Genomic DNA, 57,204 nt, shown 5'->3' on the forward strand with positions numbered 1-57,204 from the left:
TTTGGCACGCTGTTGAGTTCTCAAGGAACGGACGCTTCCTTCGGACCGCCTTCCAGCGGACCCTCCGGGCTTCGTTCTTTCGTGTTTCCAGCTTACCAGATGCTTTCCGCTCCGTTTACCGGCGCTTTCTGCTTCCGACTCACTGTTGTCTTCCAGCGCTTGGCGCCCTGTCCAACGTTTCAAACACTAGCCGACCTCCACTTCGAAAAGCGAATCCGGCCGCAATCCGATAAAACGAACACGCCATATACAGACTGGGCCGCACCTGCGCATGACAGATTCGCCCCAGCCCGAGCCGGGAAGTGTTGGTTCAGAGGATTGGCCGCCCCGGGACCGTCCGCGTTGACACGTGTCCGGTGCTCCCAGTCGAGCGACTGGGAGACCCTACCCCTCCCCGGTGCCCGAGACAAAATGCCCTGTCCGGACGGCCCCGGCCCCCTCCTTCTCCGCTCTCTCCCGCGGGCTCCGGGTCGGCGCCCGCGGGAGAGAGGCCGGGCCCCCTACCCGCGACGAACGGTCGCCTACCTGAACAGGCGGTCGCCGCTGGTGGCCATGCGGTGGGTCCCGCTGTGGCGGTTCACCCAGTCCCGGACGAGGTTGACGGCGTTGGCGCACTGCCAGCCGTTGTCGTACTCGCGCACCCCGGTGAAGGCGCCGTAGCCGGCGATGATGCCGTCCACCTGGGCGTCACCGAGGAGCTTGTCGACGTACCACGGGTCGTTGTAGGTGGTCGTCCAGGACAGGGTGGCCGCGAGTCGTCCGGCGGACCGGTCGGCGGCTCCCTTCTTCAGTTCCGCGCAGGTGTTGTAGGTGGCCTCCGTGCAGTTGCCGAAGCCCTTGGTGATGTCGCTGTCGCCGTAGTCCATCGCCCGGCGGCCGGCCGGGAAGCCGGAGCCGGACCGGTTGAAGGCGCTGTTCACCTGGTCGCGGGTGCCGGTCGTGGTGATGCCCTCCAGCGGGCCGAGCCTGCCCTCCAGGCTCTTCCAGCCCCGGCCACCGACGTCCGGGGTGCTGCCGCCGTGGTACTCGTAGAAGCCGTAGAGCACCTGGATGCCGGCGGCCGTCAGCCGCTGGGCCTTGTCGCGCAGTCCGGCGACGCTGCAGGTGCGGTTCGGCTCCTCGCCGCAGTAGTTGGGGTCCTTGATGTCCAGCCAGACCAGCGACAGCCGGCGGCCCGCGTCGGCGTTGGAGAGGATGCGGTCGAGCATGCTGTCGAAGCTGGGGCCGAGCCGGTTCTCGCCGGCCGAGGAACAGTCGTGGTAGGCGCGCCACTCGTTCGGGTTCCACCAGGCGCAGACGTCGATCTCGATGGCGTTGGCGCCGTGGTTGATCGCGGCGTCCACGCCGTCCAGGGTGTCGACCCGGTGCGCGATGGCGTAGATCGGGTGACGCTGGTCGGCGGCGGCCGCCGGGGTGGTGCCGAGCGCGGTGACGCCGGCGATCCCGGACAGCGCCGCCGTCAGGGCCGACAGCGTCCGCAGGTGTGCACCGCGCCTGTCGTGAGTGGTCAAGAGGTGCTCCTTCTCGCTGGTGCTCGAAGTCGTCCGTACTCAGGCGTACTCGGATCTACTCGGACGCACTCGGACAACCGATATCACCGACTCCGCGTCGCCGTACGGTGAATGAGCGACACCTGCGGTCTCGCGGGCGCCACCGCTCAGCCGAGCGGCGCCAGTACCCCGTAGGCGTCGGAGGAGTACGCGGCGAGGTCGGGGTGGCGCTTGAGCAGGCCCGCCAGGTCGTCGAGCGCTCCGGGCTGCTCCGTCATCCGCCGCGGCAGCACCAGCCGGCCGCCCTGCTCGGGCGGGACCAGGCCGCCCACCAGGGCGCGGCGCACGGTCCGCTCGTGCCGGGTACCGCGGCCGGTGCCGCCGTACGGGTCGCGGGCCAGGGCGCTGACGCCACCGCGGGCGGAGAGCTGGTCGAGCTCCGGGACGAGCCGCCAGACCTGCTGGGCGTGGTGGCTCTGCACCGACCCGGCCAGGTTCGCCTCCAGGCCGTGGGCGTGGCACAGCTCTACGAGGAACCGGATCTCCTCCAGCGAGAGGATGCCGGCCCTGGCCAGACCGTGCCGGTCGGTGTCGTGGCGGTCGAGGTCGGCGAGCTCCGGGCTGCCGGCGGTGGAGACCAGTCCGATCCGGGCGACCTTCAGCAGGATGCTGGTGTCCACCATGATCGCGTCGGCGCCGGCCGCCGCGCTGGCCTCGACCATCGCGCGGATCGCCTCTCGATCGGTACGACGGCCCGTCGTGAGACCGTAACCCGCGTGGGAGAACGGCTCGTTGACGGCCACGAAACCGCCGGTCGTGCCCGTCGGCAGGGCGCCGGAGGCCCTCAGCTCGGCCGGCTCCGGCCGCCGGCCGCCGAACAGCGGCTCGCCGTGCGGGTCGAGCAGTGCGTCCGCGTACTCGGCGAGGTCGAACGCCCCGGGCGTGGACGGCTCGCACGGGTAGTACTCCCGCAGGCCCACCAGGGCGCGCCGCACCTGCGGGAGCGTCTTGCGGGCGTCCCACAGGTCGAGGTCCTGGGCGAACAGGACGGACATCACCCGGGTCTGCGACAGCCGGTCGGTCCGGCGCAGCGTCGCCGTGATCTCGCCGAGCACGTCGGCCAGTTCACCGGTCCGCATGCCGTCCAGACCGACCTTGACGATCCCGCAGGGATGCACCCGGGTGCCCATCGCCAGGGCGACGCCGAGGGCGGCCTGGGCCGCCTTGCCGACCTGCTCGTACGCCGACTTGGGCAGGGCCAGACCGTTCTCCGCGCGCCGGTACAGCAGCTGGTCCTCGCCGATGTTGGTGCTCAGCTGGACCGGGAGGTCCCGCCGGGCGGCCAGCACCGCGTCCGCGATGTCCATGATCCGGCGCGGTTTGATCGTGCCGAGCGCGCTGCGCGGGTCCTCGCTGTCGATGATCCGCGCGCCGCCGAGGACCGCCTCCCGCGCCTCCTGCGGGTCGAAGACGCTGACCAGCAGCCGTCGATCCGCCCCGACCTCGCCGGGTATGCCGGACATTCCGATGGTCGACACCGTTCCCCCTCCGAGAACTGACTGTTCGTTCGGGGGTCAGTCTTGACCGCAAGAGGTGCTCAACCGACCGATCGGCGACCGATCCTCACTCGAAGGAGTGAGATCACTTGACAGCAGGGCGACCAGGCGGCGATGCCGCCCCGGCACGCGGCCGGTCCGCGGGCGCCGCCGGGTGCTCCGTCGGCGCCCACGGGCCCGTCACCGTCACGGGCCCGTCACCGTCGCGGGCCGGCCACCGCGTACAGCGCGCCGCCGGTCACCAGCAGGGCCACCGCGGTCCAGGTGGACACCCCCGTCCCGGCCGGACAGGTCATCCAGCCGATCGCCTTCCCCACGGTGGTGGGCGGCAGCGGGGGGACGAGGATGGTGAAGCCGAGCCAGCCGATCGGCAGGATCCAGGCGAGGTGCGCTCCGCAGAGCACCGCCCCGAGCGCGGCCAGGCCGGCCAGGCCCGCGGTGTCCCGGAGGACGACCTCGGTGGGGGCGAACCTCGGCCCCGCGGCCTGCACCGCCAGCACCGCGGCGCCCACGACCACGCCGATCAGCAGCGCGTGCGCCGCCCGGCGGGGCGCCCACCGGATCGCGGCCGTCCGGTCCAGTGCGGAGTCCTGCCCGCCGAGCCCGACGGAGCCGGCCGCCACGCCCGCGGCGAGCACGAAGTACACGATCGGGTTGATCGCGTCCGCCTCCACCGCGCCCGTGCCGCCGCCCCGGTTGAAGGCCCACACCACCAGGGCGGTGAGCGCCACCGCGGCCGCCGACGTGGGCACCTGCCGTGAACGCGCGTACAGCGTCAGCCACCTCACCGCGACACCTCCCCGGCCAGCACCGGAATCTGGTCCTGCCGCGCGCAGGACAGGGAGGCGGCGTGCAGCGCGACGATCCGCGAGCGCTGCTCCGCCGGCGGCAGTGCCGTCAGCTTCTGCCACGCGGTGTCGGCCGCCGCCCAGGTCTCGACCTCGTACGCGGTGGTGCCCTTCGGCGCCAGCGGTTGGAGCTGGGGGTCGTGGAGCGCCCAGCTCACGGCGATGCTCTGGGCGGGGATGGCGACGTGCCCGCCGCCCTCCTTGTCGTTGTCCGGGTAGCAGCTCGGTGCCAGGCCCTTGGCGATCAGCGCGCGGGTCAGCTGCTCGCCCGTCGCGTCGGCGAGCAGCCGCTCGCTGAAGTCGACCAGCAGCACGTCCGCGGAGAGTTCGCGCGCCTCGGCGAGCTCGTGCAGCGCGGTGTCCTCCCGCACCGAGGTCGGCGCCCGGTCGCCCAGGACCTCGTGCAGCACGCGCAGCGCGTCCTTGCTGCGCTGGGTGAGCTCGGCCAGGTGGGAACGGCTCGCCTGGGTCACGCACACCGGCCCGTCGCACACCAGCGCCGCGGCGGCCTTGTCGACGACGTAGACGTCGCGCGCGGCGGACGGGAGGACCAGCAGGGCCAGGGCCAGGCCGGCCAGGGCGGGAGTCACCGCGAGCAGCCGGGCCCGCCGGGTCGCGGCCGCCAGCAGCGCGACGCCGGTGGCGAGCAGGCCGAGCAGCCAGAGCGCCTGACCGAGGTGGACGGAGCCGGCCAGGGTCAGCAGCATCTGCCGCGGCTCCGGGGTCGCCGGCGACAGCAGGGCGAACCGGTTCGCCACCCGGCCCGTCGGTACCGCCCCTTCGTTGTTCATCCGCAGGAACAGGCCCGTCCCCACGAAGACGATCACCACCAGGGCCGGCGGGGTGAGGACGGAGGGCAGCGCCCGCGCGACGCCCATGCCGAACACGGCGCCCGCGACCAGGGCCAGTGCCGCCACCAGCGAGATCGGCAGCCAGCCGAGGGGGGTGTAGGTGGTCGGACCGGACGCCACCTGGACTCCGCCCACCAGGACCAGCAGGCCGAAGCCCGCCGCCAGCGCGAGCCCGATCGCACCGGCCGGCAGCGCCGCACGGCGCCAGGCCGGCAGTGGCGTGGTCGTCAGCAGCTCGGTCATCCGCGAGCGGGGTTCGCGCAGCCCGTACACCGCCCCGACGCCGATCACGAAGGGCCACCAGAAGGTCAGCAGGGACCGGGTCCAGAACGCCATGGTGGTCCACTGGGCCGTCCACCCCGCGGTGCCGTGCCACCAGAACGCGTCGAACGGGAGGAAGACCGCCAGGCTGCCGCCCAGGACGACGGCTCCGGCCCAGGGGGCGGCCGAGCGCTTCAGCTCGGTTCGCAGCACGCGTGCGTTCACCAGGCGCTCCCCTGCTGGCCGGAGGTGCGGAGCAGCGCCGAGTAGCCGCGCTCCAGGGGGCTGTCGCCGGGGTGCTCGGCGCTGCCCGCCGCGCCCAGTTCGTCCGGCGTGCCCTGGAAGACGAGGCGGCCGTCGGCGAAGAGCACCACGTCGGAGCAGGCGGCCGCGACGTCCTCGACCAGGTGGGTGGAGACGACCACGCAGGTGTCGCGGCCCAGGTCGGTCAGCAGTTCGCGGAAGCGCAGCCGCTGGGCCGGGTCGAGGCCGGCCGTCGGCTCGTCCAGCAGCAGCACCGCCGGGGAGTTGACGATGGCCTGGGCGATGCCGGCCCGCCGCACCATGCCGCCGGACAGGGTCTTCATCCGGTGGTCGGCGCGGTCCGCCAGGCCCACCCGTTCGACGGCGCGCTGGACGGCGTCGGGGATGTCCCGCTTCGGGACCTCCTTCAGCCAGGCCATGTACTCGACGAACTCGCGTACGGTGAACCGCTTGTAGTAGCCGAAGTCCTGCGGCAGGTAGCCGATGCGGCGGCGCAGGGCCCGGTGGTCGCCCACCCTGCCGAGGGAGGTGCCGAGCATCTCCAGCTCGCCCTCGGTGGGGCGCAGCACGGTGGCCAGCGTCCGGATCAGGGTGGTCTTGCCCGCTCCGTTGGGCCCGAGGAGGCCGTGGGCACCGATGCCCAGCGAGAGGTCGAGGCCGTCGACGGCCATCTTGCTCCGTCCGACGCGGACCCTCAGGCCGCTGGCCCGGATCTCCCAGGGGTAGGTCTTCGGCGCGGTGTCGGCCGCGCTCGCCGTATACGTCATGCGATGGTCCCTTTCGAGGACGGACAGGGTGGACATGGGTTTCACAGCGTCGAGTACGTGTCCCGGCGGGCGATCACGGCGCAGACGCCGAGCGCGAGGAGCAGCCCCCAGACGGGCAACTGGTCGCGTTGCAGGGCCAGTTGAAGGAAGGCGGGGACCCGGCCGGTGATCGAGGTGGGGGCCACGACGACGAGGCCCCACCCGGCCGCCAGCCCGACGGCGGCGCGGGTCACCCCGACCACGCTGCCCAGTGCCAGGGCGGTGGAGGTGAAGGCCAGGGAGGGCACCAGCCACTGCGCGGCCGTCGTGCTCCCGGTCAGCCATCCCCCCAGCAGGAGGACGGGCAGGACCACCACGAGGACCGAGGTGGTGCGCCTGAGCAGTAGGGGCAGGCCGGCCCGGGCGGTGGAGGCGGTCAGTTCGTGGGCCGGGTCCAGGCCGCTGGACCAGGAGGCGGCGACGCCGCACAGCGGCAGCACCGGCGCGATCAGCGAGACCGGTGAGGAGCTGCCGAAGACCTCCGCCGGGGCGGCCGCGTCGAGCAGCAGCGCCACCAGGGTGACGACGGCGGTCATGGCCAGCCACGGGGTCATGGCCGGCGTCAGCCAGGACGACACCCACCTCGGCCGGCGCCACCGCGGGGGCACCGCGCCCACCGCGTCCAACCGCGGTTCCAGGCCGGCCCGGACGGTGTCGACGAGCGCGGCGATGTCGGGTGCCCCGGTGGCGACGGAGGCCGCCAGCAGGCTCCGGCAGGGCGCGCACGTCTCCAGGTGGGCCTCCAGCGCCCAGACCGTGTCCGCCGCCATCGTCGTGACGCCACGTGCGTAGTCGTCGATCAACTGCCTGGTCGCGTGTTCCCCACTCATGCCAGCGCCTCCCGCATCGCGATCCGGGCCCGACGGGCACGGGTCTTGACCGTGCCTTCGGGCAGTCTGAGCAGGACGGCGGTCTCCCGGACGGAGAGCCCGTCGAGCACCGTGGCCTGCAGTACCTCTCGGAGTTCCGGCGCCAGCCGGCGCAGGGCGTCGCCGACGTCACCGCCGACGGTGCCGGCGAGCGCCTCCTCCTCCGCCGCGGGCACCACCGCGCGCTCGGCGGCGGCGACCGGCGGTTCGGCGTGGTGGGCCCGGCGCCGGAACGCGTCGACGAGGCGGCGTGCCGCGATCGTCCACAGCCAGCCGACGGCCGTCCCGCCGACCGCGCTGCCGGCGAACGCGCCGGCGGCGCGCCAGACCGCGAGGTAGGTCTCCTGCATGACTTCGGCGACGATCTGCTCGTCCGCGCAGCGGCGGCGCAGCCGTACGGCGAGCCAGGGCGACGTCCGCCGGTACAGCTCGTCGAAGGCCCCGCGGTCGCCCTTGGCCACCAGCCGGAGGAGGCGTTCCTCGTCCAGGTCGTCCAGTGTTCTCCTGCGTGATCTCACACCAGCCAGACGCCCGATGCGGCGTGCGGGTTCTGCATCGGAGGTGACCTGCGTCACATCCGGGGGGAATCGGCCGGCCTCCGCTGACCGGCCTTTCAGCAACCGCACGGGGCCGGCGCCCGCGCCCCGGTAAGGTGGTGGATCGTGGCCAGTCGTAAAACGTCGATCTTGGAAGCAGCGGCGCGGGTGATCGCGCGACGCGGGGTGCGCGGGCTGCGGGTGGAGGAGCTCGCCGCCGAGGCGGGTGTGTCCACCGCGCTGATCTACTACCACTTCAAGGACCGGACGGGGATCCTCCGGCAGACGATGGAGTTCATCAACGACCGGGCGGAGCGGTACACGACCGAGCGCGCCGAGGGCGCCCCGCCGCTGACGCCCCGCGAGGAGCTGGAGCAGACCCTGCTGCTGGAGCTCCAGGACACCGCCGAGGTGCGGGAGAACAGCACCGCCTGGGGCGAGCTGCGGGCGAGCGCGGTGTTCGACGAGACGCTGCGCGAGGACCTGGCGCGGGCCACCCGGATCTGGGTGCAGGAGGTCGCCGAACTGCTCGGCACCGTACGGCCGATGTCCTCGGCGGTCGCGCTGGCCGGGGCGGCGGAGCGGCTGACCGCGCTGCTGGAGGGGCTGAGCACGCGCTGGCTGAGCGGCAGCCTGCCGCTGGCGCACGCCCGCACGCTCATGGCCGACGCGGTCGACGCCGAGGTGGCCCGGCTCGGGTCCTGATCCGTACGGACCGCACGGGGGGCCTCACTCTGCACACGGAGCCCGTCAAGGATGCGTTAGGGCACGACCGCGAGTTTGACTGACTTTTCAGTCAGTGCGAGCCTGAACCCGCGGCAGGGTGCTGCCGCCCGTCCGTCCCCACGTGCGCCGCCCCGGCGCGGCGCGAAGAGTGGAGTCGGCGGCCCCCGGCACCCCTCCCGGCACCGTCGCACGATCTGGAGGCCCTCATGACCCACTACCGCGATGACCGCTCCACCGAGCCCTACCCCTGGGTGCCGGCGGACGACGTCCCGCACGCGCGGACCTGGATGTCCTGGCCCTCCCGCCGGGGCGTGTGGGGACTGCGGCTGGGCGGCGTCCAGGAGGACATCGCCCTGATCGCCCGCACGATCGCCGAGTTCGAGCCGGTGGTGATGTGCGCCCCCGACGACTGGACGGCGGGCAAGGCCCAGTCCTGGTGCGGCTCCGGAGTCGAGGTGATCACCGCGATCCCCACCGACGACCTGTGGATGCGCGACACCGCGCCGGTGTTCCGCCGGGACGGGTACGGCGGCCTGGACGCCGTGGTCCTCAACTTCAACGGCTGGGGCAACAAGCAGGTGCACCACGACGACGCCCGGGTCGCCGAGCTCGTCGCCACCCGCCGCGGCCTGCGCCACACCTTCGCGGACTTCGTCGGCGAGGGCGGCGCGATCGAGACCGACGGCGACGGCACCGTGATGGCCACCGAGAGCAGCCTGGTGAACAAGAACCGCAACCGCGGCATGAGCCGGGACGAGATCGAGGAGGCCGTCCTGGAGGCCTACGGCGCCGACACGATGATCTGGCTGCCCGGGATCAAGGGCCAGGACATCACCGACGACCACGTGGACGTCACCTCCCGGTTCGTCCGCCCCGGCACGGTGATGGTGCAGCTGCCGCCGGCCGACCGCAACGACGCCTGGGCCCGGGACGCCCGCGAGCAGTTCGCGATCCTCTCCGCCGCCACCGACGCCCGGGGGCGCCGCCTGCAGGTCGTCCCGGTGCACGGCCCGGACACCGTCCGCTCCCGCAGCTCCAAGTTCGTCGACTCCTACCTCAACTTCCATGTCGTCAACGGGGGCGTCATCACCGCCCAGTTCGGCGACGCGTACAAGGACGCCGCCGCCCGGGACGCGCTCGCCGCGGCCTTCCCCGGCCGTGAGGTGGTGCAGATCGACGTCGACCGCCTGATGGCCGGGGGCGGCGGCATCCACTGCTCGACCATGCACGAACCGCTGCCGTAACCCGGCCGCCCCGCGCACTCTCCTCCACCACCGCCCAGACCCTCAGCTGGAGTTCCCGCATGACCAACGCCCTGTCCCGCCGTACCCTGATCCGCAGGCTCGCCGGCGTCGGCGCCGGAGTCGGCGCCCTCACCCTCGGCCTCACCGCCTGCGACCCCAACGACCTGAAGGACCTCGACGGCGCCGTACCGCCCACGCGGCCCGGCGGCACCCCCGGCGTGCGCCGCTTCGGCGCCGAGTGGGACAAGCACCTGCGCACGGTGATGTCCTGGCCCGCCTCCGAGAACGTCTGGGGCGACCAGCTCGCGGACGTCCGCCGGGACGTCGCCGGCCTGGCCCAGGCCATCGCCGCCCGCGAACCCGTCGTCCTGATGGCCCGGCCCGAGCAGGCGGACGCCGCCCGGAAGGCCTGCGGCTCGGCGGTCGAGGTGGTCCCGATCGCGGTCGACGACCTGTGGGCCCGGGACACCCTGCCGGTGTTCGTCGAGGAGGGCGGCACGGTCAAGGGCGTCGACTTCAACTTCAACGGCTGGGGCGGCAAGCAGCAGCGCGGCAACGACTCCAAGGTCGCCCGGACGGTGCTGGCCAAGTACGGCGTCGAGCGGATCGAGACCCGGCTGGTCGCCGAGGGCGGCTCCTTCGAGACCGACGGCCAGGGCACCCTGATGGTCACCGAGAGCTCCGTCGTCAACGACAACCGCAACCCGGGCATGAGCCGGGACGCGGTCGAGGCCGAGCTGAAGAAGGTCCTCGGCGTGACCAAGGTGATCTGGCTGGCGGGCGTCAAGGGCAAGGACATCACCGACGCCCACGTCGACTGCCTGACCCGCTTCGTCGCCCCCGGCGTGGTCCTGCTCGACCAGGCCTTCCCCGGCACCCCGGCGGACGTCTGGTCCCGCTCGGCCGACCAGGCCCGGTCCGTCCTGAAGGACGCCACCGACGCGACGGGCCGGAAGCTCCAGGTGGTGGAGCTCCAGCAGCCCGACCCCGACAAGATCACCGGGCGCGGCGACGCCTTCGTCTCCTCGTACATGAACTTCTACATCGGCACCAAGGGCGTCTACCTGCCGAAGTTCGGCGACGCCAGGGCCGACGACCGGGCCCAGCAGCTCATGAAGCAGTACTTCCCGGGCCGCGAGATCGTGCCGGTCAAGATCGACGCGATCGCGGCCGGCGGTGGCGGCATCCACTGCGCCACCCACGACATCCCCGCCCTGGGCTGACCGGACCGGCCGGGCCGGGGGCGACCCCGGGCCGGCCTCCGTTCGGGGCCGGGTCCGGTCGGCGGGCCGGACCCGGCCCCGGCGGGTTCACACCGCGGGCTGCTGCTGGGTGACGCAGTGGATCCCGCCGCCGCCCGCCCCGAGGGAGTCGATGTTGAGCTGCTCGACGGTGCGGCCGGGGAACAGCCGGGCGAGGGCCGCCCTGGCGGCGCTGTCGGCCTTGGTGTCGCCGAACTGCGCCGCGATCACCGCGTTGTTGCACAGGTAGTAGTTGGCGTAGGAGCCGACGAAGTTGGGGTCGGTCGAGCGGATCAGGTTGTAGTCGGGCCCCTGGATCCGGCTGACCGCGAACGGGGTGCCCTGGGCACCGGTGGTGGTGGTCAGGATCCGGTACTGCTGCCGTGCGTCGTTCGACCAGGCGTCGGTGTCGCTCGCCAGCGGCATCTGGACCACGGCCGTCCCCGCGTCGAGGAAGCGGGAGGTGGCGTCCACGTGGTCGTCGGTGATGTCCTGGCCGGCCACACCGTTGAACCAGATCACCGTGCTGGCGCCGTAGGCCGCGCACATCGCGCTCTCGACCGCGGCCTGCGACATTCCGGAGTTGCGGTTGGCGTTGAGGATGCTGCTCCGGGTGGCCATCAGCGTGCCGGCCGCGTCGGTCTCGATGGCGCCGCCCTCGGCGACCAGCCCGGCGGCGGTGAACGGCAGGCCGAGGTAGGCGGCGACGCGCCCGGCGACCAGGGCGTCGTTGCCGTGCGGGTTCTGGTGGTTGCCCCAGCCGTTGAAGTTGAGGCCGATCGTGTCGAGGCCGCCGGCGCCGTCGGTGCGGAAGACCGGACCGGTGTCGCGCATCCAGCAGTCGTCGACCGGGATGTCCCCGATGACGGTGACGGCCGAACCGCACATCGAGCGCGCCTTGGCGACGCTCGCCGGGTTGGCGCACATGGTCACCGGCTCGTACTTCGCGATGGTCTTCGCGATCAGGGCGATGTTCGACTGGACACCGCCGAGCTTGTTCCGCCAGATGGTGCTGCTGTCCGGCCAGGCCATCCAGGTGCGGGTGTGCCGGACGGTGTCCAGCGGCACCCGGAGGCCGGCGGCGACGGCCGGGCCCGCGGCGGCGGTGCGGGGTTGCGCCGCCCGGGCCTGCCCACCGCTCGCCGCGGTCAGCGCGGTGCCCGCGACGGCGAGCCCGGCGGCCGTCAGGAACCGGCGTCGGCCGAGCCCTCCGTCGATCGCCGGATGGGATCTGAAGCTGCCCTCCATCACTACCTCCCTGTCAAAGTGCGCTGCCTGTCCGGCAGTTGACCGAAAAGGTAAAACTGACCAAGCGCTCGGTCAATACTTTGCGCAGAGATCGGTGCCGATGCGCCCCTGCCGCTCCCCCGCAGTCGTTACAGTGGCGGCCATGGCGACACAGGCGACGGGCGCAGCCCCGCGTACGGCCCCCGGCCCCGGCGGCACCGGCCGGACGCGCGCTTCCGCCAAGGGCGAGCAGACCCGGGCCCGGCTGATCGCCGCGGCCCGCACCCTGCTCGCCGGCGACGGCGCGGGGCGGTTCACCACCCGCAACGTGGCCGCGCTGTGCGGGGTCTCGCACGGGATGTGCCACTACCACTTCGCGGACCGCACCGACCTGATCGTCGCGGTGGTCGAGGACATCCGGCCCGAGTGGATCACGCCGCTGGAGGAGGCGGTCGCCGGCCCCGGCGGCTACGCCGAGCGCTCCGAGCGGGTCCTGGCACTGCTCACCCGGCCCGAGAGCCCCGACCTCGCCCGGCTGCACGCGGCCCTGCACTGGCTCGCCCTCAACGACGAACGCGTCCGCGCGAGCCTGGAGGCCGAGTACGCGCGCTGGCGGGCCTCCTTCGTCGGCCTGTTCCGCTGCCTGCTGGACGAGCGCGGCGACGGCGCCGACCCGGTACCGCTCGGCGAGGCCTTCGCCGCCGCCGTGGACGGGCTCGCCGCCATCGGGTCGCTGGACGGGACGGTGGACGCCGAGCGGGTGCTGCGGACGCTGCTGGACTCGCTCTCCTCCGCCGCCGCCCGGCCGTCCGGCGCCTGACGGTCCCACCATCTGACCCCGCGTCACCCGGTGGACCCGGGTGCGACGGGCTGCTGCTGGGTGGCGCAGTGGATGCCCCCGCCGCCCGCGGCGATGTGGTTGATGCCGACCTGGGTGACCTTGCGCCCCGGGTGGAGGTCGCCGATGATGCCGGCCGCCCGGTCGTCGGTGGCCTGGTCGCCGAAGCGCGGGACGATGACGCCGCCGTTGCAGACGTAGTAGTTGATGTAGGTGGCGAGGAAGTCCTTGCCCGCGCCCTGGATCAGGGTGACGTCGGGCTCGGGCAGGTCGACCACGGTGAACGCGCGGCCCTTGGCGTCGGTCTCGGACTGGAGCACCTGGACGGCCTGCGCGGAGGCGGTGGTCCAGACGTCCGGCGGGGTGTCGCCGGCGGGCCGGTGCAGCACCACGGTGCCCGGCTCGGCGAAGCGGGCGAGGGCGTCGACGTGGCAGTCGGTGATGTCCTGCCCGGCGACGCCCTTGAACCAGATCACCTTCTCGACGCCGAGCAGGCCCTTGAGGCTCGCCTCGATCTCGTCGCGGGACTTGCCGGGGTTGCGGTTGTCGTTGACCCAGGAGCTCTCGGTGGCCATCAGGGTGCCCTCGCCGTCCACCTCGATGCCGCCGCCCTCCCCGGTGACCGGCGCCTGGACGCGGGTGATGCCGTAGTGGTCCAGGAGGTAGCGGGCGACCAGGGCGTCGTTGGCGTGGGTCTGCTTGCCGCCCCAGCCGTTGAAGTTGAAGTCGACCCCGGCGAGCCCCTTCGGGCCCGTGACGAAGGTCGGCCCGGTGTCCCGGGCCCACAGGTCGTCGACCTTCAGTTCCAGCACCTCGACCGAGGAGCCGCAGGCCTGCCGGGCCTGGTCTGCCTGGTCGGGGCGGGCCAGCAGGACGACCGGCTCGAAGCCGGCGATGGCCTGGGCCAGCCCGGCGATGTCCTGTCGGACGTCGGGCAGTTGGTCGCCCCACACCTCCTCCAGTGCCGGCCAGGCCATGAAGGTGCGGGTGTGCGGGCCGGACTCGGCCGGCATGGTCCACCCGCCGGCCGCCGGGCTCCCCGACCCGGCCGCCCCCGAGGCCGGACCGCTCTGACCGGACCGCTCCCCCGATCCGCTGTCGGAGGAGCAGCCACCGGTCAGGGCCAGCGCGGCGAGCGCGGCCCCGGACTGCAGGAGTGAACGGCGGGACGGCCGGGGGTGAGCCATGGGGCCTCGTTCCGGTTGGGGTCGGGTTCGGCTCCGCAGGCTACTGATCGGAAGGTCAGATTCCGGCGCGGCACGCACCCGCCGTTCGGGGGAATCCGCTCACACCCCCGCTCACCGCCCCTCGGCTCACGCCGCCTCGGTCACCGCCTCCCGCTCGCGGCGCAGCCGGTGCTCGGTGCGGATGCCGGACCAGGCGGTGCAGGCCAGGCTGGCGGCGATGAGGCCCTCGGCCCAGAAGAACGCCACGTAGTCGATCAGGGATCCGATCGGCGGCGCCCCGGGGGCCGCGTTGCGCATGCCGATCAGGGCGAACAGGCTCGCCGCCATCCAGCCCAGGGAGGGCCAGACCAGCCCCTCCCGCTTGCGGTACAGCACCTCGGCGGCGCCGAGGACGGCCAGGGCGATGGCCCACATGGCCGCGATCATGAACCAGGAGAGGATGAAGGTGCTGCGGGACCGGGTGATCCGCGTGTCCAGGGTCACGGCACCGGAGCTCGCGGTGGTGGCCTGCGGGCGCAGTACGAAGAACGGGTCGGTGTCGGTGAGGACCAGGCCGACGGGCGCAGCCGCACCCCCGCTGGTGGCGGAGAAGCCGGCCTCGGCGCGGTAGCGGTCGAACGGGTAGTCCGTCTTGGTGCCGTCGTACGTCCCCACCTGGACGAGCTGGGACGCCGCGGCCTCCCCCTCGGCCGCCCGGATGGTCACCCTGGGGGTGCCGGTGACGGTGATCTCGACGGGGCGGGCGAAGGTCTGGGAGTCCGGCCCGGCGGCGAACCTGCCGTGCGGGACGGGCGTGACGTAGAGGGTCAGCTGCTGGGCGGTCGGGTCCACGTCCTGGGCGGTGACGTCCAGTTCGATCCAGTCGGGCGTCGCGGGGACCGCCAGCTCCCTGGTCTGTTCGCGGGTGTCGCGCTCGTTGAGGTACAGCCCGATGCCCGACCCGCAGAGGGTGACGACCACCGCCAGGACGGCGGCGAACCGCCAACGGCGGCGGGGGGATCGGTGCGCGGCCCGGTCGGTCGCGCTGGTGTCGTCGGTGGTGACCTGCACGGTCGTCCTTCCTGCGGCGGTGGCGCCGGGCCGGCAGGGTCGCTGCCGCCCGGCGTCGCCCGCCGGTGTTGCTCGGTCGCTCCGGCCCGGCAGGTCCCACCACCTGCCGGGCCGGAGCCGTCTTACAAGGCGCGGCGCGCGGCGGCGATCCGGTCGGGATCCCAGCCGGGCCGGGGGACGGACTCCAGCAGCAGCCGGGTGTAGGCGTGCTGCGGGGAGTCCAGGACGTGGGCGGTGGGGCCGGATTCGACGATCCGTCCGTGGCGCATCACGACGACCTCGTCGGTGACGCAGCGGACGACGCCGAGGTCGTGGGTGATGAACAGGTAGCCGATGCCGGTCCGTTCGCGGATGTCGGCGAGCAGGTTGAGGACCTGCGCCTGCACGGAGACGTCCAGCGCGGCGACCGCCTCGTCCAATACCAGGACGGCCGGCTGGACGGCCAACGCCCGTGCGATGGCGACGCGTTGGCGCTGGCCGCCGGAGAGCTGCCGGGGCAGCGCGTCGGCCGCCCGGCTGCCGAGGCCGACCTGGTCGAGGAGTTCGCGGATCCGGGCCGCGTGGTCGGTGCCGGGGAAGTGCAGCCGCAGGGTCTCGCGGAGCACGGCCTCGACGCTGGTGCGCGGGTCCAGGGAGAGGTACGGGTCCTGGAAGACCATCTGGACCTCACGGGCGCGGGCCAGCCGCCCGGCCCTCCCCCGCACCCGGCCGGCGCGGGCCCGGCCCCGGACGGCGACCCGCCCCTCGTCGGCCTGTTCGAGGCCGACGACGATCCGGGCGGTGGTCGTCTTGCCGGAGCCGGACTCGCCCACGATGCCGAGCGATCCGCCGGCCGGGAGGGTGAAGGAGACGTCGTCCACCGCCCGTACGGTGCCGAAGGTCCGGCACAGTCCGGTGACCTCCAGTACGGCCTCAGGCATCGGCGCGGCTCCCTTCGAGCGGGTGGTGGCAGGCGACCGGGCCCGGCGCCGGGGTCTCCTCGCGGCACAGGGCGGTCGCCCGGGGGCACCGGGGGGCGAACGCGCAGCCCGTCAACTCCTCGCGCAGGTCCGGTGGTTGGCCGTCGATGGCGGCGAGTCGGCCGCTCCCGGAGTCCAGCCCCGGGGTGGCGGCCAGCAGCGCGGCGGTGTAGGGGTGGCGGGGCCGGGCGAAGAGCGCCTCGGCGGGGCCGCTCTCGACGATCCGCCCGGCGTACATGACGTGGACCCGGTCGCTGATGGCGGCGGCGAGGCCGAGGTCGTGGGTGACGAACAGCAGGCCGGTGCCGAAGCGTTGGCGCAGCCGGTCGAGGAGCGCGACCACCTCGGCCTGGCTGGTGACGTCGAGCGCGGTGGTGGGCTCGTCGGCGAGCAGCAGGACCGGGTCGCCCATCAGCGCGGCGGCGATCATGACGCGTTGGAGCATGCCGCCGGACAGCTGGCCGGGGTAGCGGCGCAGCAGTTCCGGGCCGAGGCCCACGGCGTCGAGCAGTTCGACCGCGCGCCGCTCGGCGTCCTCCCGGCTCGTCCGGCCGCCGAGACGGACGCCCTCGGTGAGGAAGTCGCCGACGCGGCGCAGCGGGTTGATCGCGGCCCTGGGGTCCTGGAAGACCATGGCGGCCCGGCCGGTGCGCAGGGCGCGCAGCCGGTCGGGGCCCATCGTCAGGACGTCCTCGCCGTCGACCAGGACGCTGCCTGCGGCGGTGGCGCCGGGCGGCAGCAGGCCGAGGGCGCTGCGGGAGGTGAGGCTCTTGCCGGAGCCGGACTCGCCGACCAGGGCCACGGTCTCCCCGGGGCCCACGGCGAGGTCGACCCCGTCGAGGACGGGCCGGGCGGTGCCGGGCAGGCGGAGCCGCAGGCCCCGGATGTCGAGGGCGTTCACGCGGTCCTCCGGTTCGGGGCTGCGCCGGTTCGTCGGGTCCCCCGGTTCGTCGTTCTCCGGTTCGTCGTTCTCCGGCTCGTCGTTCTCCGGCTCATCGGCTCCTCCGGGCGACGCGGTCGGCCCAGCGCTCGCCGACGACGTTGAACGCGACGACGGTGAGCACGAGGAGGACGCACGGCAGAATCGCGGAGAGCGGGTAGCCGTGCTGGATCGCCGTCTGGCCGTCGAAGACCATCCGCCCCCAGTCGGGGGTGAGCGCGGGGACGCCGAGGCCGAGGAAGGAGAGGCCGGCGAGGTCCATGAGGGCGTAGCCGAAGTTGATGGTGGACTGCGCCAGGACGATCGGGGCGATGTTGGGCAGGACGTGCCGCAGGCAGATCTGCGCGGCGGAGTGGCCCTGGACCTGGTACGCGGCGACGTAGGGCCGTTCGCGTTCGGCCAGCACCAGGGAGCGGGTCAGCCGCGAGACGTACGGCAGGTAGGCGATCGCGAGGGCGACGACGGGGGCGAGGAGGCCCTCCCCGTACACCGAGACGATCAGGATGGCGAGCAGCATGCCCGGGAAGGCGAAGACCAGTTCGGTGCCGCGGGAGAGGACGGAGTCGAGCCAGCCGCCCCGCCAGCCGGCGACCAGGCCGACCAGGACGCCGGCGACGGTGGAGAAGGCGACCACGCCGAGCGGGCCGAGCAGGGAGGTGCGGGCGCCGAGCAGGAGCCGGGAGAGGGTGTCACGGCCGACGGCGTCGACACCGAGCAGGTGGTCGGGCGAGGGGCCGGCGAGGGCGTTGCCGAGGTCGACGGCGTTCGGGTCGTCCGGCGCGATCCAGGGGGCGAGCAGGGCGGCCAGCACCACCAGGGCGACGAGGCCGAGGCAGGCCAGGTGGAGCGGGGCGCGGGCGGCCCTGAGGCGGCCGAGGCCGGGCCGGCGGGTGAGGGCGACACTCATGCGTCGGCCCTCCTCGAACCGAGGGCGACCCGGGGGTCGACCAGCGGGTGGAGCAGGTCGACGACCAGGTTCACGGTCATGAACAGGGCGACGATCAGCAGCGAGATGGCCTGGACGGTGGGGAAGTCCTTGGTGGTGGTGGACAGTTCGAGGAGCTGGCCGATGCCGCCGATGCTGAACGCGGACTCCACCAGGATCGTGCAGACCAGCAGGGTGGAGACGATCAGGCCGCCGGTGGTCAGCACGGTGCCCAGCGAGTTGCGGAACACGTGGCGGCGGATCACCTCGCGCTCGGGCACGCCGCGGCTGCGGGCGACGGCGACGTGCTCGCCCTCCAGGGCGTCCAGCATCGCCGAGCGGGTGACCCGGGCGAGCATCCCGATCAGGTACAGCGCGAGGGCGACCGCCGGCAGGGTGAGGTGCCACAGCAGGTCGCCGAAGCCGTCGCCGGTGCCGCTGGTCGGGAACCAGCCCAGCTTGACCGCGAACAGGCCCTGTAGCAGGACGGCCGCGACGAAGGAGGGCGTGCCGACCGCGAGCGTGGTGGAGAGCAGGACCGCCGAGTCGGTCGCGCCGCCGCGCACCGCGCCGATCCAGCCGAGGGCCAGGCCGAGGACGGCGACCACGAGCAGGGCCATGACCACCAGGGTCAGGGTGGCGGGCAGCCGGTCGGCGAGCAGCCGGGACACGTCGGTGCGGTAGGTGATGGAGCGTCCGAAGTCGCCCTGCAGCACCTGGCCGAGCCAGCGGAAGTACCGCACCAGGAACGGGTCGTCGAGGTGGTACTGCTCGTTGATCGCCTGCAGGGCGGCCGGGGAGGCCGACCGGCCGGACAGCAGGAAGCTCGCCGGGTTGCCCGGTGCCAGGTACATCGCGCCGAAGACCACGAAGGACGCGCCGAACAGGGTGGCGGCCATCTCGGCCAGCCGCCGGGCGGCGAATCTCAGGAAGTTCACCGGGCGGCCCCCACGTCGGCGGCCCACGGGTAGTACATGTACGAGATGGTGGTGGGGGCGCCGGTGACGCGCTTGTTGAGGAAGACGGAGGTGGGCCACTCGGCGACCGGGATCCACAGCAGCCGCTCGGAGGCGGTCTGCTGGAGCCTGGCCTCGATTGCGCCGCGCCTGGCCGGGTCGTACTCGGCGGTGGCCTGGTCGACGAGGTCGTCGTAGGCCTTGTCGCTGAAGCCGGCGTAGTTCTGGTAGGCGCCGGTCCGGAAGTTGGCGAGCAGGTCGAGCGGGTCGGTGACGGAGTCGTAGTACGTCTCCGGGAACAGGTCGATGCCCTCGCGCGCCTTGGCGTCGGTGAACAGCGCGGTGAAGGCGTTCGGGGCGATCGTCTTCAGCTGGACGTTCAGGCCGATCTTCGCTCCGGCGGCCTGGACGGCGGTGGCGAGCAGCGAGACGTCCTGGCCGATGGTGCTGGTGGCGACGGTGAGCGTCCTGCCCTCGGCGCCGGCCTCCTTGACCAGGGCCTTGGCCCGGTCTATGTCCGGGGCGGTGGGGGTGAGGTGGTCGAAGGCCGCCTTCCGGACGTCCTCGGGGGCGCCGGCCCAGGCGGCCCTGGTGGTGAGGGAGCCGGTGACGGTGCCGGCGCCGGCCAGGCCGGTCCGGACGAAGCCGGAGCGGTCGAGGGCCAGCGAGAGCGCCTGGCGGACCCGCAGGTCGCCGAGCGGGCCGTTCATGCTGGTGACGTTGAGGTTGACGGTGCTCAGGCCCTCGCCGAAGTAGAGCGTGCCCGGGCCCTCGCGCTTCAGCCGGTCGTAGCTCTCGGTGGGGATCAGGTAGCCGCCGTCGACGTCGCCGGTGAGCATCGCGTTGGTGCGGGCGGACGCGTCGGTGAGGAAGCTGAACACGACCTTCTTCGACTTGGCCTTGGCGCCCCAGTAGCCGTCGAAGCGCTGGAGCTCGATCGACTGGCCCTTGGCCCAGGTGCCCAGCGTGAAGGGGCCGGTGCAGTCGAGGCCGCCGCTGGTGCCGTAGTCCTTGCCCGCGGCCTCCACCCCCGCCTTGGCGGCGACGACGCCGGCGGCGGTCGCCATGTACTGCGGGAACTGGGAGTCGGGCTGCTTGAGCTTGACGGTGACCTGGAGCGGGCCGGTCCTGGTGACGGACTCGACGTTCTGGAACACCTGCGCCCAGGCCGCCGCGTTGTCCGGGTTCATCTGCCGGCCGAGGCTGTACACGACGTCGTCGGCGGTCATCACCGTGCCGTCGTGGAAGTGGACGCCGGAGCGCAGGTCGTAGACCCAGGTCGCCGGGTCGGGGTTGGAGGCCTTCTCGGCCAGGCCGGGGGCCAGGGTGAGCTGGGGGGTCCAGCGCATCAGGCTCTCGCAGACGTTGGAGAGCACCGTGTTCTGCGGGTAGTCGAAGGCCTGGAGGTAGTCCAGGGTGGGCGGCTCGGCGTAGGTGGCCCAGGTGAACGAGTCGAGCTCGCCCTTGGCGGGCGGGGTGTCGGCGGAGAGCCGGACCGCCGCCTGGTCGGCGCCGCCGCGGGGCGGGCCGGAGCAGGCGGCGACCAGGGCCGCCGCCGAGAGCAGGGCGGTGGCGAGGACGAGCCGGCCGCGGGCTCCGGCGCCCCTCGCGGGCGCGGTGGGAGTCATGAGGGTGGGGTCTCCGTTCGCTGGCGAGGGGTCAGGCGTGGGCGGCCGGGATCTGCTGGGTGATGCAGTGGACGCCGCCGCCGCCGTAGGCGATCACCCGGGCGCGCACGCCGACGACCTTCCGGTCCGGGTAGGCGGCGGCGAGCACGGCCAGGGCGCCCGCGTCCTCGGGGTGGTCGGCGACCGGCACGACGACGCCGCCGTTGGCGAGGTAGAAGTTCAGGTAGCCGACCTCGACCTCGCGGTCGTCGACCTCGACGAAGGCGGCCTGCGGCAGGTCGACGATCTCGAAGGGCCGGCCCTGGGCGTCCGTGGAGTGCTCCAGCACGGCGCGGTTGGCCCGCATCCGGGCGTGGTCCGGGTGCGCGGGGTCGGCCGGGAGCTGCACCACGACCTTGCCGGGGGCGACGAACGCGCAGACGCCGTCCACGTGCCCGTCGGTCTCGGTGTCCAGCGCCCCGCCGTACGGCAGCCAGACCACCTTGGTGACGCCGAGGCGCGCCTTCAGTTCGGCCTCGATCTCCTGCCGGGTCATCTCCGGGTTGCGGTTGGGGTGCAGCAGGCACTGCTCGGTGGTGATCAGCGTGCCCTCGCCGTCGACGGTGATCGCGCCGCCCTCGAGGATCATCTCGGAGCGGATCGCCGGGGTGCCGAGGTGCTCCAGCAGCAGGCCGCCGATCCGGTCGTCGGCGTCCCAGGGGCTGTGCTTGCGGCCCCAGGCGTTGAAGCGGAAGTCCACGCCGGCCCGGCGGCCGTCCCCGTCGAGGACGAAGATCGGCGCGGAGTCGCGGAACCAGGAGTCGTCCGTCGGCAGCTCGACCACGGTGATGCCCTCGCCGCACCGGGCCCGGGCCTCCTCGCCGTGGCCGGGCGGCGCGACCATGGTGACCGGTTCGAACTGCGCGATGGCGCGGGCGACGGCCGCGTACTCGCCCTTCACCTCGTCGAGGGTGTCGCCCCACAGGTCCGGGCGGACGGGCCAGGCCATCAGGCAGCCCTCGTGCTCGGTCCACTCCGCGGGCATTCGGTACGTCACGGGAAACCTCTTCTGTTCGGGCCCCTCCGGGCGCGGCGCGGTGCGCCGGGCAGCGACGTGGCCGTCGGTGGTGTCCGGGAGGGGGTGGGGGTCTACGGGGCGCTCCCTGGCTGATGCGGGAGGCGTGGGGGTTGCCCCGCATCCTCTACCGTACTGAAAATTCAGTCAAGACTTGGAGGCAAAGCTGATGGAAACCCCTGAAACGATCATCAGGAACCTGTCTGACCAGCCGGGAAGCCCGGTAGAGTGGGCGCCCATGTCGGACCGTCGGACGGAAATACTCAAGGCCGCGACCCGGGTGATCGCCCGGCGCGGCGTACGCGGACTGCGCGTGAACGAACTCGCCGCCGAGGCCGGGGTGTCCACCTCGCTGATCTACTACCACTTCACCGACCGGGCCGGGATCCTCCGGGAGACGCTGGCGCACATCAGCGACCGCGCGGACCACTACACCGCCGACGAGGAGCCCGCCCCGGCCCGCGCCGAGAGCCCCCGGGCCGACCTCGAACGCGTACTGCTCCGGGAACTCCAGGACAGCCCGGACGTCCGGGAGAACAGCACCGCCTGGGGCGAGTTGAGAGCCACCGCGGTCTTCGAACCGCACCTGCGCGAGGACCTGGCGCGGACCACCCACACCTGGGTGCACGACATCGCCGAACTGCTCGCCCGGGCCGATCCGTGCGGGACCGCCCCGGCGCACGCGGCCGCCGCCGAGCGGCTCACCGCCCTCGTCGAGGGCCTGAGCGTGCGCTGGCTGAGCGGCTCGCTGCCGCTCGACCACGCCCGCCGGCTGCTGTGCGGGGCCGTCGAGGCGGAGCTGGCGCGCGACTAGCCGGGCCATCGCGGGCGGCCCGCTCCCGTCGGGCTCCCGCGTCGGACACCCCTCACCGGGGCCGATTCGGCCGATCCTGATAAAACCTCTAAACTCTGCGGCGCCGTGCGTGCCGTGCGTGCCGTGCGTGCCGTGCGTGCCGTGCGTGCCGCGTGTGCCGCGTGTGCCGTACGCCCGTTTCCGGCCCGTCCGGCCTGTCCGGCCCCCGTGCCGCCCCCTGACCGCCGAGAGAGGCAGCCCGCATGTCCGCCGACCGGTCCCCCTTCGCCCTCCAGCCGGTCTTCCAGGAGCTGGCCGACGACGACCCGCGCGAGGTCGGCGGCCACCTGCTGGCCGCCCGGCTCGGCGCCGGCGGCATGGGCCGGGTCTACCTCTCGTACACCCCCGGCGGCCGGCCGGTGGCGCTCAAGGTGGTGCGGCCCGAACTGGCCGGGGACCCGGAGTTCCGGGCCCGGTTCGCCCAGGAGGTGGCCAGCGCCCGGCGCATCCACGGGCTGTACACGGCCCAGGTGGTCGACGCGGGCGTGGACGCCGCCACCCCCTGGCTGGCCACCACCTACGTGCCGGGCCCCTCGCTCCAGGAGGTGGTGCAGCGCCACGGCCCGCTCCCGGAACGGACCGTCCTGCTGCTGATGGCCGGCATCGCCGAGGCGCTGCAGGCGATCCACGCCACCGGGGTGGTCCACCGGGACCTCAAACCCGGCAACGTGCTGATCGCCTCCGACGGCCCCCGGGTGATCGACTTCGGCATCGCCCGCGCGGCCGACGCCAGCGCGCTGACCGGCACCGGCCTGCGGATCGGCTCACCCGCCTACATGGCGCCCGAGCAGGCCGTGGGCCGGGCCGCGACCCCGGCCACCGACGTGTACGCGCTGGGCGCCCTGGCCGTCCACGTCGCCGGCGGCGCTCCGCCGTTCGGGGACGGCCCGGACCCGGCAGCGCTCTACCGGACCGTCCACGAGGAGCCCGACCTCGGCCGGGTCCCGGAGAGCCTGCGCGCGCTGCTGCTGCGGTGCCTGGCCAAGCGGCCCGAGGACCGTCCGACCACCGCCGAGGTGATCGCCGCCGCCCGGAGCCACCCGGCCGTGGGCGGGCAGCTCAGGTTCGGCGACGACTGGCTGCCGCACCCGCTGACCAGCCAGATCACCCGGCACGCCGAGCTGCCGCAGGTGCCGGCCGAGGGGCCCGGGGCCGCCGGGCCCGGGTGGGACTCGGCGCGTACGGTCCTCGCCCCGACCGCCGCGCCGACGCCGACGGTGCTCGCGCCGGCGCCTGCGACCGGAGCCGCCCCGGCACCCGCCGGGCCGGTGCCCGCCGGGTCGCAGGTGTCGGCAGGCCGTCAGGCCCCACGCGCGGGCGGCCGCAGACGCGCCCTCGGGCGCACCGCGCTGACCGCCGCCGTCGCCCTGGCCGTCGGCGCCGCCGCCGCGACGGCCCTGCTGCTCGACGACCAGGAGTCGGGGGAGGCCTCGGCCGCCGAGGCCCCGGTGTCCGGTGCCGCCGAGCCCGGCGCCCCGACCGCCGCCCCGACGCCCGCCGGGTCGCCGTCGCCCACCCGGTCCGTCCCCGTCGCGCCGGGCGCCGCACCGCCGTCCGCCCCCGCCGCCGAGTACGCCCCGGCCTACCGCGCGGTCGAGCTGACCTCGTCGGACGCCGGTTACGAGTTCGACCTCGCCACCGGCACCGTGGTCCCGACCGACAGCGCGACCTGGTACGTCGGCCGCGGCGAGGGCGAGTTCCTGGTGCCGGAGAACGCCGACTCCTTCATCGGCCGGGACGCCGGACTGGGCCCGGCCGAGTGCCTCAAGGGCCTCGGCAGCCGCCCGGCCGGGCGGATCCCGTTCGCCGCCGTCGGGCCGCGCGGCGCCTTCTGCGTCCGGTCCGCGGACGGCCGGGACCTCGCGGTCGTCCGGGTGCTGTCGACCGCGGGCCCGGACGGGCCGGTCCGGGTGTCCCTGGACCACTACCGCCGCAACGGCTGAGAGCCGTCGTTCCCCCGTCGGGCGGCGGGGGAACGACGGCTCCCGGCGTCGGCGGCGGGCTCGCGTACGGACCCGCCGGTCAGAGCGGCCGCTTCACCGGCCCGGCCTGCGGGACGGCGGGCGGCTCGGTGACGGCTCCGCCGGGCGCACCGGGCGTCGCTCCGCCAGGTGAACCGGCCGTCGCTCCGCCGGGCGAACCCGCGGTTGCTCCACCGGGCGGCTCGGTGACCGCTCCGCCGGGCGCACCGTCCTCCCGCAGGGCCGCCGTCTCGGACTTCAGGATCCGCATCGACTTCCCCAGTCCGCGCGCCATCTCGGGCAGCTTCTTGGAGCCGAACAGCAGCACCAGCACGGCCACCGTGACCAGCACGTGCCAGGGCTCCAGACCATTGCGCAGCATCGCCGCCTCACCCGGCCTTTCATCGTCGTGACCTGGGCCGCTCGTACGGCGCCCCCGGTCGTCTCGGGGTGGTTTGGGTGACTTCACCGTAAAGCTTGACTGATTTTTCAGTCAATGCGAGAGTCGGTCCCGGCGCTGCCGACCGACCTCGTCCTCCCGGACGACCTCCTCGTCCGCCGCCGACCATCGCCGCGTGGGCCGCTCCCCCGGAGCCCGCCCTCCCCGCCGCGCCGGATCCACCCCCCAGCCCCACCGGAGTCCACCGTGTCCCAGTCCCCCCTCGCCCGCCGCACGGTGCTGCGCTCCCTCGCCGGAGCCGGTGCGATCGCCCTCGGCGCGACGGCCTGCGCCACCGCCGGCGACGAGCCGGCCGGCCCCGCGGCCCCGGCCTCCGGCACCCCCGGACAGCCCGCCGCGCAGCCCCCGGCGCCCGCCTCCGATCCCACCCCCGCGCCCGCCCCCGCCCGCGGCCGGCGGCTCGGCGGCGAGTGGGAGAAGCACGAGCGGACCTTCATGGCCTGGCCCGCCTCCGAGAACGTCTGGGGCGAGCAGCTCGGCGCCGTCCGCAGGGACATCGCCACCGTGGCCCGGGCCATCGGACAGCGCGAACCGGTGGTCCTGCTCGTCCGCCCCGGCCAGGAGGCCTCGGCCCGCAACGCCTGCGGCTCGGACGTCGAGCTGCTCGCCGTCCCGGTGGACGACCTGTGGGCCCGCGACACCCTGCCGGTCTTCGTCGAGGAGGGCGGAAAGGTCAAGGGCGTCGACTTCAACTTCAGCGGCTGGGGCGGGAAGCAGGAGCACGCCAACGACGCCCGGATCGCCCGCACCGTCCTGGAGAAGTACGGGATCGAGCGGCTGGAGACCCCGCTCACCGCCGAGGGCGGCTCCTTCGAGACCGACGGCCAGGGCACCCTGCTGGTCACCGAGAGCTCCGTGGTCAACGACAACCGCAACCCGGGCCGCACCCGCGACGAGATCGAGGCGGAGCTCAAGCGGACGCTGGGCCTCACCAAGGTGATCTGGCTGGCGGGCGTCAAGGGCAAGGACATCACCGACGCCCACGTCGACTGCCTCGCCCGCTTCGCCGCCCCCGGCGTCGTCTTCCTGGACCGCGCCTTCCCCGGCACCCCGCCCGACGTCTGGTCCCGCTCCGCCGACCAGGCGCGCGCCGTCCTCGCCGAGGCCACCGACGCGACCGGCGGGAAGCTCAAGGTCGTCGAGATCGGCCAGCCCGACCCGGACCGGATCACCGGCCGCGGCGACGCCTTCGTCTCCTCGTACATGAACTTCTACATCGGCAACAAGGGCGTCTACCTGCCGCTCTTCGGCGACGCCAAGGCCGACGGCCACGCCCAGGAGGTCTTCCGGGAGCAGTTCCCGGACCGCGAGATCGTCCCCGTGAAGATCGACACCATCGCCTCCGGCGGGGGCGGCATCCACTGCTCCACCCACGACCAGCCGGCCGGCTGACCCCTCGCCGCCCCGCACCGAGGGAGAAGGGAACCCCCGTGCAGCTGACCCCCACCGAACGCGACCGGCTGCTGATCTTCACAGCAGCCGAACTCGCCCGCGCCCGCCGCGCCCGCGGCCTGCGGCTCAACGTCCCCGAGGCCACCGCGCTCGTCTCGGACACCGTCTGCGAGGCCGCCCGCGACGGGCTGCGCCTGGCCGAGGCCGTCGCGCGCGGCCGCTCCGTCCTCTCCCCCGCCGACGTCCTGCCCGGCGTGGCGGACCTCGTCACCGAGATCCACGTCGAGGCCGTGTTCGAGGACGGCACCCGGCTCGCCGTCATCGCCGACCCGTTCGGCGGCGGCGCCCTCGGCGAGGCCGCACCCGGCGCCGTCCTCACCGACGGCCACGCCGCGACCGGACCGGAACCCGTCCGCACCCTCGCCGTGCGCAACACCTCCGGGGTACCGGTCTCGGTCACCTCGCACTTCCACTTCTTCGAGGCCAACCTGCGGCTGGCCTTCGACCGGGCCGCCGCCTACGGGATGCACCTGGCCGTGCCGGCCGGCTCCTCGGTGCGCTTCGACCCGGGCGCCACCGTCGAGGTCGGCCTGGTGCCGATCGGCGGCGAGCGGGTCGCGATCGGCTTCGCCGGGCTGGTCGACGGGCCGCTGGACTCGCCCCGGGTGCGGCGCGAGGCGCTGCGCCGGGCCGCCGAACAGGGCTACCTCGGAGCGGCCGACGAAGGACAGGCCGGCGCGGGAACGGTCGACGCCGGAACGGCCGGCGCAGGAACAAGCGGCGAAGGACAGGAGCAGCACCCGTGAGCAGCAGCATCGACGCGTCCGAGTACACGGCCGTGCACGGCCCGCGCGCCGGGGACCGGGTCCGGCTCGGCGACAGCGGCCTGGTCGTCCGGGTCGAGTCCGACTCCCAGCGGCCGGGCGACGAGTTCCTGGCCGGCTTCGGCAAGACCGCCCGGGACGGCCTGCACCTCAAGGCCGCCGCCGTCCGGGACACCTGCGACGTGGTGATCAGCAACGTCCTGGTGATCGACGCGATCCAGGGCATCCGCAAGACCTCGATCGGCATCCGGGAGGGCCGGATCGCCTCGATCGGGCGGGCCGGCAACCCGGACACCCTGGACGGCGTGGACGTGGTGGTCGGCACCGGGACGGCCATCGTCTCCGGCGAGGGCCTGATCGTCACCGCCGGCGCCATCGACACCCACGTGCACCTGATGTCCCCGCGGATCATGGAGGCCTCGCTGGCCTCCGGCGTCACCACCATCATCGGCCAGGAGTTCGGCCCGGTCTGGGGCGTCGGCGTCAACTCCCCCTGGGCGCTGCGGCACGCCTTCAACTCCTTCGACGCCTGGCCCGTCAACATCGGCTTCCTGGGCCGCGGTTCGTCCTCCCACCCCGCCCCGCTCGTCGAGGCGCTGGCCGAGGGCGGAGCCTGCGGCTTCAAGGTGCACGAGGACATGGGCGCGCACACCCGCGCCCTGGACACCGCGCTGTCCGTCGCCGAGGCCCACGACGTCCAAGTGGCGCTGCACACCGACGGGTTGAACGAGTGCCTCTCGGTCGAGGACACCCTGAAGGTCCTCGAAGGCCGGACCATCCACGCCTTCCACATCGAGGGCTGCGGCGGCGGACACGTCCCCAACGTCCTCAAGATGGCGGGCGTGCCGAACGTCATCGGCTCCTCCACCAACCCCACCCTCCCCTTCGGCCGGGACGCGGTCGCCGAGCACTACGGCATGATCGTCTCCGTCCACGGGCTCAAGACCGACCTGCCCGGCGACGCCGCGATGGCCCGCGACCGCATCCGGGCCGGCACCATGGGCGCCGAGGACGTGCTGCACGACCTCGGGGCCATCGGCATCACCTCCTCCGACGCCCAGGGCATGGGCCGGGCCGGCGAGACGGTGCGCCGCACCTTCGCGGTGGCGGGCAAGATGAAGGCCGAACGCGGCCCGCTGGAGGGCGACGGCCCGGACGACGACAACCAGCGCGTGCTGCGCTACATCGCCAAGCTCACCATCAACCCGGCCATCGCCCACGGCCTCTCCCACGAGGTCGGCTCCATCGAGGTCGGGAAACTCGCCGACCTCGTCCTGTGGCGCCCGGCGTCCTTCGGCGCCAAGCCCCAGCTGGTCCTCAAGGCCGGCTTCCCCGCCTACGGCGTCACCGGCGACCCCAACGCCGCCACCGAGACCTGCCAACCCCTCGTCATGGGGCCCCTGTTCGGCGCCCACGGCGCCACCCCCGCGGACCTCTCCGTCGCCTTCACCAGCCGCGCCGCCGCCGAGTCCGGCACCCACGCCCGCCCGTACGACACCATGACCACCCGCCGCCGCCGCGTCGCCGTCCGCCACACCCGCGGCATCGGCCCGGGCGACATGGTCCGCAACAGCCGCCTCGGCGAGGTCCTCGTCGACCCGCGCGAAGGCCTCGTCACCCTCGACGGCACCCCCCTGCGGTCCGACCCCGCCGAGGAGGTCCCGCTGAACCGCCTGTACTTCCTCTGATTCCTCTGATTCCTCCGCCCGTCGACCGGGGCGGGCCGGTGGGACTCCTCGCCGGTCCGCGCGCGGCCCACCGGGGCGAGCCGGCCTCCGCCCCCGTACGCCGCGCAGTCCACCAGCGCGCCCCGGCGCGAAGGGTTCGCAGGAGGTGCACCGGGCCGCAGACTGTGTCCCGACCCCGCACCGGAGGAACGACGATGCCCACCGCCAGCCGTCCGCCGGCCCCTCCCGTCGCTCCCGGGCGGCTCCCGCTGATCGGCCACGCCCTGGAACTGTGGCGGCGTCCGCTGGAGTTCCTCGGCAGCCTCACCGCCTACGACCGGATCGTGGCCGCCCACCTCGGCCCGAAGCCGAGCTACGTGCTGACCAGCCCGGAGCTGGTCCACCGCGTGCTGGTCACCGACGCGGCGAGCTTCGCCAAGGGCCGCTCCTTCGACAAGCTCCGCCCCTACCTCGGGAACGGACTGGCCACCTCCCAGGGCCCCCTCCACCTCCGACAACGGCGCCTGATGCAACCGGCGTTCCACCACCGCCAGATCGCGCACTACGTCGACACCATGGCGCGGCTCGCCGCCGAGCGCGCCGACTCCTGGCGGCCCGGCCAGGTCGTCGACGTCACCCGGCAGATGCTGGAGCTGTCCCTCTCCGTCGTCACCTCGACACTCTTCTCCACCTCACTCGACGCGTCCGCCGCCGCCGAGATCCGCCACGCCCTGCCCGTCGTCCTGCGCGGCATGTACACCCGTGTACTGGACCCCACGGACCTGTGGCACCGGCTCCCCACCCCGGGCAACCGCCGCCTCGCCGACGCCCACGCCCGGCTGCGCCGCGCCATCGACCACCTCATCCACACCGGACGCGCCGGGTCGGCCGGACCCACCGGAGGCACCGACGGCACGGGCGAGCGGCCGGACCTGCTGTCGACGCTCCTCCAGGCCCGGGACGCCGACAGCGGCGAGGCCATGACCGACCGCCAGCTCCACGACGAACTCATCACCCTGCTGGTCGCCGGCACGGAGACCGCCGCGGGCGGGCTCGCCTGGCTCTTCCACGAGCTGGGCCGGCACCCGCACGTCGACCAGCGGCTCCACCGGGAGCTGCACGACCACGCCGCCCTGCCCCTCGGCCCCGAGCGGCTGGCCCGGCTGGAGTACACGCGTCGCGTCGTCGACGAGGCGCTGCGCGTCCGCAACCCCGGCGGCATCACGATCCGCCGCGCGACCACCGACGTCGAACTCGGCGGCTACCGCTTCCCCCGAGGCACCGAGTTCATCTTCAGCGCCCTGGTCCTCCACCGGAACCCTCGCTACTTCCCCCACCCCCTGCGGTTCGACCCCGACCGCTGGCTGCCCGACCGGCCCCCCGTCCCGCGCGGCGCGTTCCTCCCCTTCGGCGCCGGCAGCCACCTGTGCATCGGCGAGTCCTTCGCCCGCACCGAGATGACGACCGTGGTCGCGGCCGTCGCGGGCCGCTGGCGGCTGGCCCCCGTCCCGGGAGCGCGGGTACGGGGCGTCATGACCAGCACCAACCATCCCGAGAACCTCCTGATGACGGTGGAACCGCGCACGGACCCGCCCGGGAACCACCCGGCCGGGCCCTGACCGGTGCCGGGAGCCGTCGAGAGGCCCCGTCCCGGGGCCCGCGACGGACCGTGGCGCGGATCACAGCGGACTTCGCGCGGACGGTGAAATGCGGGAGCCGCCAAGGCGGTTGGCACCGGCGAACGATCACCGTCACCGCCCTGGCGCCCGTTACCGCCACCGCCGACCGCGAGGAATCCTCATGACCGTCACCGAGCCCGCCGCCTCCCGCGCGGCCGACCTCCTGTCCCGGCCCGTCACGCTCAACGGGCTGACCGTGCCCAACCGCATCGTGATGGCACCGATGACGCGCTCGTTCTCCCCGGGCGGCGTGCCCGGCGAGGACGTGCGCTCGTACTACGCCCGCCGCGCCGCCGCGGGCGTCGGCCTGATCGTCACCGAGGGGACGTACGTCGGCCACGAGTCCGCCGGCCAGAGCGCCGACATCCCGCGCTTCCACGGCGAGGAGCAGCTGGCCGGGTGGGCCCGCGTCGCCGAGGACGTCCACGCGGCGGGCGGCACCATCGTGCCGCAGCTCTGGCACATCGGCATGGCGCGCAAGCAGGGCGACCCGCCGTTCGCCGACGCCCCCGCCGTCGGCCCGTCCGGCATACGGCTGGACGGCACCGAGGGAACGGGGCGGGCGATGACGCGGGCCGACCTCGACGCCGTCATCGGGGCGTTCGCCGAGGCCGCCGCGGCCGCCGAGCGGATCGGCTTCGACGGCGTCGAGCTGCACGGCGCCCACGGCTACCTGCTCGACCAGTTCCTGTGGGCCGGCACCAACCGCCGCACCGACGCCTACGGCGGCGACCCGGTCGCCCGGACGAGGTTCACCGCCGAGCTCGTCGCCGCCGTGCGCGAGGCCGTCTCCCCCGGGTTCCCGGTGATCTTCCGCTACTCGCAGTGGAAGCTGGAGAACTACGACGCCCGCCTCGCCGAGACCCCGCAGGAGCTGGAGGCGATCCTCACCCCGCTCGCCGAGGCCGGTGTCGACGCCTTCCACGCCTCGACCCGCCGCTACTGGGTCCCCGAGTTCGACGACTCGGACCTCAACCTGGCCGGCTGGACCAGGAAGCTCACCGGCCGCCCCGCCATCACCGTCGGCTCGGTCGGCCTCGACGGCGACTTCATGCGCGCCTTCGCGGGCCAGGGCTCCGGGGTCCAGGGCCTCGACAACCTGCTCGACCGGCTGGAGCGCGACGAGTTCGACCTGGTCGCCGTCGGCCGCGCCCTCCTCCAGGACCCGCACTGGGCCGCCAAGGTCCTCTCCGGCCGCTTCGCCGACCTGCTCCCGTACGACGCCGCCGCGAGCCGCACCCTGAGCTGACCGCCACGGGCCGCCCGGGCCCGGCCCGTACCGCCGCACTCGCGGTGGGGGCCGGGCCCGGGCGGCGGTCGGGCTGTCGCTGGTCGGACTGTCGGCGGTCGGGCCTCGGTGCCCCGCTCAGCCGCCAAGGGCCTCCGCCACGGGCTGCCGCGGGTCGTAGGCGGCCCAGCCCGGGTCCCCGGTCCCGGCGAAGGCGACCCAGGCGCCGTGCACCCGGGCGGCGAGTCCGGCCGGGGCGGGGTCGGGGCCGAGCAGGCCGGTGTCCCCGTGCAGCCAGGGTTCGTCGGCGAGGTCGAACACGAAGGGCAGCTCGACGGTGTGGGCAGCGCCGAGCCGCCCGTCCAGGGCCGTCGAGCGGTACCCGAACGAGTAGCGGTACGTGCGGCGGCCGCCCGAGATCCGGGCGTGGGCCTCCGCCATGCGCGTCGTCCCGGCCTCGAACAGGGCGTGCGCGAGCACGGCGGAGCGCAGTTCGCCCGGCGTGGCGCCCGGCCGCGCCGCCCGCAGGGCAGGGAGGACCGCCGCCGGATCCGCCAGCAGTCCGGCGGCGACGGCGTGGAGGCCGGCCTCCGTGGTGGACTCCAGCTCCCCCTCCGGCACGAGGTAGAGGTTCGCCTCCTCGGTGTTGGTGCCGATGAGCAGGTCGACGTCGCGGGCCGGGCCGTCCGCGAGGGCGTCCGCGGGCTGGACCGGCAGGACGAGGCCGAGCGGGCTGAGCCCGGCCAGCGGGTCGGTGGCGGTGTCCGTCCGCAGGTCGAGGCCGAGCAGCGCGGGCAGGACCGCCAGCAACCGCTCGTCCGGGATCGGGGCGAACGCCTCGGCGGTCGCTTCGACGCCCAGCGCGGCGGCCGCGACGGCGGTGACCCGCCCCGCCTGCTCCGGGGTGAACGCGCCGGTTCCGCTGCCGCTCTGCACGATCGCCCGCCGGAACAGCCCGTCGGCCTCCGGCGCCGCCAGCAGCGCGCAGACCAGCGTCGCGCCCGCGGACTCCCCGAAGACGGTGACGTTCCCCGGGTTGCCGCCGAACGCCGCGATCGTGTCCCGCACCCAGCCGAGTGCGGCGAGCACGTCGAGCAGCCCCCGGTTGGCCGGGGCGCCCGGCAGGTCGAGGAACCCGGGGATGCCGAGGCGGTAGTTCACCGTCACCAGGACGACGCCGTCGCGGGCGAACGCGCCGCCGTCGTAGAGGGCGGCGCGGTTCGAGCCGGTGATGAACCCGCCGCCGTGCACGAACACCATGACCGGGCGCCTGCCGCCGTCGGCCGCGGGCGTGCGGACGTCGACGGTCAGGTACTCCGCACCGGGCGCCCAGCCGGGCCCGAAGTAGGGGCTCACGTCGAGCCGGTCGAAGGCGCGGACCGGCTGCGGGGCCGTCGGCGAGGGCCGCGTGCCGTCGCGGACGCCGGACCAGCCCGGGTGCGGTACGGGCGGGGCGAAGCGGCCGGCGCCGGTCGGTGCCGCCGCGTACGGCAGGGCGCGGTAGCGCTCGCCGGACCCGTCCCGGACGCCGCGCACGGCTCCTGCCGGGGTTTCGACGACCGGATCTGCCTGTCGGGGCATGGGAAACGATTCCTTTCTGACGGTTCTGGAGCTCTCTGGCGGTGCTGGGGCCGGCGCATCGGCGGATCAGGCGGATGACCGGATCATCAGGAGATGCGGGAGAAGCCCGCCCACTCCCTGATCGCGAACGTCGACCCGTTGCGCGCGACCTCCACCGCGCCCCGGCCGCCGAAGTGCGCCGGGAAGAGCAGCGCACGGCGCTCGGCGGCCTGGCCGAGCAGCCGGTGCCGGGTGGCTCGGGACAGCGCCGGGTCCTCGCAGAAGCAGGAGTTGGTGTCCGGCTCGGCGATCTGGAACGGGCTGTGCACCAGGTCCCCGACGAACAGGGCCTGCTCGCCGCCGGACTCCAGGGTGAGCACGGACGAGCCGGGGGTGTGCCCGGGCGCGAGGTCGAGCCGCAGGTTCCGGTCGATCCGGTACGTGCCCTCCCACAGCCGCGTCAGTCCCGCCCGGTGGACCGGCGCGACGCTGTCCTCGAAGACGTTCTGGTTCCCGCGGCCGAGCACGCTGCGGTGCCCGTTGGCCGGGTCCCAGAACTCGAAGTCCCGCCGGGTCATCAGGTACCGGGCGTTGGGGAAGGTCGGCACCCAGGTCCGGCCGTCGCGGCGGGTGTTCCAGCCGACGTGGTCGACGTGCAGGTGGGTGTTGACGACGAGGTCGACGTCCTCGGGCCGCACCCCGGCGGCGGCGAGGTTGTCGAGGTAGTCCGTGTCCAGGTGGTTCCAGACCGGCGCGTGGGGCCGGTCCTTGTGGTTGCCCGCCCCGGTGTCGACCAGGATCGTGCGCCCCTCGCTGCGCAGCAGCCAGGACTGGACCGCGGTACGGCACTCGTCCGTCGCCGGGTCCCAGAAGTCGGGCGCCAGCCAGTCGCGGTGCCGCTCCCACGAGCCGTCGGGGCCGGCCGGGCCGTTCGGGCCGTTCGTGCTGCCGGGGCTGTCTGGGAAGAACCGGCCCGGAGACAGCCCGGCCGAGCCGTAGAACTCCTTGATCCGGGTGACGGTGACGTCACCGAGGATGATCTGCTCCGGGTTCCGCCGCATGGGCTCCCCTCCTCGGGTCCGGGGCACGCGGTCGACCGTCCGCCGACCGCTCCCGACCGTTTCCGGTCGGGACCGAGCCTGGCCCCTCCGAGCGGCACCGACCAGCCCCCGCTCGTCCTACCCCGGCCCGTCCTACCCCTCACAGGGTGTGGCTGGGACCGCTCCGGGCGCCGAATACTGGGGGGCATGAACGGACCCGGCCCGCTCGGCGCCTTCCTCAGAGCCCGACGGACGCGGCTGCACCCCGAGGACGTCGGCCTGCGCGAACTCGGGCCCCGCCGTCGGGTGGCCGGGCTCCGGCGCGAGGAGGTGGCCCAGCTGGCGGGCGTCAGCGTCTCGTACTACACCCGGCTGGAGCAGGGCCTGTCCCGCGGGGCGTCGGCCGAGGTGCTCGACGCGATCGCCCGCGCGCTCCTGCTCGGCGACCACGAGCGCGAGCACCTCGACCGGCTCGCCGTCGCCGCCCGCCACACCCCCCGGGTGCGCCGGCCGCGACCCGAGCGGCTGGCGGACGAGACCCGCGACCTGCTCCGCGCGGTCGACGGCGTCCCGGCCGTGGTGCTCGGCCGCCGTACGGACGTGCTGGCCTGGAACGCCCTCGGGCACGCCCTGCTGGCCGGCCACGTGGACGTCCACGGCCCGGACGACCCGGCGCGACGCCCGAACCTGAGCCGGATGCTGTTCCTGGACGCGCACGCCCGGGAGCTGTACGTGGACTGGCAGCACAAGGCGCGCACGGTGGTCGGCAGCCTGCGCGCCACCGTCGGCAGGCACCCCGAGGACCCGCTGCTGGCCGAGTTGATCGGCGAACTGACCATGAAGAGCCCGGAGTTCGTCGCGCTGTGGGGCGACCACCGGGTGGCGCCGTGCGACACCCGCTCCTACCGGCTGCACCACCCCGTCGTCGGCGCGCTCACCGTGACGCAGCAGATGCTGTCGATCGCCCGCTCACCCGATCAGGTGCTCGTCGTCTGCACCGCTCCCGCCGGTTCCCCCTCCGAGGCGGCCCTCGCCCTCCTCACCCGGGCCGGCGTCGGCGGCGGGGTTCCGCGGAGCAGCGGTCCGCCCCGGAACGGCAAAGGGCCCGCACCGTGCGTGACGCACGGTGCGGGCCCCTGTCTGCCGGGCTAAAGCGCGGCAGGGAAATTACAGCGGGCGGATGTTCTCGGCCTGCGGGCCCTTCTGGCCCTGCGTGACGTCGAACTCGACCTTCTGACCCTCGAGCAGCTCGCGGAAGCCCTGGGCGACGATGTTCGAGTAGTGGGCGAACACGTCAGCGCCGCCGCCCTCCTGCTCGATGAAGCCGAAGCCCTTTTCCGCGTTGAACCACTTCACGGTGCCAGTAGCCATGAGAAATCTCCTTCGAGAGACTGTGCGAAGTCTGCACCATGCAGACATTCGAGTCGCCGCGATGAGAACCCGCCGGAAAGAGCCGGTAAAACAAAAAATGCGCCCGCAACAATAAGCAGGCGCACACAAAGTTCATGGGAACCACAACTGCAACTAAGAAGAGCTTAGCAGACTCCGGCCCGCCGGCGCGGATTTTCACTCGTCTATTTTTTTCCCGCCCTCCCGGGCGCGACCGTCTCGCCCCGAAAGCGACAGCAACGATCGATTCCCACACCGGAGTTGGCGACACCGGACCCCGCGCCGCCCCGGTCATGATTTTTTCGCCACGCCCAGGGGGCGAGTCGCCCCGGGGACACCCGGCAACGGATTCACACCCTCCGGAACGGCCCGTTCCGTCGATTTTCGGAGCATACTGACCGGGATGAGGAAAACACCGGCAGTCCGACGCCCCCTGCCCACCAGCCCCTTCAAACCCCGGCCCGACGCACCGCCCAAGCTATTCGCGGTGGGCGACCGCGTGAGCCACGACAAGTATGGTCTCGGCCGCGTCCTCGCGGTGGAGGACGGAGCCTACGCGGCCGTCCTCGTCGACTTCGGCACCCGACAGGAGCGGATCGCCCCACCGTACGCCGCCTTGTTCACACTCTGACCGGCACACCCGCGGCCCTACCGTCACCGCTCCGGGGCGCATGCCGGAGCCCGATCGGCCGCTCACCTGGGTCCGGCCACCCGGCCGGACGCCAGGCGTTTCGTGATGCGTCGACGCGCCCGGCCCGCAGCCCGGTTCCGCACCACGCCCGGGCCACGCCCGGGCCACGCCCGCGCCCTGTCCGCACCCGCGCCCGCACCCGCACCCGCACCCGCACCCGTGAGGCGGCCACCCGGCGGCCCCGGCCACCCGCACGGCCCCGCGGACGGCTTCGGATTTTGGACTAGACCAATACCGATCCGGTCAACTCCTCCACGCCCCGTCCACGCGCCCTCCCCTCCCCCGTAGCGTGTCCACGCCTCGCACAGCGCGAGGACACCGTCCGGGGAGATCTCCATGAACTCGCTTACGGGTACGGCTCGTTGGACCACCGCCCTCGCGGCATCAGTCACGCTCCTGTGCGCCGTGCCGGCCGGCGCCACGGCCGGCACCGCCGACACCGCCGTCGGCTGGCGGGCGCTCGGCATCGCCGTCAGCTCCGACGGCAACCGCGCCTACGTCGTCGCCGAGGACCACGTCGGCACCGGCTACCCCACCCTCCTGCGCACCGTCGACACCCGCACCCGCACGGTCGTGGCGCAGACCCTGCTCAGCCAGGACGGCACCGCCGGCCGGCCCGCCCTCAGCCCCGACGGCAACCGGATCTACGTCCTCGCCGCCGAGCAGCTGCTGGTCGTCGACCTCGCCACGAACACCGTGCTGTCCCGCACGCCCGTCGACCGCCCGCGCGCACTCGCCGTCAGCGCCGACGGCTCCCGGGTGTTCGTGACCCAGCAGGGCACCGCCGGCCCCGGCCGGGTGCTGGTCTTCGACACCTTCACCCGTTCCTTCACCGGCGCCGTCCCGCTGGGCGACCCCGACGTCGACGGGATCGCCCTCCACAACGGCGGCGCCGACGCCTACGTCGCCACCGGCGCGGGCGTCGTCCACCTCGACCTGACCTCTCCCGTCCCGACCGTCACCCGCACCGTCCAACCGCTCGCCGCCGCGACCGAGGTCACCGCCTCCCCGGAGGGCACCCGCCTCTACGCCCTCGGCAGCCGGGCCGCCCAGGGCTCCGGCTACGAGCTCGACCCCTTCACCGACACGTCCCGCACCGCCTTCACCCTCGGCGGCCCGGCCACCTCCGCCGACACCCACCTGGTGGCGGTCTCCCCGGACGGCGGCCGCCTGTTCGTCCTCAAGGACGGCTGGAAGCCCTCCGCCACCGTGCTGGCCTACGACACCGCCACCAACACCGCCCTCCCGGCCGCCGACCTCACCGGCTTCGGCCTGGACGGCGTCGGCACCGCCGCCCTCGGCCCCGACGGCCACACCCTCTACCTGGCCGGTCCGCGCGGCGAGACCAGCTACCTGAAGGCCGTCACCTTCTGACCCGCCCGCCGGGCGGGTGCGCGGCCCCGCGCCACTCCGCGCACCCGCCCGTCCGCGCCCCTCCGCGCCCGTCCGCGCCCGCCGACGGGTCGGTGGCCCCGTCGGGTGATCCCAGGGCGCGGGTTCCACGGCGGCCCGTCCACGACTCGCATAGTCGGACTCGTCATACCCGCCGATCGTGGGACGAGCCGACCATGCGATTTGCCTGCCGAGAGATCCTCACAGCCGCCACCGCCCTGCTGCTCTCCCTCACCGGCTGCGGGTCGCCGCAGGAACGGCAGCCCGCACCGTCGACACCCCGCGATCCGAGCTCCCCGGCCGCGCCCACCCAGGCAGGGCCGCGGGCGTTCACCCTCGTCGCAACCGGGGACGTCCTGCCGCACACGGAGATCATCCAGCAGGCCAAGGAGGACGCCGGGGGCAGCGGTTACGACTTCACCCGGATGCTCGCCGGGGTCAAACCCGTCATCAACGCCGCCGACCTGGCCATCTGCCACATGGAGACGGTCTACGGCGCCGACGGCGGGCCGTTCACCGGCTACCCGTCGTTCATCTCGCCACCCCAGGTCGCCCAGGCGCTCAAGGACACCGGCTACACCTCCTGCGACACCGCCTCCAACCACACGCTCGACGGCGGGCCGGACGGCATCCGGCGCACGCTCGACGCCATGGACGCCGTCGGTCTGAAGCACACGGGCTCCGCGCGCAGCGCCGACGAGGCGGGCAGCCCCACGACGCTCACCGCCGGTGGCGCCACGGTGGCCCAGCTCGCCTACACCTACGGCACCAACGACATCCCCCTGCCGAAGGACCGGCCCTGGGCGGTCAACCTCATCGACCGGAACCGGATCCTCACCGACGCCCGGGCCGCCCGCGAGCGCGGCGCGGACATCGTGGTGGTGAGCCTCCACTGGGGCACCGAGTGGCAGGACACCCCGGACGAGCAGCAGCTCGCGCTCGCCCGCGACCTGGCCGCCGAGCAGAGCCCCGGCCGGCCCGACATCGACCTGGTCCTCGGCACCCACGCCCACATCCCGCAGGCCTACGAGAAGATCAACGACACCTGGACGGTCTACGGCATGGGCGACCAGCTCGCCGGCCACATGTTCAACCCCACCGGCGCGGAGGACCCCCGGGGGAACTGGAGCTCGATCGCCCGCTTCACCTTCTCCCCGCCGCCCGGGCCCGGGCAACGATGGACCGTCACCAAGGCCGAGTTCCTCCCGCAGCTGACCGACCTCGGCCCGCCCTACCGGGTCCTCGACCTGACCGAGGCCCTCCGCCGCACCCCCGACCGCGCCGACTACACCCGGGCCCTCGACCACATCCGGTCGGTCGTCCTGAGCCGCGACGGCGCCTCGGCCGGGCTCACCATGGCCCCCTGAGCGGACCGGCGCCGGAACCTCCGCGAAGCCCCGGGGCGCGGCTGCTCGCGAGCAGCCGCCCGGTGGGCGGCGACCAGGTCGCGGTACCAGGCGTCCTGCGACGCTCCCATCCCCGTGAGCCACCAGCTGGGGGACCGCCCGCTAACGGCCGTCCGGTCGGGGCGACGGTGCGGCGATGTCCGTACGGAGGCCGGCAGCGTCGAGCCGCGCGAGGACCTGGGTCAGGTAGCCGTGGGCGTCCCTGACCGTGTGGACCGAGCGGAGCTGTCGGACGATGCGCTCGCGTTCGGCGGGGTGGAGCCGGGCGTCGTGGAGCGCCGCGACCTGGAGGAAGCCCTGCAGGGTGGAGCTGATCGGCCGGTCGGCGGTGGTCCGCACTCCGACCGGCCCCTCGCCCGGCCCGACCGGTGCCCCGGCGTCGCCGTCGTCGTCGCAGGTGAACCCGGAGTCGGCCGGAGCGGGCAGGGTCAGCGGAGCGTCACCGCGCGGCTCGGCCGCGGACAGCAGGTGGAGGAAGTCATTGGCTCCGGCGTCACGCAGGGTGAGGCTCGGCAGGTGGTAGAGGCGTTCGACCGATGCCAGCAGCGATCCGTGGTCGTAGACGGTGTGGTCGATCAGGTTGCAGTTCCGGCCGTCCGGTCCGCTCGGCCGGACGGCCGGGACCCACGGCGAGACGATGACGGCGGGGACGCGGACGCCGAGTCGGTCGAACCGGAAGCCGTGGCTGTTGTGCGCCGGGTCGGTCACGTCACCGGGCGGGACGGCGGCCGGCGGCTCGACATGGTCGTAGAAGCCGCCGTGCTCGTCGTAGGTGATCACCAGCAGGCTCGACTCCCAGTGCGGCGACTGCCTGATCGACTCGTAGACGTACTTGATCAGGGCCTCGCCCCGGGTGACGTCGTCGATCGGGTGCTGGCTGTTGCCGCACTGGAAGTTGCCGCCGTGGCTGAGGACGTGACCGTAGCTGGGTTCGATGAAGACGTACGAGGCGGCGAAGTCCTGATGCCGCAGATCCCCGGCGAGCTCGTCCAGGCCGTGGAAGCGCTCCAGCATGGTGGGCAGGTCCATGCCCGCCAGCGCGCTGACCTGCGGGAGGGCGTCACCCTGGTAGACCTGCCAGTCGCACCCCTTGCTGTCGAGCGCGTCGTAGATCGTGCCGTTCTCGAACTGGTAGCCGTCGACCTGCGAGGCGGCCAGTTCCAGCGGGTCCGGACTGCGGTCCAGCCCGCCCGAGGTCGCCGCGTGCAGGAAGAACCGGTTCGGCCAGGTCGGCCCCGGCAGGGCGCAGAACCAGTTGTCGCACACCGCGAACTCACGGGCGAGCGCGCTGATCACCGGCACCTGGTCCGGGGTGAAGCACGCCATCACCGCCCCGAGGTCCGCCAGGGCCGAGGCGTCGCCCTTGGCCACGGCCTGGTTGGCGTAGTTGTCCACGAACCCCTGCATGGTGAGCGCGGGGTAGCTGCCGCCGTAGTGGCACGTGTCGTCCCTCGGTGTGCCGGTGATCGGCACCGAGGCCAGCTGGAGCTGGACGTCGCAGAACTCGTGCGGCGGGTCGACCGGCATGACGAAGGGCGCGCCGGCGCGCACCGCGAAGACCTGACCGTCGTGCGTGTTCGTCAGGCTCGCCGAGGGCCCGTTGACGGTGGTCGGCGCGCCGCTCACCGCATCCACCCCGACCCCCGGCCGGAAGCCGGACCCGGCGTCGACCGTGCCGGTGGAGACGCCGAGCATGTGGTCGAACGAACGGTTCTCCAGTACCAGCACGAAGACGTGCCTGATCCGCCCCTCCGGCCGGGTGGCCGGACCGAAGACGCGGCAGGGGATCCAGAGGACCAGCCACACGACGTACGCCACCGCCGTGAGGACCCAGTAGAGGACCCAGGCGAACGCGCGGCAGACCCGGTTCGCCAGCCGGTACCAGGCCTGGCCGAGCAGGTCGGCCACCCGGTAGAACACATCGCGGAACCACGAGGACGGCGCCTGGTCACCGCACCGGCCGGCACCCCGATCCGCCCACTGCGCACACCTGTCGGCCCCCTCGTCCGCCCACCGGGAACAGGCCCGGACCAGCCTCGCGCGCCACTCGTCCCGGGTGCGGGTGATCGAGTACCGGACCTCACCGCACGGCGACATCCGCCGCCTCCTGCTCCACGGGCGACCGCAGCACCCGGCGGGTCACCGCCCGAAGCCCGGCATCGGCGAGCCTGCCGACCCGCTCCGGCCCGGGGCGTCTCCGGTGTTTCCGGTGTTTCCGGTGTGTCCGAGCGCGCTGCGCCCTCTACTGGCCTGTCCTTCCAGGCAAACACCGTTCGATGGCCCGCTCAACTCGACGGCAGCAGGCGCCCGGCCGCGGGGAAGACGGCGCGGACGACGGCGCCGACACCACCGCCGGGGGCGCTGCCGGCGGCATCGATTCGCAGGCGCAGGCCGGAGAGGGCGGGGCCAGCTCACGCGGCCCGCTCCGGGTCCGCACCCGAACCACGGCGGCCGACAGCCCGAGCGCCTGCATCACGGTCCGGCAGAGCAGCGGCGGTGCGTCCGCCGGGTTGACGGCATTGAACCCCTCGGCCCGTCGGACAGGCTGTCATTCTATCCGTGTCGGTGGTCTGCCAAATCGTCGAGGAGAAGGTCGGCGACCACCTCTTCGACCACTGCGGTGCGCAGTTCGGCCATGGAATCGACGAGCCTCCGGTCCCACGGTGCGGGCGTCAGACGCCCCGGGTCGGGGCCCGAGGGAACCCGTGGCGCGGCGGCCCGGTAGTCGTCGGCTGCCATCCGCCAGGGGGCTGCGCCGGTCTTGGCCATGACGTGCGCCGCGATGCGGATGCCCTCGCCGTCGAAGTCGCCGTGGTAGCGCAGGGACGCGCCGTCGTCGGCGAGTCGGCGCAGCAGGTGGATCACGGCGGTGTTGGGCCAGCCGGAGGTGCAGACCAGCGGCGGGCAGTGGGGGCCGAAGCGGCGCAGGCTCAGGGCGAGCACGCTGGGGTTCTCGGTGATGTGCACGGGTCCGGTGGGACCGGTGAATTCGCCGGGTGAGCGCACTTGGGCGAGGGTGAGGCTGACGGGGTGGCCCGCTCCGGCGCAGATCCGGGAGATCTCGGCCACCGGGCCCTCTCCCCCGGGGCGGAGACCGACGGCGAGCACGGTGGCCGACAGCTCGTCGTCGGCCACGCCGGCTCGACTCCACAGTGCGCGCCGCCCTTCGGCCGTTTCGGGCATGTCAGTGCCGTACAGCACCGCCAGTGCCCGCAGGACCAGGGAGGAGAGCCGGGTCCCGTCGTCCAGGGCGTGGGAGTCGCCGTCGAGGAGGCGCGCGGCGAGGACCGGTAGTGGCTCACCACCGGCCGGGAGCGCGGCGAGGACGGTCAGCGTCGCGGCGATGAGGCCCCGGGTCCGCTCGGGTGAGCCGTCGACGAGGCCGCCGGCCCGCAGGTGGCCGACCCAGTCCAGCAGGGCCGGCTGGGCGGTGACCACCTCGTGGTCGGCCAACCACGCCCACAGGGCATCGCGTTGGCCGGTCTTCCGTTCGCGCTCGGCGGCCCGGTCGTGGATCGGGCCGAGGATCGCGGCCACCACGTCCCGGACGGGTCGGCCGCAGGCGTCCAGCACGGCACTGTCGAGCCCGGCGAGGGGGATCGTCGGTTCGGCGCCGGGGAGCCGGTCGAGTCCGAGGAGGTCGGCCAGTGCCTCCCGGCCCGCCTCGTCGAGTGGTCCGGACCGTACCCGGCTGACGGGGCGACCGGTCGAGAGACGGCCGTGAACGGCCGACCACAGGGGTCGGAGCTCGGGGAGGTCGAGGGGGTGGCGGTCCGTCATGCCGGTTCTTCCGCGTCGGCTTCGTCGGGCAGCAGGTCGGTGCCCGTCCAGGTGAAACGGGCACTGGTGACGGCGTCGTCGCCGTCACCTCCGGTGATCAACTGGTGGACGGCGATGCCGGAGAGCTCCCGGTAGGTGCACCATTCGTGGTCCGAGGTGAGCACCAGGTCGAGGTCGAGTGCCGCGAGGAGGCCGAAAACCTGCCCGCGGTTGACGGTGTCGACGCCGACGAAGACCTCGTCGAGCAGGATCAGCCGCGGAGACTCCGGCACCGCCTCGTAATGGGCGGCCACGGCGGCGAACAGCGGCAGGTGGAGGGCGATGGCCTTCTCGCCGCCCGAGAGCGCGCCGTGGAGCTTCTTGGTGAGCAGCTGCCACCCGGAGCCGTTGGCGCGGTCCAGTTTGACGACGAACTGGTGCCAGGCCGTGTAGTCGAGGACCTCGGCGAGCTGCTCCTCCCAGGTCGCCGCCGTGTTGCGGGTCTTCGCTTCCTCGATCCGGCCCCGGAAGAAGGCGTGGAGGGCCTCGCGGTCGGCTTCGGTGATCCGCGCCGGGTCCTTGAGCAGCAGCTCACGGGCCGTCCGGGTACCGGCTGGCAGGTCGGGGTGGATCTGCCACACCAGTCGGACGGCCACCCGTGAGGCAGTGCGGATCCCTTCGAGGTGGCCGTTCATCCGCTCGACGAGTTCACCGGCCTGACGGATCCGGGAGGCGAGGTGGCGGCGCGTGTCGCCGGTGAGGGTCCGGTCGAAGAGGCCGCGTTCGGCTGCGGTGATGTCGTCCTGACCGCGGTCACGCTCACCGGTGAGGATGACGAGGAGGCCGGTCGCGCCGACCCGGATGCCGTCGACGGTGGCGGTGAGGACCTGGACGTCCTCCTCCGCTTCGAGCTCGAGGTCGGCGCGGCTGCTGAGGCTCTGGCGGGCTCGGTGGACGGCCTCGGAGAGACGGTTCAGGGAGTCACCGAGGTTCCTGGTGCCGTGCGGCAGGTCGGGCCACGCGGCAGCGGTCTCGCGCGCCGCTTCGAGGGTGGCGCGGGTGCCGTCCGCGGAGGTGAGGACGAGCCCGAGGCCCGCGTCCTCGGGGAATCCGAGGACGCACAGGCGCCGGAAGCCATGGGCGGCCTCGTTCCGGGCCTCGACGGCCCTGTCGTGCAGGGCCTCGTCCTGGGCCGCGGTGGCGCCGAGCGCGCCGATGCGGCCTTCGAGCGCGAGAAGTGCCTGGGTGCCGGATTCGAGGTCGCGGCGAACGCGGTCGAGGGACTTCCGGAAGTCACTGATGCGGGCGGCCACTTCGCGGTAGTCCTCACCGACGGTGCTCTCGACCGCCCGGAGCGTGGAGCGGAGCCCACGGGCGGCGGCCTCGGCGGTCTCGGCCTCCGCCAGGCCCTCGGTCGCGGCCCCCCTCGATGCCTCGGCATGGCCGCGCGCGGAGTGCCAGGCCTGGTGGTCGGCTGTCCAGGCGAGATGGGCGTCGAGCCAGACGTCGGCCTGTTCGCGCAGCGCTTCGACGGCCGCGGCGGTCTTGTCCAGGGCGGCGCGTTCGGTCGGCAGGGCATGCTCGGCGGAGGCGACGGCGAGTGTGCGCAGCGCGTCCGCGACCGCCTTCTCCTGCCGCGCGAGCTGTTCGACGGCCTCCCGCACGGCGTCCTCCCGAGCGCCCACCTCGGACTCGGCCCGGTCCCAGCCGCCCTTGGCCTCCTCCACCTCCCGGTGGTGCGGCCGGGAGCGGAGGTCGGCTTCGAGGCGCTTCCGGCGGTCGGTGAGGGCGTGCAGCCGCGTCTCGTAGCCGACGACGGCGGTGTCGGCCTCGGCCAGTTCGGTGGTGAGTTCCGCGATCCGCCGCTGCCTCGCGCGTTCCCGGGCCGCGGCGCCGATGTGGCTGGACTCCTCCTTGGCCCAGGAGCCGACCGCCATCGCCAGCCGCCAGCTTCCGTCGGCGCCCACGACGGCCGGGTGGTCCGTCGTCAGTGCGGGGCCGTAGGCGACACCGGCGAGCAGCCGCCGCACCCGGGCGGGCGGCACCGGGCCGTCGGGTTCCGGAGCCAGGACGTCGAGCAGCGAGGGGCCGGGTGCGGGCGCGGCCGCTGCCGGATCGGCCAGGACGTCGTGCCCGGCGACGACGAGACCGCCGTCGGGGGTCATCCAGGCGTCGAGCAGCCCGGCCGCTTCGAGGGCCGCTTCGACGCCGGCCTGATCGGCGGGCGGAACGTCCGGCCGGAAGGCCAGCAGACGCCACAGTGGCGCCCCCGGCAGGGCCGACCGGTCGGCCGTGCGAGTCCGTGGTGGAACCGGCGGGAGATCGGCCGCGGCCGCGATGCGTTCCAGTTCCCGGAGGACCCGGTCACGCCCGGCGCGGGCGTCGTCCCGGCCGGCGCGCGCGGTCGTCTCGTCGGCGGTGATGGAGCTCTCCGCCGCCCGGGCCGCGGCTTCGACCAGCACGAGGACATCAGTCTCGACGGCGGCACTGGACGCGAGTTCCTCGGCGTCGTCGATCGAGAGTTCCGCGCAGTCCTCCCTCGCCCAACGACGCAACAGGGCGGCGTGGGCGTCGACGGCGGCCTGGTAGGCGCGGGCGTTCCCCTCGCGCTTCGCGGTCGCCCCGGTCAGCCGTTCGCGCGCCGAATCGAGGTGCTGCTCCGCCGTCGTCCGGCCCGCGAGGGACCGCTCGTGGCGCTCGACGGCGGCTCGGACGTCGGCGATCTGGTGGTGCCGCGAGACGACCGCACCGCGCAGCAGACGGCGCGCCGTACGCCCCTGCTCCTCGTTCTCCCCCGACGGACCCGGTGCGGTGCCGAGCACCGTCTGCACCTCGGCGCAGACGGACTCCATGGCTGCTCGCCGCGCCGCGCCACGTGCCTCCTCGCGCGCGGCCCGGGTGTGTTCGGCCCGCTGTTCGGAACGCAGCCGCGCATCGTCGGCACGCCCCGCGTCCTCGTCGGCCGCCCGAACCTTCCGGTCGGCGGCGGTACGGGCCCGGGCGGCGGTCTGGTCGGCCTGCTCGCTCCTACGACGGAGCTGGTCGAGCTCCTGCCCCTGCCGGTAGACCTCGGAGTCGAGCAGCCCCTCGATGGCGCCCTCGATCTCCTGCCGCCCGTGTTCGAGTTCCTGTTGCGTCCGGTTGCTCTCGTCGCGCTCACGCACGGCTCCCGCGTGCGCCTCCCCGCTCTCCCTCGCGAGGCGGGCGAGGCTGTCCATCTCGGTCGTCGCGGAGATGAGACCGGCTGCTCCGGCACGCAGGACGCGCTGGGCGTAGCCGCGTTGCTGGTTCGCGACGGCGGTGGCCGCGGCCACCTCGTCGTCCAGTGTCTTCAGGTGTTCGCGCTGGCGGTCGAGGCGCTCGAAACCCTCGGCCAGTTCGGTGATCTCGCCCTGGCCGAGCGGGGGCAGCGCCCGCGAGAGCAGCGAGGACAGCAGCGACGGATCCAGGCGCTCCGAGAGCTTGGGGGTGCGGAGCTGGAGCAGCGCGGTGATCAGGGCGTCGAAGCGCTGCTCGCTCAGCCCGGGGAAGAGCGTGCTGCGGACCGTGTTGCGGTAGTCGGAGGGTGACCCGTGCAACTCGCCCCGGCCGTGCAGCGCTTCGGCCAGGGCGGCGCGGGTGAGCGGCTGGCCCGCGTCGTTGACCAGGGAGAGACCGCCTGGGCGGTCGATCCGCGCGCCGGTGGTGAAGTAGTCGACGGTGACACCGGGGGTGTGCACGCTGGCCTGGAGCCTGGCGCCGCAGGTGAACCACCCGGGATCGCCGTCACCGCGGACGAACTCCAGCCACACGTACCCGACGCGGGTCTTGCCCGTGGTGCCCTCCCCCATCAGGTTCCAGTGCATGGTGCGCTCGGAGCCGCCGAAGGTGGACAGCCGGTTGGGTCGCAGGCTCGCGTCGAACAGGAACGGCAGGAGCACCTCCAGCGCCTTCGACTTGCCGGTGCCGTTCTGCCCCCGCAGGAGCAGCCGGCCCTTGTGGAAGGTGAAGGTCTCGTCGTAGTAGCGCCAGACGTTGAGGATGCCCGCCCTGGCGGGCCGCCATCGCACGGCTGCGGCCGCCGTCGGGGGCACGGGGCTCTGCGGTGGCTGTGTCACGGTCATCGGAGGTCTTCCCTGGTCAGGTTGCGGGACCGTCGGTCACGGTGGTGCGGTACCGGAACGCCGCGGGCCGGGGAACGGTGCGGTCGCCGATCCGGCGGGCCAGGCCGAAGTCGTCGAGGACACGAAGGGCGTCGGCGGTGAGCCGCTGGGCGCCGTCCTCGGACTGGTAACCCTTCGCCCACCGCGGGAAGCGCCGCAGCAGCGTGTTCGCCTCGGCCTCGAGCTGTTCCGGTGCCAGCCCGTCCGGGGCGGCCGTCAGCGGTTCCAGCAGGAGCAGGGCGGCGACGCGGGCCGTCGCGGAGTCGTCCGGGAAGCGGCTGTCGGTAGCGATGGCCTCCGGGTCCACGAGCAGCAGGCCGTCGGCCCGTTCCTCCAGCACGAAGCCGCCCTGCTCGGCGGCGCGCTTGACGATCTGGCGCCCCGTCGGCGAGGCCAGGTAGGCCAGTTCGTCGGCGCCGAGTTCGTCGTGGTGCAGGACTGGATCGTCGAGGAGCCGCCGGAGCACCGAGGGCCGGAGCCGGAGGTTGCGCTGCGCGTCGGAGGCGTCGGCCCCGCCGTACCGGCTCTCGCGCACCGTGCCCCGCAGGAGTTCCTCGAAGCGCAGCGGCACGTCCTGCGCCGGAACGGCCAGCCGGGACGGGCCGACGGGCGCGGCGAGCAGGCGCATCAGGACGGTGGCGTCCACGCGGTAGAGGACCTTGGCCTTCGCCGAGTCGACGAAGCTCTCCGTGACGCCGTCCACGGTGAGGAGCGCGCCGTAGGCCTCCAACAGCTTGAGCACGTCCACGAACGCCATGCGCTCGGACCTGCTCGCCGTGTCGAAGGGCGGCAGTGCCTCGTCGGTGGCACAGGCGTGGACGACCCGGTCGGCGAGCAGGCCGACCGTCGTGACCGGGACCGGAAGCAGCTCGGCCGCGACGACGCACAGCAGCGTGTAACGGCGGCGGTCGAACGGGGCCTTGCCGGACCGCAGCCGACGGGCGGGGCGCGAGGCGTCGGGCACGGTCCGGATCTTGAGCAGACGCGCATACCCCAGGCGCGGCTCCACCACCAGCTGCCAGCCGCAGTTGTAGTCGAACCACTTCGTCAGCGGATCCTGACGGCGGCGGATCAGCTCGAAGGCGGGCGGGTCACCGCGCTCGGTGATCAGCGGCAGGCCGAGGAGCAGTCTGATGCCTCGGGCTATGTCCTGCCGCTCGGCCAGGACCAGCTGGTTGGCGAGGGTGCTCATGTGCCGCTCCTGGTGGTGTTCATGCGCTGTCCTCCCGGACGACCGCCCGCAGTGCGCTCGGGCTCCGGATCTCCACCAGGTAGTCGGGCCCTTCGAACCGGCCGTGGGAGGTCCGCAGGACGGCCCGTCCGCCCTCGGGAGAAGGCCGGAGCACGATCTCCACGCGGCCGTCCGAGGTGACCGCCCGACGTGCCCCGCCGGCGTCCGGTCGTACGGCCAGCGCCCGGCCGAGGAGGTCGAGCAGCCGCTCGAAGACGGTGTGGTCCAGCACGCGCAGGTCGGAGAGCCGCACCGGGCCGTCGGTTCCCAGAACGTCCCAGGCCGCTTCGAGTTCGGCCCGCTCCTTCCGGGCCCGCTCGGCCCGGGCCGCCTTGATGCCTCCGATGTCGCGCACCTTCCCGGTGCGGGTGAACCGCTCGGTGCGGCCGCTGGTGCGCAGCAGCGCCGAGACCTCCACCGGCGGGGTCTCGGCCCAGCTGCCCGAGGAGGGCACCAACTCCGGGTCGGGGTGGGCGAGATGGGCATGCCGGGCCGACCCCAGACCGAAGGCGGCCGACCAGAGGCGGTGCAGGTCGTCCTCGGTGGGCGCGGCGGCGAACCAGCGGGCCAGCTCCCGGAAGTCCTGGACGGCGCTGGAGGAGCGGCGCCGTGACTCGGTGATCCGGTCGAGAACCTGGAGGAGCGTCACGATCGCCCGCCGCGCCACGTCGTGCAGCTGCTCCACGCGGGGCCGTGCCCCGTCGGCCGGCCGGAACCAGGACCGGAGCCCCTCCCAGCGCGCCCGGCGCCGCTCCAGCCAGGCCGGCGCGGGATCGCCGTCGGCGACCGGCGGCAGCTCGGCGCCCCGCAGCGCCCGCGCGTGCAGCAGGCTCACCCCGAGCCGCTCCACACGCTCGACGGCGGTGGCGACCGCCTGGCCCCGCTGGTCGAGGTTGACGAGGAACTCCTGGAGATAGGCCACCGTCGCGGCCTTCACCTCGCGGAAGGTCGCCAGGTCCGCACCTTCGGCGCGCAGCAGGCGCTGCAACTCGCCGTTGAACGCCTTGGTGTTGGCCAGCAGCGCCTCCAGGTGGCCCTCCAGCTCCTGCAGCGTGGTGAAGACCCGACGGTCCGAGGACGCGGAGTCGCCCAGCAGGACGTACAGCTCGTCGAGCCGGTCCGTGATCGCCTCCAGCACCGCCGTCTGGAGCGCCCCCGTCGAGGCGAGGACGAACAGGGCGTGCTCGACCCCGGCGGACGCGGCCTCACCACGTCGGGTCAGCGAGTACTGGAGGTTGCGGCGCTCGTACTCCTCGGCGGTGCGGTAGTTCTCCGCGTGGTTCTGGACGACGTCCAGCAGCTGCCACTCCCTGAGCTTGCGCAGCGCCTCCTGGAGGTCGTCGTCATGGATCGCATCGAGCCAGCCCACCGTCCGCAGCCGGGTGCGGACCTCGTCCAGCCCGAGCGCGGTCTCCAGCCGCTCGTTGGCCGCTCCGAAGGCCTGAAGGATCGCACCGTAGAGTTCGGCCTTCTCCCCCGTCGTGAACCGGAACATCTCCGGCGGCACCCTGCGCAACCGCTGCCCTCCCCGTCTTCCGAGCATCACAGTACGCGGACGCGCCGACGCCCGACGACGCGGTTGTCGACCGGCCAGGTCGGAGTGCGGCAGGTACAGCTGGTGCAGGTGCGCCCGGGCCTCCGGGGAGGCCTGTGTCCCGGCTCCGGCAACGGCCGGTGAGGTTTCACAGAGCTGAACGCGCTCGGATCAGTTCTCTTCCGTCCCCGCCATCCCGCTCGCCTCCGCGATCCCCTCGACCGTCGCGCGGTCGCTCGCCCGCCGGCCCTCAGCGGCGTCAAGCCGGTCGCGCATGTCCCGCAGGCGGGCCGGATCGGAAGCGACCTCCGGCGGTACGAGCGACATGACCCCCTTGGCCCGCTCGCCGTCGCCGAGGTCGGCCACCACACCGTCGGCGCGGTCCTCGTGTCCGGGCACCAGGGCACCGAGCAGGCCGAGGAGAACGAGCAGTTCGCGCTGCACCGCGGGTGTGAACAGCTCCCGTTCCTCTGCGTCCAGCTTCACCTTGATCCGCCCACCACCGAGCTCGGCATAGCCGCGCAGGAGATCCATCAGAAGCTTGAACTGCCGCTCGGGCATCAGGACCTGGAGCGACTCGATGTAGAGCTTCAGCCGCAGCGCCGGTAGTTCCGCGTCCATCCGGGCCTCCCTGGTACGTCAGTCGACCGGAATCCTCACCGATCGTAGTCACCCGATGGCACGGGTGGCGAGGACAGGTGACAGCGCGCGGAGGCGGGCGGAGTTCCCATGGCCGTCAAGGATCGGACGACACTCCCTTCCCCGCCGCGATCCTGACCCGCACCCCCTTGCCCAGGCCTTGACTAACGTCCGAATTTCGCATGGTGGGCGGCGATCAGGTCGCGATACCAGGCGTAGGAGGCCTTCGGGGTGCGCTGCCGGGTGGCGAAGTCGACGTGGACGAGGCCGAAGCGCTGGTGGTAGCCCTCGGCCCATCGAACAGGCTGTCATTGCAGCGAGGCCGCAACAGCGGGCCCTCGGCCGTACCCAAGTCAGCTACTTCGCAGGCAAGTTGCACAAAATCCCTCGCGCGTCGCAAACCATGCCCAGTAGGTCGGTTCGCTATCGCCGAGTTGGGTGATCATCAACAAGCCGTCGTGCGAGCCCGAGCGGATCCGAGCTACCCCGGAGACTATGGTCCACCTCTGGTCCGGACAAACGGACCGCGGTTACTGACGGTCAGAAATCTGCACGTCGAGCACAGGCCACCGAAGCGGACGTGCGATACCTCAGGCCAGAACCGTGACGGATACGATCACTGCCAAGTGGATGGCCCCCGCCCCGCCCTGGCAATCCCCTTCGAACCGAAACGGGCCGGCGCCAAAGAACCCCGAGCCGTATCAGATATGTCATGTCGTCTCAGCCCGAAGAGCCGAACCGCCTGTAGATCTCCCACAGCTCGCAGTGCCCAGTAGCCCCTACCGTCCGCCCGACGAACGACGGCGGCCGAACGTCAACCGAGAGCCGTTCAATGACTTCGGAGGCGTGAGCCGAGACCTCCCCTGGATTCCCGGGCCAGATGATCGCCCCCTCCACCATGCCTTCAAACTCATCCTCCAATACCGACGCATCATCTGCTGGGATCGCAGAGAAGGCGAAGAGGCATTGGTCGACGTCGTCCGAGTCGAACCGAGTGGCGAGCGTCCGGAAGTACCACCACACCCCGCTCCTGGTCTCCAGCCGAGCGAAGCCCTCACGAGCTCCGTCGCGCCAGTCGAAGATCACGACTGGTCGCATCATCGGGTTTTCGTTGTCCACAGACGTCAACGCCTCTTCTCCACCCTTCCAAAGGCTCCGTCAACCGATCCGGCTACTGCCTCGGGGCTAGGTTTCCGAACCCAGTCCTCGCCAACTGCGCCACAGCCTCTGCGATCGCTTCGCGGGTCACCGACGGAATAACCAGCAGATTGACCGCAGTCATGATCCGGCCGGCCTCAACCGCCGCCTTCGCATCCTGCGCCAAGCGCTCCTCGTCGTAGACGGTCAGGTCATAGACAGCATCACCGACCCGAACCTCAACGCCGAAGAGCCTCCCCTTGCGCTCGACCTCGAACTCGTACCCGTTGAGGTCCGTCGAGAACTTGATCTCATAGGAGCCGAACACTTCGATGCCTCCCGCTACCTCTTCAACGTCTTAATCTTCGAAAGCTCTACTTCGAACTGAGATGGAGTCAGTTTGACTCCAGGTGCAGGCCCAACCTCATAGTGCCCATTACTCGGCTTCCCCCTCAGCTCGACGCGGAGCGTACTTGGAACCGAACTCGTATCGACTTCATGCGGGACCATGGACTTCGGCAGCTTACTGGCCTTGCCGAAGACGGAAAGACCACCGTCACTTTCAACGAAGCCGGTCTGCGGATTCACCTGGTAGCCCATCCTGCACGGAGCGAACGTGACGGGCTCCCCGGGGCGGGCGCCCCGGAAGCACGTGGCCGGAGACTCGTAGTCATCGTTCCACCGGGCGACAGGCCGGGGTGCTGGCTGCCGCTGGCTCCAGGGTGGTTGCGCTGTCGCGTTGCCGGAGAGTGATCACGGGTCCGACTGGCCGTGGGGCGGCTGATCGATGACCCTGATCCATCCGGATCACCTCGTCTGGCTAGGGGCAATGCGTGACGGGCTGCGGCAGTCGACAGAAGGGTCTTGCTGACGGACCGACAGATCGTTGTCACTCACGGCAACGAAGGCGGATCCGGAGGCTTGGGACCATTTGGGGACCAGCCTGGGAGCCCACCTGGTGAGCGCCCATGAGCGCTTACGGACATCTATGTACGAACTTGAACCCGACTGAGCATCGACCGGGTTTGGGATCTGCCGACGTTCGCTGTCCGCGGTGAACATCAACTTCCCTTGAAACCGGTGCGGTTGGGCAACAGAAAAGCCGAGGCCTCAAGGCCTCGGCTTTCGAAACTAGTTGAGCCCATCGACCGCAAGGGCCCCGGCTGAAATCCCTTTCAGCAGGGGCCCCGCTCATCGTGCTGGCACAAGCGCCACGCTGAGAGGTCACGGGCCCTCGGGTTCTAGATGAACGGACCATCCAAAACCTCGAACGAACAAAGTCGCGACACAACATACTGCTTGGAATAGCTGTTCGATTCATCACGGATCGCCCGCGCCGACCACTCGTCCGGCCCCGGATCCAGGTCCAGGACGAAGAATCCGTCGACACTGCCGACCTTTAGCCCATCCGAGAGAACCTGCAAGGGATACGCCCGAGTCTCGGCAAGGCGGTACTCGTTAATGCCGTGCATGACGATTCTCACCAGCTTCCACCCGAACAGACCGCCGGCCGCCCCCCTTCCCCCTGGATCCGTCCGGTCCATCGCCTGGACCTCCACCATGATCGTCCGACCGGCCTCATTGCCCCGTGGAAGGACGATGAAGATGCCAGAGATCACGCCGTCCTCGAATCCCAGAAATCTCCCAAGAAACTCGGGAATAGATTCAGTCGAAAGGTGAATTCCGGTCATTTATATTCACTCACTTCCGGGGTCACAGGTTCCAGCCCGAAGGCAATTTTTTCGGATCGATATGTTCAGCATTTGAACCATGGCCACCACCTGGGGTTCCTGGCGGATCAATCACATGGCCGTGAGGTCCGCCAAAGTTATGATCCTTGAAGTCGAAATGGCCGACCGCATTTCCATTCTTGTCATAAATGGTGTTCTGAACAGGGGTGCCGTCCTTTCCCGTCCTCGTGTACACCGAATCCGGCGTTCCACCTGTTCATGGAGGCCTTTCCGTCCCCCAGGAGTGCCCCCCTTGGGGCGTTGTCCCGCCGCCGCAGGGGTCATACGGGGCAGGTGTGTTGTTATGGACGAGGACTGGCGTGACACCTGCCAGCACATAGTACGTGTGAAGATTTGCAACTGTGAGGTCATAGGTGCGCCCCTCGGCTGCGCGGCGGGCCACGCCAGTCAGTACTGCAGGGCTCCCGTCCGGTTTCCGGAGCTGTTCACCAGCCCTCAAATCGCGGGCGTTCTCCCACCGCTGGGCAACAGCGTTCCAGAACGGATGGTGTGCGGTCATCATGAGGGTCGTCGCCACCACCTACGACATCACCCCGACTGTCTGGCACCCGCACACCAGCCCCGCTCCGGGCTTCGCCGACAGCCGCACCACTGCCGAGTGCACCAACGGCGGCGCAAACCCGCAGGACAACCCGGGCTGGGTCGGCAGCAACCAGAGCATCAGCCTAGTCGTCAACAGCTGGTCCCCTACCGGGCAAAACCTCTACACGGGCTTCCACATGTGGGACGACGACGACCACAGCTTCGGCATCGCCGAAGGCGGTTGGGGCGGAAGCTACAACGACCCCGGCTACACCCTTCCCATCGGCTCACTCGCCGACGGGCACCAGTACGGCTGGTACGCCCAGGCCACCGACGAGGCCCTCACCTCACCCATCGCCGGCCCGTGCTACTTCCGCGTCGACCGGACCAACCCACGGGCGAGCATCAGCTCACCCGAGTTCCCTCCGTTCGGGACACCCAACGACCACCCCACCCGGTTCGCGAACGATCCCCAGCACCCGGGCACCTTCGTCATCAACGCCGAGGACCCGGCCCCCGGCCCTGGTCTGCGCGCCTCCGGTATCGCCTGCGTACGCTTCAGTACCGACCCGACCCCGGTCGTCGGCTGGCAATGCGGCCAATCCGGCACCCAAGCCCCGGGCACGGCAGTCACGTTCGCACCGACCCGATGAGGCACCAACGCCGTCTACGTGTGGGCGATGGACGTCGCGGGCAACTACAGCCAGCGTGCCAACTACACCTTCTACGCCCCCTGGAAGCCTGGTATCGCCCCGATCTTCGGCGACACCGACGGCGACCGGATACCCGATATCGTCACCCCCGACGCTGCCGGAAACCTGCGCACCCTCAGCGGCAACAACGATCCTGCGCGCGCCATCACCGCCACCGCTGCGAGCGCACCGCGAAACGGCGTCAACGACACCACCACAAGCTGGGCCGACTACCAGATCACGCACCGCGGTACGCTCAACGAGGCCGGAGCGCTGGACCAGCTGATCGTCCATAACACCGGCGATGCCAGCCTCAAGAAGCACCTCTACCTGATCGACAATGACGGCACCGGCCGGTACGACCAGTACACGAAGATTCCGCTGACCCGACAGAAGTCCACCGGGTGCGCCGTCGTGCCGTCCTCCGGCCTGGCCTGCCCGGCCGACCGGCCGTTCGCCATCGACTGGTCCCAGGTCACCCAGGTGATCGCCCTCGGCACCCCCGACGGCGAGCTGACACAGAACTTCCCGGCCACCCCGACCGAGCCGGCCCAGACGAAAATCATCAGCCAGACTTCGCTGCTGACCGTCGAGGGTGGACGGCTCTGGCTGCACGACGCCAGCGAGCTGAAGTGGAACGAGGTCAACTCCCCGGCCCTGCTCATTCCCACCGCCCCCGGAACGGGCAGCTGGGACGACTACGATCTCATCAACCCCGGCCCCGCGAACGGCGTGACCAAGACTCCAGGCCTCACCGACGCCTGGCAAGCCACCCTGTGGGCCAGGAACCGCACCACCGGCGACGTCTTCGCCTACCCGATCACCCGCACCGCGGACGGCAAGTCCGACTTCAGCGCGCTGACCAAGCCCAACGGCGGCCGACTGATCGACACCGGCGACGGCCTGACCGCCGCCGCCAACCCCAGGATCGGCGCCGCCGACTTCAACGGTGACGGCTTCGCCGACCTCTGGGCCATCAACACCTCCAGTGCCATCACCGTCTTCAGCGGCGGAACCGCCACCGCGACACCGGGCAAGGTCGATGGCTTCACAGGCCTCTCGGTCATGGGCGACGCCACAACGAGCGCCTCCCTGCGCTCCAACCAGGTTCCCTGGCAGTGCGTCGACGCTGCGGGTGGCCCGCGCGCCGGCGCCGAGATCTCCGTCTACACCTGGGGGCAGACTAAACAACACGAGCCACAAATGCGAGTAGGGCTCCTTTCAAGGCGAGCCGGCGGCCCAAATCCAGAGCCGAGTGCCATATAGCCCGCAAGGGCCTGGCCCTCAGGGGCCGCCGCACCGATCACCCCACCCGGCCACACCGACCACAGGTGCGCCATCGCAACCCCAGAACCAGAGCCACGATCATCAGATCGCCAGTGGTGGAACTTCATCGGCCGCGCCAACGAGGAGATCGCCCAGACCCGCGCCGACTGGCAGTCCGGCACCCGCTTCGGCGAAGTCCATGGCTACGCCCGCGCCCGCCTGCCCGCCCCGGAGCTGCCGCTGACGCCACTGAAGCGCAGGGCCACGAGCGCTGAGCTGGCGCCGGTAGCTGTGCGGCGGGCTGTATCGGGGCGCATCGATGGTGCTCGACACGCCCCACCGCACTCCAGTGCGTTCGGCGGCGTTGTCCGGATCGCCCGCCCGCACCAGAATCGATGTGATAAGGATAGCGGTTGAGGGCGGGCCGGACGGGGGGAGTCGGAGACGTGCGCAATCCGCTGGAGAACGTGGAACTCTCCGAGGCCGTGCAAGGTCTGCGGGACCAGTTGATGGCCGCCGCAGACGCTGCAGACGGCCAGCGCATCAGGTTCGAGGTCGACGAGATCACGCTGGACTTCTCGGTCGAGCTGCGACGCGATGCGACGGCCAAGGCGGGGTTCAAGGCATGGGTGGTCTCCGGCGACGCCCAGGTGGGGGTGGCGCAGAACGCCGTCCACAAGGTGTCCGTGAAGTTGAAGCCGACGGACTCGGCCTTCGGCGGGCCGATCGAGATCGGCAGCCGGGCCGCGGTCGACCTGGGTGACTTCGAGCATCCGTCCGGGCTGCGCGGCGGATGAGCGTCCGGTCCATCGAACGCATCGCCATCGTCCAGGGAGCGCGGCAGGGCAGCGGCTTCCTGCTGGACTCCCGCCTGGTGCTCACCTCGGCCCACCTGTTCGACGGGGACAACGGGGTCGCTCGCGTCGCCGTCCCCGGAGGCGCGGGGATGCGCAACTGCCGCCCAAGGTGGTGCCGTTACGACGAGGCGTGCGACGCGGCCCTGCTCGAAGCGGACGACGACCTGGTCAGGGACGCCACGACGTGCCGGATCTCCGACGTCCGCTGGGGCCGGACGACGGGCCTGGCCGCGTGGGAGAACTGCGAAGCCGTGGGGTACCCGCTCATCTCGCTGCGGGACGGGACGCGACCGGACACTGAGCAGATCGTCGGCACGCTGAAGCCGGGGTCGTCGATCCTGCGCGGCCGCTACATCCTGGACAGCTCCCACACACCGCCGCCAACGGCTGGCGTTCCCGGCACATCGCCCTGGCAGGGGATGTCGGGCGCCGCGCTCTTCGCCGGAGAATTCCTGATCGGTGTGGTCTCCGGGGACCCGGGACGGTGGGCGCACGCACGGGTGGAAGCCGTTCCAATCTCGGTCGTGGTGGCTGACCTCGGGTTCCAGCGGGCGATGCAGGCAGCCGCAGGGCTGCGGCCGGAAGTGGTGGAGATCGGCAGGTCGGCACCGCCCTCGGTGCATGAGGCCTCCACCTCCCGCGCAGGCGACTGGCTCCGGATCGCCGACGCCGACCC

General features: G+C 72.7%; 50 protein-coding genes and 2 pseudogenes (1 of these 52 only partly in view). 20 read left to right on the forward strand and 32 right to left on the reverse strand.

Annotation, left to right across the window (positions count from 1 at the left end; genetic code table 11):
• Nucleotides 1–521: 521 nt before the first annotated feature.
• The 7 genes from ACFVXH_RS30530 to ACFVXH_RS30560 form a co-directional block, all read right to left on the reverse strand.
• Nucleotides 522–1,511, reverse strand: a complete 990-nt coding sequence (locus tag ACFVXH_RS30530; protein ID WP_387829019.1) for a phospholipase — start codon at nt 1,509–1,511, stop codon at nt 522–524.
• 146 nt (nt 1,512–1,657) lie between these two features.
• A complete protein-coding gene (locus tag ACFVXH_RS30535; RefSeq protein ID WP_387829021.1) occupies nt 1,658–3,028 on the reverse strand; it encodes a (5-formylfuran-3-yl)methyl phosphate synthase in 1,371 nt (456 codons plus the stop codon).
• A 215-nt stretch (nt 3,029–3,243) separates the two neighbouring features.
• Nucleotides 3,244–3,834, reverse strand: coding sequence for a hypothetical protein (locus tag ACFVXH_RS30540; RefSeq protein WP_074004644.1), 591 nt, complete (start codon nt 3,832–3,834; stop codon nt 3,244–3,246).
• Nucleotides 3,831–5,231 (reverse strand): hypothetical protein, encoded by a 1,401-nt coding sequence (locus ACFVXH_RS30545; RefSeq protein ID WP_387829023.1) that lies wholly within the window; start codon nt 5,229–5,231, stop codon nt 3,831–3,833. Before ACFVXH_RS30545 ends, ACFVXH_RS30540 begins: the two co-directional genes overlap by 4 nt.
• Nucleotides 5,228–6,037 (reverse strand): ABC transporter ATP-binding protein, encoded by an 810-nt coding sequence (locus tag ACFVXH_RS30550; protein WP_387829025.1) that lies wholly within the window; start codon nt 6,035–6,037, stop codon nt 5,228–5,230. The genes ACFVXH_RS30545 and ACFVXH_RS30550 overlap by 4 nt, the downstream gene beginning before the upstream one ends.
• Nucleotides 6,038–6,078: 41 nt before the next feature.
• A complete protein-coding gene (locus tag ACFVXH_RS30555; protein WP_387829027.1) occupies nt 6,079–6,906 on the reverse strand; it encodes a zf-HC2 domain-containing protein in 828 nt (275 codons plus the stop codon).
• The gene (locus ACFVXH_RS30560) at nt 6,903–7,463 is read right to left on the reverse strand and encodes an RNA polymerase sigma factor (protein ID WP_181970890.1); all 561 of its coding nucleotides are present in this window, start codon (nt 7,461–7,463) and stop codon (nt 6,903–6,905) included. The genes ACFVXH_RS30555 and ACFVXH_RS30560 overlap by 4 nt, the downstream gene beginning before the upstream one ends.
• Before the next feature lie 144 nt (nt 7,464–7,607).
• Here ACFVXH_RS30560 and ACFVXH_RS30565 point away from each other — a divergent pair, with 144 nt between their 5' ends.
• The 3 genes from ACFVXH_RS30565 (at nt 7,608) to ACFVXH_RS30575 (ending at nt 10,674) form a co-directional block, all read left to right on the forward strand.
• Complete coding sequence (locus ACFVXH_RS30565; protein ID WP_387829029.1) at nt 7,608–8,186, forward strand: TetR/AcrR family transcriptional regulator; 579 nt, start codon at nt 7,608–7,610, stop codon at nt 8,184–8,186.
• A 227-nt stretch (nt 8,187–8,413) separates the two neighbouring features.
• Nucleotides 8,414–9,451 (forward strand): agmatine/peptidylarginine deiminase, encoded by a 1,038-nt coding sequence (locus ACFVXH_RS30570; RefSeq protein WP_049650855.1) that lies wholly within the window; start codon nt 8,414–8,416, stop codon nt 9,449–9,451.
• A 59-nt stretch (nt 9,452–9,510) separates the two neighbouring features.
• Nucleotides 9,511–10,674: an agmatine/peptidylarginine deiminase gene (locus ACFVXH_RS30575; RefSeq protein WP_074004639.1), complete on the forward strand. Its 1,164-nt coding sequence runs from the start codon at nt 9,511–9,513 to the stop codon at nt 10,672–10,674.
• Nucleotides 10,675–10,761: 87 nt separating this feature from the next.
• Here the strand turns inward: ACFVXH_RS30575 and ACFVXH_RS30580 are convergent, their stop codons facing one another.
• Nucleotides 10,762–11,940, reverse strand: a complete 1,179-nt coding sequence (locus ACFVXH_RS30580; RefSeq protein WP_387829032.1) for an agmatine/peptidylarginine deiminase — start codon at nt 11,938–11,940, stop codon at nt 10,762–10,764.
• Between the two features lie 142 nt (nt 11,941–12,082).
• Between ACFVXH_RS30580 and ACFVXH_RS30585 the strand changes: the two genes are divergently transcribed.
• Nucleotides 12,083–12,739, forward strand: coding sequence for a TetR/AcrR family transcriptional regulator (locus ACFVXH_RS30585; protein ID WP_387829034.1), 657 nt, complete (start codon nt 12,083–12,085; stop codon nt 12,737–12,739).
• Between the two features lie 23 nt (nt 12,740–12,762).
• Here the strand turns inward: ACFVXH_RS30585 and ACFVXH_RS30590 are convergent, their stop codons facing one another.
• The 8 genes from ACFVXH_RS30590 to ACFVXH_RS30625 form a co-directional block, all read right to left on the reverse strand.
• The gene (locus ACFVXH_RS30590; protein ID WP_387829036.1) at nt 12,763–13,944 is read right to left on the reverse strand and encodes an agmatine deiminase family protein; all 1,182 of its coding nucleotides are present in this window, start codon (nt 13,942–13,944) and stop codon (nt 12,763–12,765) included.
• Nucleotides 13,945–14,070: 126 nt separating this feature from the next.
• Nucleotides 14,071–14,994, reverse strand: a complete 924-nt coding sequence (locus tag ACFVXH_RS30595) for a DUF4436 family protein (protein WP_387829038.1) — start codon at nt 14,992–14,994, stop codon at nt 14,071–14,073.
• 122 nt (nt 14,995–15,116) lie between these two features.
• Nucleotides 15,117–15,914 (reverse strand): ABC transporter ATP-binding protein, encoded by a 798-nt coding sequence (locus ACFVXH_RS30600; RefSeq protein ID WP_049650845.1) that lies wholly within the window; start codon nt 15,912–15,914, stop codon nt 15,117–15,119.
• Entirely contained in the window at nt 15,907–16,854 is a 948-nt protein-coding gene (locus ACFVXH_RS30605; protein WP_387829040.1) for an ABC transporter ATP-binding protein, read from the reverse strand. The genes ACFVXH_RS30600 and ACFVXH_RS30605 overlap by 8 nt, the downstream gene beginning before the upstream one ends.
• Before the next feature lie 91 nt (nt 16,855–16,945).
• Nucleotides 16,946–17,800 (reverse strand): ABC transporter permease, encoded by an 855-nt coding sequence (locus ACFVXH_RS30610; RefSeq protein ID WP_387829042.1) that lies wholly within the window; start codon nt 17,798–17,800, stop codon nt 16,946–16,948.
• Nucleotides 17,797–18,756 (reverse strand): ABC transporter permease, encoded by a 960-nt coding sequence (locus ACFVXH_RS30615; RefSeq protein WP_387829044.1) that lies wholly within the window; start codon nt 18,754–18,756, stop codon nt 17,797–17,799. The genes ACFVXH_RS30610 and ACFVXH_RS30615 overlap by 4 nt, the downstream gene beginning before the upstream one ends.
• Nucleotides 18,753–20,402, reverse strand: a complete 1,650-nt coding sequence (locus tag ACFVXH_RS30620) for an ABC transporter substrate-binding protein (protein WP_387829046.1) — start codon at nt 20,400–20,402, stop codon at nt 18,753–18,755. Before ACFVXH_RS30620 ends, ACFVXH_RS30615 begins: the two co-directional genes overlap by 4 nt.
• A gap of 31 nt (nt 20,403–20,433) precedes the next feature.
• On the reverse strand, nt 20,434–21,438 hold the full coding sequence (locus ACFVXH_RS30625; protein ID WP_387829048.1) for an agmatine/peptidylarginine deiminase: 1,005 nt from the start codon (nt 21,436–21,438) through the stop codon (nt 20,434–20,436).
• Nucleotides 21,439–21,694: 256 nt separating this feature from the next.
• Between ACFVXH_RS30625 and ACFVXH_RS30630 the strand changes: the two genes are divergently transcribed.
• Together ACFVXH_RS30630 and ACFVXH_RS30635 are read left to right on the forward strand one after the other, a co-directional pair.
• On the forward strand, nt 21,695–22,270 hold the full coding sequence (locus ACFVXH_RS30630) for a TetR/AcrR family transcriptional regulator (RefSeq protein ID WP_074004630.1): 576 nt from the start codon (nt 21,695–21,697) through the stop codon (nt 22,268–22,270).
• Between the two features lie 242 nt (nt 22,271–22,512).
• Nucleotides 22,513–24,252 (forward strand): serine/threonine-protein kinase, encoded by a 1,740-nt coding sequence (locus tag ACFVXH_RS30635; RefSeq protein ID WP_387829050.1) that lies wholly within the window; start codon nt 22,513–22,515, stop codon nt 24,250–24,252.
• Nucleotides 24,253–24,331: 79 nt separating this feature from the next.
• Here ACFVXH_RS30635 and tatA read toward each other — a convergent pair whose 3' ends face one another.
• On the reverse strand, nt 24,332–24,652 hold the full coding sequence (tatA, locus tag ACFVXH_RS30640; RefSeq protein ID WP_387829052.1) for a Sec-independent protein translocase subunit TatA: 321 nt from the start codon (nt 24,650–24,652) through the stop codon (nt 24,332–24,334).
• A gap of 264 nt (nt 24,653–24,916) precedes the next feature.
• Between tatA and ACFVXH_RS30645 the strand changes: the two genes are divergently transcribed.
• The 5 genes from ACFVXH_RS30645 to ACFVXH_RS30665 all read left to right on the forward strand — a co-directional run bounded on the left by ACFVXH_RS30645 (nt 24,917) and on the right by ACFVXH_RS30665 (nt 31,541).
• Nucleotides 24,917–26,122 carry an agmatine/peptidylarginine deiminase gene (locus ACFVXH_RS30645; protein WP_387829054.1) on the forward strand — a complete coding sequence of 402 codons (1,206 nt, stop codon included), beginning with the start codon at nt 24,917–24,919 and terminating at the stop codon, nt 26,120–26,122.
• A gap of 38 nt (nt 26,123–26,160) precedes the next feature.
• A complete protein-coding gene (ureA, locus tag ACFVXH_RS30650) occupies nt 26,161–26,928 on the forward strand; it encodes an urease subunit gamma (RefSeq protein WP_387829056.1) in 768 nt (255 codons plus the stop codon).
• A complete protein-coding gene (locus ACFVXH_RS30655; protein ID WP_074004626.1) occupies nt 26,925–28,634 on the forward strand; it encodes an urease subunit alpha in 1,710 nt (569 codons plus the stop codon). Before ureA ends, ACFVXH_RS30655 begins: the two co-directional genes overlap by 4 nt.
• A 194-nt stretch (nt 28,635–28,828) precedes the next feature.
• Complete coding sequence (locus ACFVXH_RS30660; RefSeq protein WP_387829058.1) at nt 28,829–30,232, forward strand: cytochrome P450; 1,404 nt, start codon at nt 28,829–28,831, stop codon at nt 30,230–30,232.
• Between the two features lie 181 nt (nt 30,233–30,413).
• Nucleotides 30,414–31,541, forward strand: coding sequence for an NADH:flavin oxidoreductase (locus ACFVXH_RS30665; protein ID WP_387829060.1), 1,128 nt, complete (start codon nt 30,414–30,416; stop codon nt 31,539–31,541).
• Nucleotides 31,542–31,658: 117 nt separating this feature from the next.
• On the opposite strand, the gene ACFVXH_RS30670 is transcribed toward ACFVXH_RS30665, so the two are convergent.
• Nucleotides 31,659–33,101 (reverse strand): carboxylesterase/lipase family protein, encoded by a 1,443-nt coding sequence (locus tag ACFVXH_RS30670; RefSeq protein WP_387829062.1) that lies wholly within the window; start codon nt 33,099–33,101, stop codon nt 31,659–31,661.
• An 86-nt stretch (nt 33,102–33,187) separates the two neighbouring features.
• Nucleotides 33,188–34,141, reverse strand: coding sequence for an MBL fold metallo-hydrolase (locus tag ACFVXH_RS30675; RefSeq protein WP_387829064.1), 954 nt, complete (start codon nt 34,139–34,141; stop codon nt 33,188–33,190).
• A gap of 186 nt (nt 34,142–34,327) precedes the next feature.
• Here ACFVXH_RS30675 and ACFVXH_RS30680 point away from each other — a divergent pair, with 186 nt between their 5' ends.
• Nucleotides 34,328–35,272 (forward strand): helix-turn-helix domain-containing protein, encoded by a 945-nt coding sequence (locus tag ACFVXH_RS30680; protein ID WP_387829066.1) that lies wholly within the window; start codon nt 34,328–34,330, stop codon nt 35,270–35,272.
• A gap of 15 nt (nt 35,273–35,287) precedes the next feature.
• Here ACFVXH_RS30680 and ACFVXH_RS30685 read toward each other — a convergent pair whose 3' ends face one another.
• The gene (locus ACFVXH_RS30685; RefSeq protein ID WP_049649849.1) at nt 35,288–35,491 is read right to left on the reverse strand and encodes a cold-shock protein; all 204 of its coding nucleotides are present in this window, start codon (nt 35,489–35,491) and stop codon (nt 35,288–35,290) included.
• Nucleotides 35,492–36,008: 517 nt separating this feature from the next.
• Here ACFVXH_RS30685 and ACFVXH_RS30690 point away from each other — a divergent pair.
• The 3 genes from ACFVXH_RS30690 (at nt 36,009) to ACFVXH_RS30700 (ending at nt 38,959) form a co-directional block, all read left to right on the forward strand.
• Nucleotides 36,009–36,140 carry a hypothetical protein gene (locus tag ACFVXH_RS30690; protein WP_375875341.1) on the forward strand — a complete coding sequence of 44 codons (132 nt, stop codon included), beginning with the start codon at nt 36,009–36,011 and terminating at the stop codon, nt 36,138–36,140.
• Between the two features lie 396 nt (nt 36,141–36,536).
• A complete protein-coding gene (locus tag ACFVXH_RS30695) occupies nt 36,537–37,574 on the forward strand; it encodes a YncE family protein (protein WP_387829068.1) in 1,038 nt (345 codons plus the stop codon).
• 194 nt (nt 37,575–37,768) lie between these two features.
• The gene (locus ACFVXH_RS30700) at nt 37,769–38,959 is read left to right on the forward strand and encodes a CapA family protein (RefSeq protein WP_387829070.1); all 1,191 of its coding nucleotides are present in this window, start codon (nt 37,769–37,771) and stop codon (nt 38,957–38,959) included.
• Nucleotides 38,960–39,100: 141 nt separating this feature from the next.
• Here ACFVXH_RS30700 and ACFVXH_RS30705 read toward each other — a convergent pair whose 3' ends face one another.
• The 12 genes and pseudogenes from ACFVXH_RS30705 to ACFVXH_RS30760 all read right to left on the reverse strand — a co-directional run bounded on the left by ACFVXH_RS30705 (nt 39,101) and on the right by ACFVXH_RS30760 (nt 53,693).
• Nucleotides 39,101–40,918, reverse strand: coding sequence for an alkaline phosphatase family protein (locus ACFVXH_RS30705; RefSeq protein ID WP_387829072.1), 1,818 nt, complete (start codon nt 40,916–40,918; stop codon nt 39,101–39,103).
• A 633-nt stretch (nt 40,919–41,551) separates the two neighbouring features.
• Nucleotides 41,552–42,778: a TIGR02679 family protein gene (locus ACFVXH_RS30710; RefSeq protein WP_387829074.1), complete on the reverse strand. Its 1,227-nt coding sequence runs from the start codon at nt 42,776–42,778 to the stop codon at nt 41,552–41,554.
• Nucleotides 42,775–46,860, reverse strand: a complete 4,086-nt coding sequence (locus tag ACFVXH_RS30715) for a TIGR02680 family protein (protein WP_387829076.1) — start codon at nt 46,858–46,860, stop codon at nt 42,775–42,777. The genes ACFVXH_RS30710 and ACFVXH_RS30715 overlap by 4 nt, the downstream gene beginning before the upstream one ends.
• Nucleotides 46,861–46,876: 16 nt before the next feature.
• Nucleotides 46,877–48,091, reverse strand: a complete 1,215-nt coding sequence (locus ACFVXH_RS30720) for a TIGR02678 family protein (RefSeq protein ID WP_387829078.1) — start codon at nt 48,089–48,091, stop codon at nt 46,877–46,879.
• 19 nt (nt 48,092–48,110) lie between these two features.
• Nucleotides 48,111–49,625, reverse strand: a complete 1,515-nt coding sequence (locus ACFVXH_RS30725) for a TIGR02677 family protein (RefSeq protein WP_387829080.1) — start codon at nt 49,623–49,625, stop codon at nt 48,111–48,113.
• A gap of 210 nt (nt 49,626–49,835) precedes the next feature.
• Nucleotides 49,836–50,285, reverse strand: coding sequence for a hypothetical protein (locus tag ACFVXH_RS30730; RefSeq protein ID WP_387829082.1), 450 nt, complete (start codon nt 50,283–50,285; stop codon nt 49,836–49,838).
• 182 nt (nt 50,286–50,467) lie between these two features.
• Nucleotides 50,468–50,599, reverse strand: a pseudogene (locus ACFVXH_RS30735) (family 1 glycosylhydrolase); the annotation flags it as partial.
• 424 nt (nt 50,600–51,023) lie between these two features.
• Nucleotides 51,024–51,389 carry a hypothetical protein gene (locus tag ACFVXH_RS30740; RefSeq protein WP_387829084.1) on the reverse strand — a complete coding sequence of 122 codons (366 nt, stop codon included), beginning with the start codon at nt 51,387–51,389 and terminating at the stop codon, nt 51,024–51,026.
• 85 nt (nt 51,390–51,474) lie between these two features.
• Nucleotides 51,475–51,768: a hypothetical protein gene (locus ACFVXH_RS30745; protein WP_387829086.1), complete on the reverse strand. Its 294-nt coding sequence runs from the start codon at nt 51,766–51,768 to the stop codon at nt 51,475–51,477.
• A 913-nt stretch (nt 51,769–52,681) separates the two neighbouring features.
• A complete protein-coding gene (locus tag ACFVXH_RS30750) occupies nt 52,682–53,131 on the reverse strand; it encodes a hypothetical protein (protein WP_387829088.1) in 450 nt (149 codons plus the stop codon).
• A gap of 22 nt (nt 53,132–53,153) precedes the next feature.
• Nucleotides 53,154–53,366 carry a hypothetical protein gene (locus ACFVXH_RS30755; RefSeq protein WP_387829090.1) on the reverse strand — a complete coding sequence of 71 codons (213 nt, stop codon included), beginning with the start codon at nt 53,364–53,366 and terminating at the stop codon, nt 53,154–53,156.
• 21 nt (nt 53,367–53,387) lie between these two features.
• Nucleotides 53,388–53,693, reverse strand: a complete 306-nt coding sequence (locus tag ACFVXH_RS30760; protein ID WP_387829202.1) for a polymorphic toxin-type HINT domain-containing protein — start codon at nt 53,691–53,693, stop codon at nt 53,388–53,390.
• Here ACFVXH_RS30760 and ACFVXH_RS30765 point away from each other — a divergent pair.
• The 5 genes and pseudogenes from ACFVXH_RS30765 to ACFVXH_RS30785 all read left to right on the forward strand — a co-directional run.
• The gene (locus ACFVXH_RS30765) at nt 53,692–54,366 is read left to right on the forward strand and encodes a hypothetical protein (RefSeq protein ID WP_387829091.1); all 675 of its coding nucleotides are present in this window, start codon (nt 53,692–53,694) and stop codon (nt 54,364–54,366) included. The genes ACFVXH_RS30760 and ACFVXH_RS30765 overlap by 2 nt on opposite strands.
• A gap of 27 nt (nt 54,367–54,393) precedes the next feature.
• A complete protein-coding gene (locus tag ACFVXH_RS30770) occupies nt 54,394–55,671 on the forward strand; it encodes a hypothetical protein (RefSeq protein WP_387829093.1) in 1,278 nt (425 codons plus the stop codon).
• A 114-nt stretch (nt 55,672–55,785) separates the two neighbouring features.
• Nucleotides 55,786–55,932, forward strand: a pseudogene (locus tag ACFVXH_RS30775) (pirin family protein); the annotation flags it as partial.
• Between the two features lie 185 nt (nt 55,933–56,117).
• On the forward strand, nt 56,118–56,468 hold the full coding sequence (locus ACFVXH_RS30780; protein ID WP_387829095.1) for a trypco2 family protein: 351 nt from the start codon (nt 56,118–56,120) through the stop codon (nt 56,466–56,468).
• Nucleotides 56,465–57,204 carry the 5' portion of a trypsin-like peptidase domain-containing protein gene (locus ACFVXH_RS30785; RefSeq protein ID WP_387829097.1) on the forward strand. Its footprint extends 2,434 nt past the window's final position, so 740 of the gene's 3,174 nt are visible here — the first part of the coding sequence; its start codon is at nt 56,465–56,467; its stop codon lies beyond the right edge, outside the window. The genes ACFVXH_RS30780 and ACFVXH_RS30785 overlap by 4 nt, the downstream gene beginning before the upstream one ends.

The sequence above is a fragment of the Kitasatospora sp. NPDC058184 genome, assembly GCF_042883725.1.
Classification (GTDB): domain Bacteria; phylum Actinomycetota; class Actinomycetes; order Streptomycetales; family Streptomycetaceae; genus Kitasatospora.

Bases quoted from the DNA above. Each gene is read 5' to 3' on its own strand.
- ACFVXH_RS30550 (WP_387829025.1), bottom strand. From the start codon at position 6,037: ATGACGTATACGGCGAGCGCGGCCGACACCGCGCCGAAGACCTACCCC.
- ACFVXH_RS30555 (WP_387829027.1), bottom strand. From the start codon at position 6,906: ATGAGTGGGGAACACGCGACCAGGCAGTTGATCGACGACTACGCACGT.
- ACFVXH_RS30570 (WP_049650855.1), top strand. From the start codon at position 8,414: ATGACCCACTACCGCGATGACCGCTCCACCGAGCCCTACCCCTGGGTG.
- ACFVXH_RS30575 (WP_074004639.1), top strand. From the start codon at position 9,511: ATGACCAACGCCCTGTCCCGCCGTACCCTGATCCGCAGGCTCGCCGGC.
- ACFVXH_RS30580 (WP_387829032.1), bottom strand. From the start codon at position 11,940: ATGGAGGGCAGCTTCAGATCCCATCCGGCGATCGACGGAGGGCTCGGC.
- ACFVXH_RS30585 (WP_387829034.1), top strand. From the start codon at position 12,083: ATGGCGACACAGGCGACGGGCGCAGCCCCGCGTACGGCCCCCGGCCCC.
- ACFVXH_RS30590 (WP_387829036.1), bottom strand. From the start codon at position 13,944: ATGGCTCACCCCCGGCCGTCCCGCCGTTCACTCCTGCAGTCCGGGGCC.
- ACFVXH_RS30600 (WP_049650845.1), bottom strand. From the start codon at position 15,914: ATGCCTGAGGCCGTACTGGAGGTCACCGGACTGTGCCGGACCTTCGGC.
- ACFVXH_RS30610 (WP_387829042.1), bottom strand. From the start codon at position 17,800: ATGAGTGTCGCCCTCACCCGCCGGCCCGGCCTCGGCCGCCTCAGGGCC.
- ACFVXH_RS30620 (WP_387829046.1), bottom strand. From the start codon at position 20,402: ATGACTCCCACCGCGCCCGCGAGGGGCGCCGGAGCCCGCGGCCGGCTC.
- ACFVXH_RS30630 (WP_074004630.1), top strand. From the start codon at position 21,695: ATGTCGGACCGTCGGACGGAAATACTCAAGGCCGCGACCCGGGTGATC.
- ACFVXH_RS30635 (WP_387829050.1), top strand. From the start codon at position 22,513: ATGTCCGCCGACCGGTCCCCCTTCGCCCTCCAGCCGGTCTTCCAGGAG.
- tatA (WP_387829052.1), bottom strand. From the start codon at position 24,652: ATGCTGCGCAATGGTCTGGAGCCCTGGCACGTGCTGGTCACGGTGGCC.
- ACFVXH_RS30660 (WP_387829058.1), top strand. From the start codon at position 28,829: ATGCCCACCGCCAGCCGTCCGCCGGCCCCTCCCGTCGCTCCCGGGCGG.
- ACFVXH_RS30665 (WP_387829060.1), top strand. From the start codon at position 30,414: ATGACCGTCACCGAGCCCGCCGCCTCCCGCGCGGCCGACCTCCTGTCC.
- ACFVXH_RS30670 (WP_387829062.1), bottom strand. From the start codon at position 33,101: ATGCCCCGACAGGCAGATCCGGTCGTCGAAACCCCGGCAGGAGCCGTG.
- ACFVXH_RS30675 (WP_387829064.1), bottom strand. From the start codon at position 34,141: ATGCGGCGGAACCCGGAGCAGATCATCCTCGGTGACGTCACCGTCACC.
- ACFVXH_RS30680 (WP_387829066.1), top strand. From the start codon at position 34,328: ATGAACGGACCCGGCCCGCTCGGCGCCTTCCTCAGAGCCCGACGGACG.
- ACFVXH_RS30685 (WP_049649849.1), bottom strand. From the start codon at position 35,491: ATGGCTACTGGCACCGTGAAGTGGTTCAACGCGGAAAAGGGCTTCGGC.
- ACFVXH_RS30695 (WP_387829068.1), top strand. From the start codon at position 36,537: ATGAACTCGCTTACGGGTACGGCTCGTTGGACCACCGCCCTCGCGGCA.
- ACFVXH_RS30700 (WP_387829070.1), top strand. From the start codon at position 37,769: ATGCGATTTGCCTGCCGAGAGATCCTCACAGCCGCCACCGCCCTGCTG.
- ACFVXH_RS30710 (WP_387829074.1), bottom strand. From the start codon at position 42,778: ATGACGGACCGCCACCCCCTCGACCTCCCCGAGCTCCGACCCCTGTGG.
- ACFVXH_RS30715 (WP_387829076.1), bottom strand. From the start codon at position 46,860: ATGACCGTGACACAGCCACCGCAGAGCCCCGTGCCCCCGACGGCGGCC.
- ACFVXH_RS30720 (WP_387829078.1), bottom strand. From the start codon at position 48,091: ATGAGCACCCTCGCCAACCAGCTGGTCCTGGCCGAGCGGCAGGACATA.
- ACFVXH_RS30725 (WP_387829080.1), bottom strand. From the start codon at position 49,625: ATGTTCCGGTTCACGACGGGGGAGAAGGCCGAACTCTACGGTGCGATC.
- ACFVXH_RS30730 (WP_387829082.1), bottom strand. From the start codon at position 50,285: ATGGACGCGGAACTACCGGCGCTGCGGCTGAAGCTCTACATCGAGTCG.
- ACFVXH_RS30750 (WP_387829088.1), bottom strand. From the start codon at position 53,131: ATGACCGGAATTCACCTTTCGACTGAATCTATTCCCGAGTTTCTTGGG.
- ACFVXH_RS30765 (WP_387829091.1), top strand. From the start codon at position 53,692: ATGAGGGTCGTCGCCACCACCTACGACATCACCCCGACTGTCTGGCAC.
- ACFVXH_RS30760 (WP_387829202.1), bottom strand. From the start codon at position 53,693: ATGATGACCGCACACCATCCGTTCTGGAACGCTGTTGCCCAGCGGTGG.
- ACFVXH_RS30770 (WP_387829093.1), top strand. From the start codon at position 54,394: ATGGACGTCGCGGGCAACTACAGCCAGCGTGCCAACTACACCTTCTAC.